Below are 57671 nucleotides of genomic sequence, written 5' to 3' on the forward strand. Positions count from 1 at the left end.
TCTCAAAAAATCACGCCATACCTGAAAGCAATGGCGATCAGTTTTGGGAATCCGAAGGATACAATTCATCCCTTAAAACACCACTATATGAAACGGAAAAATTTTCTTTTGGCGGTCCTGATACCTGTCGCCCTCCCTCCATTAATCAGGGGCAGAGTCTTCAGTAAACCCAGAACCGGCAGGGGCTTTAAAGTCAGTGCAGGCGAGGCCAGGTTTGGGAAGCGTATTACTATGAAGGGCATTACCCCGAACACGCTTGATATAAAGATCTCTGCCAAGGATACTGATGGGGAGCTGGCTGTATTTCAGCAAACCGGCACGGCAAGCAAGGGTGGCCCCCCGCTGCATATTCATCCGTACCAGGACGAATGGTTTTATATACTGGAAGGGAAATATCAATTCCAGATAGGAGATGATAAATACAGTATGCAAAAAGGCGATACGATATTTTTACCCAGGAATGTTCCACATGCCTTCGTGCAGCTTACACCGCAGGCAAGCGTAATTGTATCTTATTTACCCGGGGGGAAAATGGAAGCCTTTTTTGAAGCCACATCTAAATGGGAGACTCCTCCTTCAAAAGAAGAAATTGTACAAGTTTTTGCAGACCACGATATGAAAGTGGTCGGACCGCCTTTACGTGTGGATTAAGCAACCTTTTTTTTCTTCTGCGCTTGACCGGCCCCTGAAGCCGGATTTATATAAATCATCTGGTCCCTGTGGACAGACTGCGCCGGCTTAGGTTTGCCGGTCATATGAATTAAGGCTAATTTTCCAGGAACAGTTTTTCAAGTTCCAGCGGAGCTACATATTGTCCATTCTGGTAAACACGCATGTTTCCGCCGGATATTTCGTCGATGAGCATGATATGACCTGATTGGTCGTGACCAAATTCCAGTTTGATATCATACAATTCCAGTCCCTTTCCAGCCAATTCATCCCGGATCATATCACAGATCCGGCGTGTCATCTCTTTGAGCTGGTTGTACTCTCCACTTGTCAGGATGCCCATCAGGCCGAGGGCGTCTCTTGAAATCGGCGGATCACCTCTCTCATCATCTTTAATAGTGATTTCGATGAACCCTTCCAGAGGCTGACCCTCTTCGCAGTATGATCCGTATCGTCTATAAAAACTGCCGACTGCCCGGTAACGGCAGATCACTTCCAGTCCTTTTCCAAAGACAGTCGCTTTCCTGACCTGGAGTGTTGCATTTTCCATGTCGGCTGAGATATAATGTGTGGGTATACCCCGTCTATTCAGCATTTCAAAGAAATGGCGGGTCATCCTTAGACCTGATCTTCCAGCACCTTCAATCCGCAAGCCAACCGTATTTGCGCCCGGATCGAAGACACCATCAGTGCCCGTTACATCATCCTTAAATTTTAAAAGAACCTGTCCGTCATCAAGTTGAAAGACATCTTTCGTTTTGCCGGTGTAGACTAATTTCATTGCATTCATTTGTCCGTTATAAGTAGTTGTTGTGTTGTCTGAAGCCGAATGTACGATATAATCTGAAATCCAGGATGGATTATAATGCTCGAAAAACAGGTCCTGTACTTCCCGCACGGCTTAGGTCGCTGGTTTGGATTCAGCAGCCCGTTGAGATAGAAATCATGCCTTCGGCATTTTTATAACGCCGGTCAGGAAGGCGATCATATAAACCCGCCAGATCAGGATCGGGAGGGTGAGCCATGCGGCTAGTCTATCGAGCTTGGCAAACTTTTGAATCATGATTATTAGAAATACTAACTGTATCGTTTGCAGCACTACGGTCAACTGCAGCGCGTGGAAATGATAAATTGCAATGCTATGGGCTATATGCAGAGAAAATTGTATAGCGAAAATGAGTAGTGCCACATCCCTTTTCGTTGATTTGTCCATTTCCCAGATTTGGCTCAGCGCAACGCCGAGGGCGGCATACGTGAAAGTCCAGGCCAGCGGAAATACCCATACCTCCGGTGCAAAATTTGGTTTTAAAAGCGACTGAAAATAATCCTGCAATGAGTTTACATTGTTTGTCAGGAATGGTGGGCCAAACAACATGGTCAGCGACACTGAAATGATCAGTTTGGCCGTATTTGAGAGCTTCATACTTCGATGCTATTTGTGTATCTCAGAGGTAAAATGAAATTCAATGTCAGGGTTATTGGCGATTTCGGTATTCAGGAACCATTCACTTTGGGCCAGGTAGACGATATGCCCGTCTTTATCTTCGCCAGTATTAGCTTGTTTAAACCGAGTGAAATCTTCCAGGATAGCGGGATTCTTGCTGTATAACCAACAGGCTTTGTAAAAAGGAAGTGCTCTAAATTCCAGCGAAGCACCGTATTCGTGTAACAAACGGTACTGGATCACTTCAAACTGAAGTTCACCTACACAACCGATTATTTTCCGGTTGCCGCCAAACTGTGTGAAAAGCTGTGCTACACCTTCATCCGTCAGTTGCAGTAGTCCTTTCTCCAACTGTTTGGTTTTCATAGGATCCTTATTAACAACTTCTTTAAAAATTTCAGGTGAAAAAGACGGGATCCCTGTGAAGTAGAAATTTTCGCCTTCTGTCAGTGTATCGCCTATCTTGAAATTTCCTGTATCAAACAGGCCTACGACATCGCCGGGATAGGCGTCATCAATAACGCTTTTCTCGCGGGCCATAAATGAATAAGGGTTGCTGAACCTTACTTCCTTGTTCAACCGCACGTGATGAAAATACTTATTTCGTTCAAATTTTCCACTGCAAACCCTGAAAAATGCGATCCGGTCTCGGTGCTTTGGATCCAGGTTAGCGTGAATCTTAAATACAAATCCACTAAGGTGGTTTTCATTCACTTTTACCACACGCGTAGAAGTCTGCCGGTCCTGAGGAACAGGAGCGATCCGGATAAATGTATCCAGCAGTTCTTTAACACCAAAATTGTTGATCGCACTGCCAAAAAAAACGGGCGACACCTTCGCCGCCAGGTAGTCAGAAACGTTCAGCGCACCATGTACACCGTCCACCAGTTCCACGTCTTCCCTCAACTGGCCCGCGTCTTTTTCTCCCAGTTTTTTTTCGAGCAACGGATCCTGAATATCTTCTATACTAATGAGATCATCCTGTTCTCCCCTGGTATGTGCCGCAAATAACCTGAGGTTCCGGTCGTGCAGGTTATAAACGCCCTTGAAGTCCTTTCCACTGTTGATGGGCCAGGTCATAGGATGCAGAGAAATTTTTAATTCCTTTTCAATTTCTTCGAGGAGCTCGTACCGCCCTTTACCATCTCGGTCCATTTTGTTAATGAAAACGATCACAGGGGTATCGCGCATCCGGCAAACTTCCATCAGCCGCCGCGTTTGTTCTTCCACGCCGTTCACGCTGTCTACTACCAGTACTACGCTGTCGACTGCGGTTAGTGTGCGGAAGGTGTCTTCAGCAAAATCCTTGTGACCTGGGGTATCGAGCAGATTGATGAGGATGTTTTTATACTCAAAGCTCATCACCGATGTCGCCACTGAAATACCCCTTTGGCGTTCAATCTCCATAAAATCCGAAGTGGCAGACTTCCTTATTTTGTTACTTTTTACGGCACCCGCGACCTGTATAGCTCCGCCAAACAATAAAAACTTTTCTGTAAGGGTAGTTTTCCCCGCATCGGGGTGGCTGATTATTGCGAAAGTACGTCTCCTCAAAATCTCATCCTGAAATTTCATAAACCTGCAAAGATAAGAAAGGAATAAGGATTTTTCACCATCCAACGTAGATTGTTTGGTGCCAGGTCATGATTACAGATATGCTTATTTCGGAAAAATAAATTGTTTTTGCACGCCTGAAGCCAGGTCAGTTTCAGTCCCCGATACGAAAAACAGATGATACCGGGTAATGATCAGAAGTATTACCGCCCGCATAATCCGGCACGGCAGAAGTTACATCAGTTCTGATTCTGGCGGAACCCGGTACATACCAGCGGCTCATGATCCGCGTAATGATCTGCTGATCGATCACTGAATTTTCATAGGCGAGCGTGGATTGAAACCCATAGCTGTTCAGGGGCAGGGTGATAGCCTGATACGTAGTACTATCGTGAATGAATAGCTGGTAGGGTGATGGCCTTTTGGGAGTGATACTGCTATTCAGGTGGTCATTGAAATCACCCAGGATAAAGACGGGTTTCCCGGCAAAATACTGGTCGATGCTGTCCTTCAGTTCCCGGGCCCCCAGAACGCGTCTGTTATAGGAAACGGAATCAGCATTAGCTTTCGCATGCATCAGGATAAAACTCATTTTTTTTCTGATGCCATTCACCACCACTTCGGCGTTCAGCAACCACGGAAATCTGCCTGATGCAAAATTCACGAAAGCTGTGGAACTGATACCCATCATTGGGCGGGCAGTTGCTTTCCTGAAAATATTGCGATTATAAACGAAGGCCAGTTTCTGCGAAACCGTTGCATAGGGGCTGATCACATAACCATAATCACTTCCCAATTCTTTCCGTATCAATTTGCCAAATTTTGCTGTATCAACAACTTCGCACAATCCATACAAATCGGCCTGGAGATACTTCAATACTTTCCCTGTGTTGGCTTCCTTCACGCCGGGCGTGGCACCTGGAGGGAGCAGCCCAAACCATTCCATATTCCAGTTGACAATGGTTAGATCTTTATGGTAATCGATCAGATACCGTTCGTCGTCATCAATCGGCTTCGGAGAATCCGGAAGATTTTTTTTGCAGGATGCAAATAAGATCAATAACAAGCATATGATAAACTGACTTCGCAATGGCTATAGGATTATCCATAAAGATAGCAAGTTCTCACCTCGATCGCACGCTTACCCAATAAACGGGTAAACAAAAATAGATACTAGATTTTAAATGCTAGAAACTAGATGATTTAAACTTTCACTGCAGCAAAATGTCTCGATGCAGCAAGAAGTTGCTGAGTGGAACCTAAAATTTGTTGTTGAATGCTAAAATGCATTCTCAGCACCGGAAAACGGATCATCATCTTAGCGTGCGCCGAATAGCAAGCTTCCGATCCGTACCATCGTGGATCCGCTGGAGATAGCAACGCGGTAATCCGCGCTCATTCCCATACTCAAAACCTCGAACGAAGGGAACACCTTCTTCATCTCCTTAAAAATTGCAGCCAGGTTTTCAAATTCCGACCTTACCCGTTCCGTATCATCTGTAAAGCTGGCCATGCCCATCAGCCCGCGAATCCGGACATTGCCAGGATGGATGGTTCCCGATTGAATCCTTTCTGCCAGCACTTTCAATTCAGCAATGTTGAAGCCGAATTTTGTTTCTTCCGTGGCAATATGCACCTGGAGCAGGCAATCGATTACGCAATCTATTTTTTTTGCTTGTTTGTCCAGCTCGAGCAACAGTTTTTCGCTATCCACACCGTGTACAAGGTACACAAATGGGGCAATAAACTTTACCTTATTGGATTGAAGATGTCCGATAAAATGCCACCGGATATCTGAGGGCAGCATAGCAGCCTTATCCACCATTTCCTGCACGTAGTTTTCACCAAAATCCCGTTGGCCCAGATCATAAAGAACCCTGATGTCCTCAGCAGATTTGGTTTTTGAAACGGCCACCAGCGTTGTCTGTGTATCTCGCAGCTCCTTAAGTATCGTTTTGTAGTTTTCCTGATTGACAGCCATTAGGCAAAGATAACCGGTACCGCGAAAAAAGAACGTAAATGGTTGAGGGGCGATGCCCGGCGGGCTTTCAGGATTTGATGAGGTTCCTGCTGATGATCAGTCGCTGCACTTCGCTGGTTCCCTCATAGATCTGGGTGATCTTGGCATCGCGCATCAATCGTTCCACATGATATTCTTTGACATAACCATATCCTCCATGTATCTGAACCGCTTCTGTCGCTGCCCAAATGGCCGTTTCGCTGGCGCTCAGCTTTGCCATCGAAGACGCAAGCGCGTAATCCTGCCCTGTATCTTTCAGCCACGCCGCTTTCAGGCAAAGCAACCTGGATGCTTCGATCCTGAGCGCCATGTCGGCCAGTTTGAAGGCAATCACCTGGTGATTGATGATCTCGGTACCAAATGCCTTTCTGGTTTTCGCGTAACTAATAGACCGTTCCAAAGCTCCGCCCGCGATTCCAAGCGCCTGGGCTGCAATACCGATACGGCCTCCATCGAGGGTCTTCATGGCAAAGGTGAACCCGCTCCCCTCCTCTCCCAGCCTGTTCTCCCTCGGCACTTTTACATCGGTAAACATCACGGAATGGGTGTCGCTCCCCCGAATTCCCAGTTTGTTTTCTTTTGCTCCCACTGTAATACCCGGCCAGTTTTTTTCCACGATAAAGGCATTGATTCCTCTGGAACCTTTTTCGGGATGGGTTTGAGCGATGACCAGGTATACGGATGCACTGTTCCCGTTGGTGATCCAGTTTTTAACGCCATTCAATAAGTAATAATCGCCCATATCTTCTGCTGTCGTATGTTGTTTGGTCGCGTCGCTTCCAGCTTCCGGTTCACTCAGCATAAATGCACCAATATACAATTCACCGTCTTTTTTCCCTCCTGCCAGCGGGACCAGGTACCGCTGTTTTTGCTCCTCTGTCCCAAACTCCTGTAAACCGTAACAGACCAGGCTGTTATTAACGCTCATCACCACGCTGGTGCTGGCGTCCGTTTTGGAAATCTCCTCCATCGCCAGTACATAACTAACCGTATCCATTCCTGCTCCGCCATATTCCGGAAAAACCATCATTCCCAAAAATCCGAGGTCAGCGAGTTTTTTAACTTGATCAATTGGAAAAATTTGCTTTTCATCCCGTTCAATAACGCGTGGCAGGCATTCGTTTAAGGCAAAGTCTCGGGCAGCCTGTTGCACCATAAGCTGCTCCTCCGTAAGCTGAAAATCCATTTTTTGCGGTTTTTAACTACAAATATAATGGCTATCAGTATAAACTAACGTATGTTACCTATCCCCGCTGGCAGGAATCCGAAACCTGGGTCCTCTGCATTAGCCTGATAAAACCTGCGAAGCCAACCGTTAACCTTAAAAATAAATCCCGTCAACCTCAACAAAAAGCTCCCAGACGTGTTACACTTGGGTAAGCTATATTTGGCTTACTTTTGCAAAAATCTGCGGGTAATGAGTAAGATGCATATCATTTTTCTGGTCCTGATCGCTGTGGCTATTGCAGTACTGGTCAGTTTTCTGCAAACCACATCAACTTACGACACGGTTGCAACAGCCAAAGCCAAGCCAGGTAAATTTGTCCACCTGATGGCCCGGTGGGACAAATCGGAACCCCTGGAATACGACGCCATTAAAAATCCAAACTACCTGGCATTCACCGCTGTTGATAGCCTTGGTCAAAAAATACCCGTCGTATACCACAGCCCAAAACCTGAAAACTTTGAACTGAGTGAACGACTGGTCATGAAAGGTAAATACGAGGATGGTAAATTTGTTTGTCAGAGTATTCAGACTAAATGCCCCAGCAAATACAAGGATGAAAACCCCGCCATGCACAAGGGACCTATGCCTCCTTCGCCAAAAACATCCTACCTTCCACAGACACCAGCGGTCGCCAAACAATAAATGATCATGCAATACGTAGGAGAGCATCTGTTTCCCGGCCAGGCCGGTCACTTTTTTGTTGTTCTAGCCCTTGTAGCTTCATTGGTAGCCAGCGTTGGATATTTCAAGGCGACCGGCAGCAGTGACCCCGGCGATAAGCGCGCCTGGCTCAGTATGGCGAGAATCGCTTTTTTTACCGAGACCATTTCAGTGATCGCTATTTTTGCCGCTCTCCTGCACATATTATTTCATCACCTGTTTGAATACAAATATGCCTGGCAGCACAGCAGCCTTTCGCTGGAACCTAAATATATTCTGAGCGCTTTCTGGGAAGGGCAGGAAGGCAGCACACTTCTTTGGACTTTCTGGCATTGTGTACTGGGACTTATCATCATAAAAAGAGAAAAGGAATGGGAAGCGCCGGTTATGGCCATTGTGAGCTTTGCCCAGTTTTTCCTGGCCGCTATGATTCTGGGACTTCAGGTGGCCGACATGAAGATTGGATCGAACCCCTTTGTCCTTCTCCGCGAATCGGGTGTGCTGGATCAAGCCCCGGTTATGCACCTCGGTATGGACCTGAGCCAGCCCATCAGACCCGACTACCTTTCAATGATACACGATGGGAACGATTTAAACCCGCTCCTCCAAAATTACTGGATGGTCATTCACCCACCAGTGCTGTTCCTGGGTTTTGCGTCCGTGCTTATCCCCTTCGCATTTGCGATGGCGGGTTTGTGGACCCGGAATACCGGCGGGTGGGTTAAAAGGGCCCTTCCCTGGACGTTGCTGTCGATATCCGTTCTGGGCCTGGGAATCATGATGGGTGCCAAATGGGCTTACGAGTCCTTGAATTTTGGCGGCTACTGGGCATGGGATCCGGTTGAAAATGCTTCGCTGGTTCCCTGGATGATCCTTGTCGCAGCCATGCACACGATGATCATATTCAAAAAGACCGGCCACTCCCTGCGATCCACTTTTCTCTTCTTTGCACTAGCCTTTATTTTTGTTGTTTATTCCACGTTCCTTACAAAGAGTGGCGTATTAGGTGATGCGTCGGTACACGCATTTGCAGACATTGGCATGAACGGACAATTATTCTTGTTTATGATCGTTTTCACCTGGCTTCCGGCTTTTTTTGCAGCTAAGGCTGGCCGCCAACGCAGGCTAATAGCGGGTATTGTCGTCCTGCTTTCCCTGGCTACTTATTTCCTGACGGATCATGTACCAGGTTTCCCATTATATGTTATCCTGGCCGGCGTAATCACTTTTGTAGTCCTGATGAATCAAGTGGTGCCTGCAGACAAACAGGAAGAAAAAGCCAGCTCCAGAGAGTTCTGGATGTTTATAGGATCCCTGGTATTCTTCCTCGCAGCGATGATCATTATTTTTCAGACCTCTCTCCCCGTATTCAACAAACTCTTTAATCTGAATAAAGCTCCCGGCGAGAGAAGTGAATTCGCATATAACCAAATCCAGATCCTGGTGGCGATAATTGTAGGACTGCTGACCGCCGTCTCCCAGTACTTACGGTTTAAATCTACCCCGAAAGATTTCTTCCTGAAACGGATCGTAAAACCAACAGTTTTAAGTGCCCTCATAGCCACTTTTATCCTGGTGTTCATCAAGATCGAATATAACAAGGAAGGTCTGGGATTTATGATCAACATCTGGCTGGCACTTGTAGCAAGCGTATACGCGGTGGTTGCGAATCTCAACTACATGTTTACCGTCCAGAAGAAAAATCTGTCTAAGGCCGGTGGATCTATCGCCCATGCAGGTTTCGGATTGGTGCTGGTAGGCATCCTGCTTTCATCGGGTAAAAAAGAAGTGTTATCGCTGAACACCAGTGGTATTCCTATCGACTTTGGGGCGCAGAGCAAAGAAAAAACCGGGGAAAATCTCACCCTGGTGAAAAATGTTCCGATGACGATGGGAAAATATAAAGTCACTTACCTGGGAGATTCTGCCCATCCAAAAAAACAACAGACTTATTTCCGGATTGATTTTAAATCCAAAGACGAAAATTTTGTTTTGTGGCCAAATGCTTTTGTAAACTATAAAGGCAACGAGGGGCTGATGGCAAACCCTTCCTCCAGACATTACTGGGACCATGATATCTTCACGTATGTGTCGGCTTTGCCGAATCCTGAAAAAAATAAAGACACAGCCAGTTTTACTTCATACTTGAAAGCTCCGGGTGATACTATCTTTTACAGCAGGGGATACATCATTCTTGAGCGGCTCGTCGGCAAAGATAACCTGCCTGTTTCCGGTTTCGCAAAGGCAGATACAGGCTATACAGCGTCCCTGAAGATTCAGCAGTTGAATGGTCCCTCCTACCAGTCTGATCTGCTCATGATCAAGGGGCGCGATCGCGTTTTATTCCAGTCGCAGGACACTGTAATGACCCAGAACCTGATCCTACAGTTAAATCGGGTAGACGGTCATCGCGCGGATATCGGCGTAAAAGAATCGACCGCTGTCCTGCAGTACGTGACCCTGAAAGCTTACAAGTTCCCGTATATCAACCTGCTGTGGGGAGGCGTGATTCTCACCGTGCTGGGCGGACTGATCAGCATGTTCCACCGGATCGCTCAAAACCGGAAACCACCGCTGGCCGCTAAATAAATATTTGGAAAAACGCCTGAAAATCAGTAGCTTTATAGGTTGGCTTTTTTCAATCGTCATCTCGTTGTAAAGGCTGTATCTATTGGGCTTATCGGAATAGTTTCCCCTTTTTTTAACAGAGTTGTAATCGGAAATCAGCATCGAAAGGAACATCGAATTAACAGTTCCTTCGTACCTTTGTATTCTTGAAGTGCTACCTGAAATATTTATTTCTGATGGTCTTATTTTTTGTAATAAGGCCATTTGTCTGTGCGGATGATCTGCATGCGCAGAAACCGGACAGTATCTTCGTACCTCCAAAGCCGCCCCTGGAAGAGATCATGAAAGACTGGGGTCCCAATGACAGTCTCAAAATAGCAGCCATCTGGTACGGCACCACTTACTATGATTTTAAGATGATGCCCTACAGTGAAGAAGAAAATATTTGGGTTTCAAATCTTTCCCTGGCGCAACTGGCAAAAATAAAAGCAGATTGGGCCAGGTTACGCAACGCTGTCTTCATCTGTTACCCATACGCACGGGCAGCGGGCTATACCATCAACGAACTCAATGCACAACTGGAAAAGATCCACGATAACGGTACCAGGCGTGCGATCATTAAATCAAAAGAAAAAGACCTTAAGAAACAATTCGCAGATCCGCTTTCAAATCTCTCGGTGTACCAGGGCAAGGTTCTGATGAAACTGATCAACCGACAAACGGGAAATAATTGTTATGATATCCTGAAAGAATACAAGGGTGGGTTTAATACGCGACTCTATCAAACCGTGGCCTACTTTTACGGAGGAAACCTCAAACAAGACTTTAATCCCAAAGACCCGTTTGATCACCAGATTGACATCTTTGCAAAAGAAATAGATGCTACCTGGTATAACAACCCTTATAAACGGCAGTAATTCCGCAGTACAACAGATTACATTTAAGCCCGACCCGGCACGAGCTTAGTAATATCGCACCCTTGTTGAAAACTTCTGCTTCCTCAGGCATTCAATTACCCTTAGTTTTGCCGCCCGATAAAAATTATTTTACGATGGACCAGAAATATATACAGCAGATAGCTACAGAACTTTCCTTGAATGTGAAACAGATAGGCAACGTGGAACAGCTTCACCTGGAGGGCGCCACGATCCCCTTTATCAGCCGCTACCGCAAAGAAGCCACGGGCAATATGGATGAAGTAAAAGTGGCTGAGGTTATTGACAGGATCAAGTATTTCGACGACCTTGAAAAAAGGAAAGAAACCGTTTTGAAAACGATAGAAGCGGCGGGCAAACTTACACCGGAATTAAAATTGCGTATTCAGTCGACCATACAGGCAACTGAACTGGAAGACATTTATCTGCCGTATAAACCCAAACGAAAAACCAGGGCAACCGTGGCCATAGAAAAAGGGCTGGAGCCATTAGCGAAATTATTATTCGAACAACAGAATATACATGCAGAAACAGAAGCACAAAAATACATTACTGAAAATGTCAAAGATGTGACCGAAGGGCTGCAGGGCGCCAGGGATATCATGGCTGAATGGATAGCAGAAAGCGAACAGGCCAGAACGCTGATCCGGTCGACGTTTGAAGAAAGCGCGACCGTTTCTGCCCGGGTGCTGACGACTAAGAAAGAAGATGCGGAAGCACAGAAATACAGGGACTATTTTGATTTCAGGGAACCGCTGTCGCAGTCGCCTTCACATCGTATCCTGGCCATTCGCAGAGGTGAAAAAGAAGGATTCCTGATTATGGATATCTCCATTGAAAAAGACAGCGCTATCGGAGAATTGAAAAACCAGTTTGTCACTTCGTCTAATGAAGCCTCGGGTCAACTATCTCTGGCTATTGAAGATAGCTATTCCCGATTACTGAAACCGGCTATCGAAACGGAATTCCGCCTGGGCAGCAAAGCAAAGGCTGACGAGGAAGCGATCAGTGTATTTGCCGAGAACCTTCGTCAACTGCTGCTTGCATCACCGCTGGGGCATAAGAGAGTCCTGGCCATTGACCCCGGTTTTCGTACTGGATGTAAGGTGGTTTGCCTGGACGAAAATGGCACTTTCCTGAAATATGAAACTATCTTTCCGCATGCACCGCAAAATGACTGGTCCAATGCTGTCCGCTCCATCAAACACATGGTTGACCATTACCGGATAGAAGCCATCGGCTACGGTAACGGAACGGCAAGTAAGGAGACGGAAAAACTGGTGCGCAGTATTGATTTTGGAAGGCCTGTTGCCATCTTTATGGTGAACGAAAGCGGTGCATCTATTTATTCTGCAAGTGAAGTAGCGCGTGAAGAGTTCCCTGATGAAGACGTTACGGTCAGAGGCGCCATCAGTATCGGTCGCCGCCTGCTGGACCCGCTCAGTGAGCTGGTTAAGATCGATGCAAAAAGTATCGGCGTTGGGCAGTACCAGCACGATGTAAACCAAAACCGGCTGAAGGAAAGCCTCGACCACGTCGTTGAAAGTTGTGTAAACTACGTCGGTGTGGATCTGAACACGGCCAGCAAACACCTGCTGATGTATGTCTCAGGATTGACATCCACCACAGCAAAAAATATTGTGGAGTACCGGACTAAGAACGGCGCATTCGGCAAGCGGGATGAGTTATTGAAAGTCCCTATGCTGGGGCCCAAAGCCTACGAGCAGTGTGCGGGCTTTTTACGCATTCCGGAGGGCGCTAACCCTCTGGATAATTCGGCTGTACACCCCGAAAGTTACCCGGTGGTTGAAGCTATGGCCGGAAAGCTCCATTGTACGGTTAGTGATTTGATTTCAAAAGAGGATATGCGCAAGCAGATCCGGGCTAAAGATTTTGTCAGCGAAACGGTGGGGCAATATACCATTGAAGACATTCTGAAAGAGTTGGAGAAACCGGGTCGTGATCCGCGGGAAGCCATTGAAGAATTTCAATTTGCAGAGGGGCTTTCGTCGATGGAAGACCTGAAGCCGGGCATGATTGTGCCGGGTATTGTCACCAATATCACAAAATTTGGTGCGTTCGTTGATGTGGGTGTCAAACAGGATGGACTGGTGCACGTATCTCATCTCGCCAATAAATTTGTTGAAAATCCCAACGATGTAGTAAAACTCAATCAGAAGGTGATGGTCTCCGTACTTGAAGTAGATGTTGTGCGCAAAAGAATTTCACTGAGTATCCGCGAGGCTGGTGAGAAGAACAATAAATCGAATGGAAATTCCTCCAAAGGATCAAGCACAAAAGCGCCTCCTAAAAATAATTTCAAGTCTAGCTTGGATGCATTGAGGAAGAAGTTTGAGAAATAGGTCTGGAGATGTTAGATATTAGACGTTAGATTCTAGAATACATATTATATACATTATTTATTTTATATTAATACACATATAAATAAATACAATATTAATATGCAGCTTTAGCCAAAGATGGGGTCCGCGGGATCAAATCAGGTTCAGCATCTTTTGAGTTGCTTTGATAGCGGCAACGGTTTGGTCGCTATCCAGACCGGTCGTGGTGAATTCCCTGCCATTATGTTCCCAGGTAATATGGGTTTCGCAGAGGGCGTCAGACTTACCACCGGGCGGGATCCTCACTCCGTAATTTATCAACTTGGCAAGCTTCAATTTACGCTGATGATAGATTTTGCGCAGCGCATTCATGAATGCATCGTACTGCCCGTCACCCTGCGCATGTTCTTCAACCAGCTCATTCCCAAACCTGAGTTTGATGGTTGTGGATGGACGCATGTCTTTGGAATGTGTCAGCACATAGTCTTCCACCTCCACTCTCACCGCGATACTGATGCTGTCCAGCACATCTGATATAATATAGGGCAGGTCATCCTGTGTAACCATCTCCTTCAGATCTCCAAGCTCAATGATTCGCGCGGTGACTTTCCTGAGATCCTCATCAGAAAGCTGGATGCCGAGTTGCCGCAGGTTATTTTCAATGTTGGCCTTGCCAGAAGTCTTTCCCAGCGCGTATTTTCTCTTACGCCCAAAGCGCTCGGGCATCAGATCGTTATAATACAGATTCTTTTTCTTATCCCCATCGGCGTGAATTCCTGCCGTTTGCGTAAACACGTTTTCACCAACCACAGGCGTGTTGGGTGAAATCCTGAATCCGGAAAACGCTTCCACCAACCTGCTCACTTTATACAACGCTTTTTCGTTCACGGATGTCCTGGCGCTGCACTGATAATCGTTCAACACGGCCACCGTACTTTCCAGCGGTGTGTTCCCGGCCCGTTCACCCATACCGTTGATGGTCAGGTGAAGTCCTTTAACACCGGCCTTCACAGCCTCCATGGCATTGGCCACACTAAGACCATAATCATTATGACCGTGGAAATCAATGTGCAGGTCGGGATAACGTTGTACGATCTCAGTAAGGTACCTAGAAGTTTCTTCCGGGATCAATATACCCAATGTGTCGGGCAGCAGTACCCTTTTAATCGGTTGCTCCGACAGAAAATCGAGGTATTGAAATACATAATCTCTGGAATGACGCATACCATTACTCCAGTCTTCGAGATAAATATTGCAATCCATGGCTCTCGATTGCGCCAGCCTGATGACTTCAGCCACGTCTTTGAAATGTTCCTCCGGCTTCTTTTTTAGCTGATGGGTAAGGTGGTTCATAGAACCTTTAGTAAGCAGGTTCATAACCCTGGCACCGCTATTCTCCATCCATTTGATGGATGTATCACCGTCCACAAACGTCAAAACCTCGATCCGGTCGATGAAGTCATTCTCCCGCGCCCATTCAGTAATTTTTTTCACGGCCCGGAATTCGCCCTCACTTACCCTTGCCGAAGCGATTTCAATTCGGTCCACTTTGACTTCCGTAAGTAGTAATTGGGCGATGGTGAGTTTTTCCTGCGCAGTAAAGGAAACTCCGCTAGTCTGTTCGCCGTCCCGTAACGTGGTATCCATAATCTCCAGATAGCGGGCCCCGGAAGTGGCTGCCGGCTTGTTTGCAGCCAAAGTGGAAATTTTTTTTGTAGCTGTGCTCATTAAGTCTTAATAAATATGTGTACTGGTCGCTTAAGCGGACTAGTAAAAACTATTATCAGCGAAAGTGGTGATCTCACCTTTTATGTTCTGGAGGTAATCAATGTCATCAAACCCGTTCATCATATTGTGCTTCTTGTATGCATTGATGTCAAAACGCTCTTTTTCCCCGGTTGATAGGATCGATATGGTTTGTTCGGGCAGGTTTACTTCGAGTTGTGTCGCCGGTTCTGATTCAATTGCTTTAAATATTTTATCCAGAAACTCAGGACTGACTGTAACCGGAAGAATACCGACGTTAAGCGCGTTACCTTTAAAGATATCGGCAAAGAAACTGCTCACCACACAACGGAAACCATAATCATAAATAGCCCAGGCCGCGTGTTCACGGCTGCTCCCGCTCCCAAAGTTTTTTCCCCCGACCAGGATCTTACCGGAATAAACAGGATTATTCAGTACAAAGTCGCGCCTGGGTGTATCATCGCCATCATAACGCCAGTCACGGAAAAGGTTATCGCCAAACCCCTTGCGTTGGGTGGCTTTCAGAAAGCGGGCGGGGATAATCTGATCGGTATCCACGTTTTCAATCGGCAGGGGAACTGCAGTGGATGTAAGTATTGTAAATTTATCGTATGCCATTTAATAGATATTAGATATTACCTGCCTATCGGCAGGCAGGGATATTAATAATTAGATATTAGCCGTCTTCGCACAGTTAATTAATCTATCAATTCTCTTGGATCCGTTACCACACCAGTAACAGCCACTGCCGCGGCTACGTAAGGGCTTGCAAGCAGCGTACGCGCACCGGGTCCCTGGCGCCCTTCAAAGTTTCGGTTGCTGGTACTAACTGCATACTTTCCGGCAGGGATCTTATCGTCGTTCATGGCCAGGCAGGCGCTGCAGCCAGGCTGACGCAATTGAAATCCGGCCTCGGTCAGAATGTCCAGGATCCCTTCTGATTTAATCTGTTCTTCCACAATATGCGATCCTGGTACCAGCCAGGCTGTGATGTTATCGGCTTTCTTTCTCCCTTTCACGATACTGGCGAAGGCCCTGAAATCTTCGATACGTCCGTTCGTGCAACTACCCAGAAACACATAATCGATCTTCTTACCCAATATGGTTTCGCCTTCCTCAAAATTCATATATGCCAGCGATTTTTTATACGAAGCTTCACCGTCGATCACCTCACCTGCAACCGGAATATTTTTTGTAATACCGGTGCCGAGACCAGGATTGGTACCATAAGTGATCTGCGGCTCTATATCGGCTGCATCATAAACCAGTTCCCTGTCGAAAACTGCGTCTGCATCGGTTTTTAAAGTACTCCAATAGGCAACAGCCTTATTCCAGTCCTCCCCTTTTGGCGCTTTTTCGCGCCCGTTAATATAATCATACGTCGTTTGATCAGGCGCAATCATTCCACCGCGCGCACCCATTTCTATACTCATATTGCAGACGGTCATGCGCCCTTCCATGCTCATATCTTCGAACACCTGGCCCGCGTACTCAACAAAATAACCGGTGGCCCCGCTGGCAGAGATCCGCGAGATCATGTAGAGGGCCACATCTTTAGGTAATACGCCTTTCCCCAAACGACCATTGATCGTGATCCGCATTTTCTTGGGTTTGGGCTGCATGATACATTGTGAAGAAAGTACCATTTCCACTTCCGAAGTGCCGATGCCAAATGCTATGCAACCAAAAGCTCCGTGCGTACTTGTATGGGAATCACCACAGACAATGGTCATTCCCGGCTGGGTAATCCCGTTTTCCGGACCTACCACGTGCACGATACCGTTTTTAGGACTACCGAGCGCCCATAATGAAATACCCCATTTTCTTGCATTACTGGAAAGCGCCTCCAATTGGTTGGCGGAAAGCGGGTCCTGTACCGGTAAATGCTGGTTGATCGTTGGTGTATTATGATCGGCCGTGGCGAAAGTGCGATGTGGATACAAAACGGGGATCCCTCTTTTTTCCAAACCCAAAAAAGCAACAGGACTGGTTACTTCATGTATAAAATGCCGGTCGATGAAAAGCACATCCGGACCCTCAGGTATCTGCCGCACTACATGTGCATCCCAGACCTTATCAAACAGTGTAGTAGCGTTACTCATGTCTACGATTAAATTTAAAACGAAATGACTTTACCCCTGGTAAACCTTTAACCATCCGGGTAAAGACGACCAGAGCGTGTAAAAATAACAAGAATTCTGCTAATCTGTTGGTGATTGCTCAAGCTTTTAGCAAGACTTTTAAAAATTATGCAATATTATACAAACGGTTGTACGTAATTCAAACAAATATCGCCTTTGCTGGCCTCATTAATTCGCTCGGTGCCGCTTCTTCAGGGCTGGAAAGCCCAACGACGAAAAACTAGACCTCATCATAACCCGTTTCCAACGTTTCATCGGGATTTGCACCAGCGCCCAGCATACTGCCAAACAGGTCTTTAAATTCGATCCGGGTTTCCATAAATTTCTTACTCAGCATGGAGTAAGCGGCCAGTCCATGCAATACAAACTCCATCAGCAGTCCGGTTTGCATTTCATTCGCGCCGGCAAAATATTTTTTCACCAGTTCGTGAAGTCCGCGCACGGAGTGAAGCATTTTGATCTTGTCCTTGTCTTTGGTCTGAATGGGAATATTGAGCTGGTTACCCTGGTCAAACCAGGAGACAATCGCCCGGTAAGGGTTTTCATCTTCCCTGGCCTCCATTGATGGCTTGCCGGTATTTCTTCTTTTTTTCAACTGTTCGGGATTGGGAAAATAGCGGGCAAACTGCGTGCGCATCGCTTTTTCCAATAGATTCATAGCCACCTGGTAGGGACCTTCCTGCTCACCTTCGTAAACCAGTTCCACTTTACCGGTAATAGAAGGTATGATCCCCATGAGATCAGCAATCCAGACCTGCGTCGTGTTTTCCTGGTTTAGCAGCGCCCTTCGTTCGGCAGCAGATACCGCATTCTCAAATGCCGAAATGGTCAGCCTGGCGCTGACACCGCTTTTCCTATCAACCAGCTCGCTGCTCCGGGCTTCGAAAGCCACCTGTTCAATCAATCTCTTAACGAGGTCGCTGATCATGATCTTCTTAACCTGATCATCGTGTATTTCGGCCTCCTGTTCCGTGATCTCGAGCGCATTTTCGATGGATCTGGGGTAGTGGGTCAGGATCTGGCTCTCTATCCGGTCTTTCAGTGGAGTAACGATCGATCCCCGGTTCGTATAATCTTCGGGGTTCGCAGTAAATACGAACATGATATCTAAGGGCAGTCTGAGCTTGAATCCCCGGATCTGCACATCGCCTTCTTCGAGAATATTGAACAGCGACACCTGAATCCTGGCCTGCAGATCGGGCAGTTCATTGATCACAAATATGCTGCGATTGCTTCGGGGGATGATACCGTAATGCAATACGCGTTCATCGGCAAAACTCAGCTTCAGGTTCGCCGCTTTGATGGGGTCAATATCTCCGATCAGATCTGCCACACTAACATCCGGTGTGGCAAGTTTTTCACCGTAACGCTTGCTTCTGTGTAACCATTCAACCGGCGTCTGATCTCCATGTTCGACAATCAGGTCTAAGGAATATCTTGACACGGGATTCAGCGGATCGTCATTGATCTCACTGCCACTGACAACGGGAATGTATTCATCCAGGAGGTTCACCATCAGCCTGGCCAGCCTGGTTTTGGCCTGGCCTCTCAGACCAAGGAAAAGTATATTGTGTTTGCTGAGCAGAGCGCGTTCCGTTTCGGGTATCACAGAATCCTCATAACCCACAATTCCCGGGAATGTGTTTTCTCCTGCCCTGAGTTTCCTGATCAGATTTTCGCGGATCTCTTCTTTAACCGATCGACTCTTGTACCCGGTGGCTTTTAATTCGCCTAATGTTAATATCTTTTGAAGCATTTGTTCAGGACTATTTTAGGTTTTAATGTTACGATATCGTATTTCCCTTTCAGTGTTTCTCATCTTCACTACCCGGCTTCACCGGATCCTAACGAATAACCGGTTTGGAATCACCGTCACTGTTTGAGCTTGTAAACAAAATAATTTCCGACCGTCCTCACCCTTTTCCCGGCTATCCGCATCATGAATCGGTAAAATTCGCTTTGTGGTGAGATTTTCTTTCAGATTCAGTAGACCTGTTTGTTTTTCCCGCTTTCAAAATCTTTGAAAATAAAGGTCCCCAGATTATCCAAAGACGCGAAATATGCTTTACCCTGGTTCATTTCGGTAAACTCCTGCACAAAACGCTGCAGGTAGGGATCCGTGGCGATCATAAAGGTGGTGATCGGAATTTTCAATTTTTTGCAACTGGCCGCGAGGCTCAGACACCTGTTCACAACCTTTCGATCCAACCCGAAAGAATTCTTATAATACCTTTTCCCGATCTTCAGGCAGGTCGGTTTTCCATCGGTAATCATGAAAATCTGCTTATTCGCATTTTTTCTTCTCCGCAGAATCTCCATCGCGAGCTCCAGTCCCGCAACAGTATTAGTATGATAAGGGCCTACCTGAAGGTAGGGTATATCCTTAATTTCAACGACCCATGCATCGTTGCCAAAAACAACAATATCGAGCGTATCCTTGGGATACCTGGTCGTGATCAGCTCGCTCAGGGCCATTGCCACTTTCTTGGCAGGCGTGATCCGATCTTCCCCATAAAGTATCATGGAGTGAGAAATATCGATCATGAGCACCGTGGAGGTCTGCGATTTAAAATCAGTTTCGCGGATACTCAGATCATCTTCACGCATCTGAAAACTTTCTATACCATGGCTGATCTGGGCATTCCGGATCGACTCCGTAAAATCGATCTGTTCCAGCATGTCGCCAAACCGGAATGGCCTGGTTTCCGGGTTCGTTTCATCACCCTGCCCGGCTTTAAAAGTTGCGTGATCGCCCCGTTTTGTCTTTTTCAGTTTGCCGAAAATTTCTTCAAGGCTTTTTTTCCTGATGCCGCGTTCTGTCTTCCCGGTTATTTTAATTTCACCAGTCTGGTTATTTTCCGTTAGATATCCTTTTCCCTTCAATTCTTCCAGAAAGTCGCCCATACCGTAGTCTTCACCAGTGAGCTTGTACTCCTTATCCAGCTCATTGAGCCATCGAAGTGCTTCTCCTGCATCGCCACTCGTATAAGTTAGCAGTTGCAGAAACAAGTCCAGTAGGGTCTCAAAGGCGCTTTTACCCTGGCCGTTTGCTTCATATCTTGAAAAATGGAATCCGCGCATAACAGCAAGTTAACAAATAAGGATTACTAAAGGTTCAGCCGGAACGCTGGAATTTCGATCATGGAAGCCCCATGCCCAGAATAGCCATGGTTCCAAGCTACTCCAGCTTTTTTCTTACCAGTTTAGCCGTCGAAAGGTTAAAAAAAAGCCCCCGCAAAACCGAGGGGGGGCTGAAAAAATGAAATTGATAATTTTCTGCTAATTTATTTTGGATTAGCGTGTTGCTTCGAACTATCTGCTGCCTTACCGGCTTGTTCCAGTTCCAGTGCGGGCGTTCCCGGGTTCTTTCTGAGCGGATCATAATGTTCTTCGATCTTTTCCAAAACATGTCCCATCAACTCATTAAACTGCGCTTCGACACCACCGAGCCCATGATAGTATTCCGGTTTTTCGACCCTGAGGTATTCGTAATAGTTCTTTTGTTCAGTTACGTCCTTGCGAATGGCAGCCGAAATTTTCCTGGCCTCAGCCAGCTTGCCTGCCTTATAAAACGCTTCTGCATAGACTAACGCATTTTGATTGTGCTGACTATAGCGACTCACCATTGCGTAAGGTAGATTTTTGGTAGAAATCCCCTGTTCGGCTTTCTGCAACAGTTTCGCCGCCTCGTCTTTCTTCCCCGCGTCCGCCAGGTTCCCTGCTGCTTCAGCAAAAATGCCGCGGATATTCAACAAATGCCGCCGGTTCTCTTCATCGAAATAAACACTGTTCAGGTTTGCTCCTCCAAACTCATATTTCGACATCAGGTTCTTATACATAGCATCCAGGTTGTTATCCCTCAATTGTGTTCCTCCGGCCCCTACTTCCCGCATTGCCTGGTCCGTAATCCAGTTTTGCTGCAGCGGCTTGGTAATGATCGGTACCAGCCGGAAACTCAAACCATCTTTTCTCAGATACTGGCCAAATCCAAGCTCTCCATAAGGCGCGGTAAAATAAATAGGCCTGTGCCACTGGTTGGTTGAGATGATATTCAGGATCATCAGATCACTGCGGGTCAGAACTCCTCTCTCCGCCGGTATTTCAAACAACATGTGACTCAACACGCTGTCAGTCGCGTTTACCGTACCATTTTTCCTGGCCAGTTCTGCATCAACGGCAACGGAAAATTTCCTGATGGGCAATCTCGTCGGTCCCACATCCCTGCCGCTTTCTGGATCGGCTACCTTCTGACCCAATACCTCTTTCATCACGGTATAAAGCGGATAATAAGCATTGGCGTCGACCTGCTGCCCCGGCTCGGGTGGCCTAACATACACGACTTCTCGGTTGTGACCTTCTATCTGTTCGGGCGTCCAGATCACATTGACACTATCAGCATTGTTTATTTTGTAACGTAACTGGTTGATGTACCAATCGATTCCCAGCAGGCTGGTATTGATGATCCGGATATCCGTACGAACGCCTTCCACTTCCTGCGCATACCAAAGCGGATAAGTATCGTTGTCGCCGAAGGTGAACAGGATCGCATTTGGCGCGCAGCTTTCCAGGTAATCTTTAGCCAGCGCAGGCGCCAGGGTCTTCTTACTGCGGTCATGATCGTTCCATTCCTGCTGAGCCATCAGTACCGGGGTGACGAGGCACAGCAGTGCGGTGACGATATTGACGACTCGGAAATTCGTACCCTTATTGGATAACCCTCTGATGATATAAACAAATAGGTACAGTACTACAAGAAAGAGCGCGGTGCCAAACAGACTAGCCAGGATATTTGGAAATGCTGAGCCCCAAAGCGTGCTCGCCGCAATCATCACGAAAGTGAGTGAACCGCCATATATTAGCATTTTCTTGAACGTTTCCTTATCGGCAAGATCCCTGGCCATTCGCACAAACGCGACGACGGACAATCCTATCCAGAAAGCCCAGGCGTAGAAAGACCCCGCGTAGGCATAATCCCGTTCTCTCGGCTGGTTGCCGGGCTGATTTAAATACAGCACAATGGCAATGCCAGTAAAGAAAAAAAGCAGGAAGATGACAATCCAATCTTTTCTGTTTCGTATAAACTGATAAACCAATCCGATAATTCCAAGTAGCAACGGCAGCAGATACAATTTGTTATTTGCCTGGTTATGCCGGATGCTCTCAGGCATTTTAGACTGATCGCCAAGTAACGTGTTGTCAATGACGGGTATTCCTGATATCCAGTTTCCGTCTCGTTTATTCCCAAAGCCCTGAATATCGTTCTGTTTCCCGGCGAAATTCCACATAAAGTAACGCATGTACATGAAGCTGAGCTGGTACGACAAGAACCATTTCACGTTATCCACATACGAGGGTGCCGCATATTTCGTCTGACCCGTGTTCGGATCCCGGCTCACCTCCAGATTTAGCCAATCGGCATAAAACTGGGCATGGTACTGGTCGTTACTGGAGTCCCAGATCCGTGGAAAGAGCTGCTTATCCGCACTTTGATAATTTACCTCGCGGCTCCTTCCGGTAGGAATGTATTTCTTCTCTCCTTTCACATATTGCATTTCACCATATGAATAGGGATCGCCATTTTCTCCATAATCTACCTCTGCTGCAAAATGAGGGCCGTAGATGAGCGGAGCGCTGCCGTATTGTTCGCGGCTGAGATAGTAAACCAGGTTAATCGGATTATCCACGTTATTCATGTCGATAGCCGGGTTTGCTGTGCTCCTGATGATTGACGTGAAGTACATAAAATAACCCAGCATGATAAAGGCAAAACACCAGAGGGCAAGTTTCAGGATCTTCAATGCGGTAGGTTTGATCAGATAACCCAGGAATGCACCCACAGCCAGGAGCAGGACGATCTTAAAACCGGCCATCGAACCCGAATAGGCGAAGGGCAGAAATGCCAGCGCAAAAAACAAGGCTGACCAGGTGATCAGTACTTTTCTTGATATGTTTTCCCTGAAATTCAATGCCCATACGATCAGCAGGCCAATCAATATAAAATAGAACGCAAACCCGGAGAAAAACGGCAGCCCGAAATTGTTTACGAACAACACATCGAAAAGCCCGGCAGCTTTCATGCTGTATTGGATCACCGCCACCTGCACAAGGCCCGTAATGAGACAACCGATCAGAAATGCGATAATACTGCCTTTGAGCGTAGGTTGATAGCGACGATAGTAATAAATCATTACAATGGGTGGTATGGTGAGGATACCCAGTAGGTGAACGCCGATAACTAATCCCATCATGAAAAATATAAACACAAACCAGCGGTCGGCCTTTGCCCTCGCTGCTTCATCTGAGCCAGCCTTCTCATCAGCATGTTCCCATCGCAGGGCCGCCCAGAACAAAAGAGCCGTAAAGAAAGAAGACAGGGCATATACCTCGCCTTCCACTGCGCTGTACCAGAATGAATCGGTGAAGGTATAAGCCAGGGCTCCGATCACACCCGCAGTCATCACTGTGAAGATCTGCTGAGATGACAAAGCTTCTCCGGCGCTTACAAACATTTTTCTGGCAAAGTGTGTGATACTCCAGAAAAGAAACAAAATGGTGCCTGCGCTTGCAGACGCACTCATGAAATTCACAGCGTTGGCCGCCGTCATGGGATTATCGCCAAACAGGATAATAAAAAGCCGTCCAACCATGGTAAACACAGGCGCTCCGGGCGGGTGGGGCATACCGAGTTTGTAGGCACAGGCTACAAATTCTCCGCAATCCCAAAAAGAACCGCGCGCCTCACGGGTAAGTGCGTAAGTCAACAGGGATATGACAAAAACGGCCCATCCTGTCAGATTATTTACTTTTCTGAAATTCATGTTATAGTAACATTAGTTTGATGCCCGCAAAAATAGGAATAAACCCCTCATAGTGAACAGGCATCCAGGTATTAATAAATTTTTACAAATCAGACGTTTCCAAAAAGAATTACTCCTTCATCAGATGATCGTAGATGATCCTGGAGATCCGGGCCAGTTTACGGGTTATTTCTTCCGGCTTCTCGTTTTCGAACCGTGACAAAAGCACCAATACATATCTTCTGCCATCAGGCAGGAAAACGATCCCCGAATCGTGCTCGTGCCCTGATATAGAACCGGTCTTATGGGCAACACGCACCGTTTGCGGCAGGAGCGCCGGTATGATCTCGTTGAACTGCTGGCCCTGCAGGATGCTGATCATTTCTTCACTGGCACGTTTGCTGACCAGTTCGCCTGATGCCATTTTACTGTAGAACAACATCAACCCACGGGCTGTAACGGTATTACTTAGCCCCTTTTCATAGGCTTTAATATCTTCCACACCCCGGAGCACATCGATACCAGGGATTCCCGCATCCTGCAGGGAATTCATGACATTTTCCGCGCCGATTTTTTGCAGCAGGAGGTTTGTGGCCAGGTTGCTGCTCCTGGTAATCATCGCCACAGCCAGGTTGTGAACCGTTTCATGTTTCCCAACTTTTTTATAAAGCTCCTGCTCTCCGTCACTCGCCGCATCAAGGGTGTAGCTGCTGCCGTCCACGATGCTGTGGAAGCTGTTTGTCACGGATATTGAATCCTCCGGTGAAAGTTTGCCGGCTTCCTGTTGCCGGAAGATTTCCATTAAAACCGGTGCTTTAAATGTACTGGCGGCATGAAAGCCTTTTTTGGAATTTATCAGGATGGTCTTTCCATTTTGCAGATCTTTGAAAGCAAGCCCCAGCACGGTGCCGGGCATGTCAAACTCCTTCGTGATCTGCCGGTGCACGACATGGTACCCTTTTTGGGTTGCGCAACCGGCAAGCATGTAAGCAATCAAGATAAATAGCCAGCGTTTCTTCATCATCGGAAATGATCGTTTCGATCCCAAAAATATCGAATTTGAGGTCTCAACGCCCGGTTTCCAAATTTAATAAATGAACACCCCTGCTAAACCGCTGAAAATGATCGTCCAAAAAAAGCGTCCGCGGGCGGACGCCTTCTACGTTTGAAGGAGCGGGCTATCTACCAACCCCTGCTCAAAACGTCACAAATGAAATCCACGTGCTCTACCCGCATCTTTGTGTGCAAAGGCAGCACCAGGTATTTGTCTTCCAGGGCATCCATATTCGGAAACTGGTCGTACTGGCGGCCGCCAAATATGGTATAGCGGTCGTTCCGGTAATGTACCTGTGAGCTCTCTATACCATGTTCCCTCAAATAACGCTGCAGATCGGACCTGCGATCAGCCAAGATGGTCATCATCCAGGCGGCGTGCACTTTTTCGGTTTCATCTGCTCCGATGACCTGGATATCGCCGTTATTCTTTAGGAGTGTATTATATCTTGCGAACAGCCTGCGTCGTAGAGAAAAGGTCTCATTAAAATCCTCCAATGCTGCCAGACCCATCGAAGCTGCAATATCAGTCATCTGATATTTATAACCGATCTCAGTAATATCGTTTTCCCAGTGACCGTTTTGTTTTGCTGTACGGTCAATGCCAAACCACCTGATCCGGTCGCCTTTCGGCGCTAACGAATGGTCTTTGATCATCAGCATACCACCATCTCCCGTGGTAATATGTTTAATAGCCTGGAACGAAAACATCGTAAAATCACTGATATCACCTATGAAATTGCCCTTATATTGGGCACCCAGGGCATGAGCGGCATCCTCTATAACCTTCAGATCATATTCCCGGGCAAGGGCGTGCAGTTCATCCAGGTTACAGGGTAGCCCGCCGTAGTGCACGCAGACGATCGCCTTCGTTTTTGGGGTGATCAACCGCCGGACATGATCGACATCTATATTCAGTGTATCGGCCTCCACATCGGCGAAGACGATCTTCACACCCATGTAAAGAAAAGGAATATTGGTCGCCGTACAGGTAAACACTGGCGCGATCACTTCGTCACCCGGTTCTAATCCACTTAAAATATATGCCAGGTGTAAGGCGTCTGTACCCGATCCAACCGCCAGCGCCCTGCAGGTAGGGCCAAACCGGTGGCTGAATTTTTTTTCGAATTCGTTTACCCGGGGACCCTGGCCAATCCAGCGGGAGTCTAAGGTTTCGGCTACATATTTTTTTGCGTTCTTGCCGATGTGCGGATGAAACAAAACAATACCCTCATTGGTTTGCATGAGTGGCAATTCATCCATCGGCTTGTTGAAAGCTAATGGTTGCATAAAAGTTTTTCGGTTTTAGTTTAGTTATGCTTTCCTACCTCATTGACCCCAACTTCGCGTTACAAGTAGAAGTGGCACCCAGAAATATGAAAAGCTTTTATATTTGGAGCAAAAACAGTATGAGCCCAATTCAATACCATTCTTACCCAATCAAAAATAAAGATAATATTAAATTCTCAATTCTGATTCCAAGCTGGAATAATTTGTCCATTTTAAAAATAACCATCGAAAGCCTTCTTAAAAACTCCGACTACCCTCATCAGATCATTGTGCACGTTAACGAGGGACAGGACGGCACAGCAGCCTGGCTGGCCGAAAAAGGCATTTCGCATACTATTTCAGAAAAGAATGTCGGCGTCTGTTATGGATTTAATATCCCCTCTGCCCTGGCAATCAGCGATTATGTTGTGCTGTCTGACGACGATAATTATTTCTGTCCCGGATGGGACGGGCACCTGTTGGACGAAATTCAGCGGCAGCCAGACAACCAGTTTTGCCTGTCGGGCACAATCATTGAAAGATTTGAAACCGGCAACAAATGTGTCATTGCACCCTATGATTTTGGATCCGATGAACATACATTCAGGGAGGATGACCTGCTTGCCCAATTCGATAAAATTCCGTTTGAAGACTGGAAAGGTTCCAGTTGGTATCCGCTTGTACTGCACAGATACACCTGGGCCGCGATTGGCGGACTGAGCATCGAATTCACACCGGGCATGTGGAGCGATCCCGACTTTATGATCAAGTTATGGCATTTCGGGATCAGGAGATTTAAGGGAATTGCCGCTTCCCGGGTGTACCATTTCATGAGCAAGACGACCAGCAGGATCAGGAAAAATAACGGCAGAAAAACCTTCCTGCTCAAATGGGGGGTATCCAGCCATGCCTTCATGAGCCGGATCCTGAACCTGGGCAGGAAGGAAAGCAATAGTACTAGCATCAGGAATGCGCGAACCCTGAAACACCGGCTCAAATCCAGATTGTTGCAACCGGATAATATTTTAGACACCAGACTATAAAAGTCATATTTCAGATATTAGTTGATCTTCCGCAAGACGCAGAATATGACATAAATACGAATTCATGATTGAAATACAATCATTTCGCAAAAAATATTAAGTTGCTTTTTTGATTTGAATAAATATTGGTTTATCTTTAGGTCAGTTAATGAAATTGCTTTACTGACTTGCTTACATAAGAATCCGGACCGGTGAAAATGTGAAGTTTAGATAATTAATAAAAACTCGACATTATGAAACGGTTATGTTACTCACCCCAGCAGGGAAGAGACAAAAATGGATCTTCCTGGTTTTTGGTTTCAATCCTTCCTTTAAGACTACTCTGTTTCCTGACCATCATTCTTGCCGTGCCTGTGTTCCTGCTGTCCTGCAGGTCAGATCATCATAAGGAACTTTCGGGCAAAGAACTTCAGAAAGCAAAGGACTCCATTATGGCAACGATTGAGAGAGAAACCCGTTCCTTCTTTTCCAGGGACTATTACACCTGGCGATCAACCTTTGCACAGAAGGATTACGACTTCCAGGCCTGGAGCAACAAGGACGGCACCTTCGATGCCAGCGTAGGTTGGGATGGTATCGATAATACCGTCGGCCGATATATTCATGACAACCCCGAACCTCAATCCAGCCACCCTGTGGTAGAAAGGAAAAATATTAAATTTAAATTTTATGGAACCAACGTGGCCTACCTTACCTGGGATCAGTTCAACAGCACCCGGGAGGGAACCATGTTCTACCACAGCAAGGAACTCAGATTGATGGAGAGCGTTGATAACAATTGGAAGATCGTAGCAGTAGCAGCTTTCTGGGATTATCCCAACATGATCTCAGGAAATAAGCTGCCGGACATCGAAAAAATGGACAAGGAAAGCAGGGGGTCCGCTACGGAAAAACTTCAGTAACCCTATCTGACCATTACATTGTCTTTAGACGAATCTTGTTCTAAAAACCTGAGAAAACTTTCCCGCGGAATCATCCTCGCCCCCATACTCTCCAGGTATTCTGAATAGACCTGACAATCGATCAGCTGGACTCCTTCATTTTGCAACACAGCCATGTAGCAGGCCATCGCAATCCGGGAAGCCTGGCTTTCCAGGCTGAACATGCTCTCCCCAAAAAATACTTTCCCAATCCTCACACCATAAAGTCCGCCTACAAGTCTCCCTTGCTTCCAAACCTCCGCACTGTGTGCAAATCCAAGCCGGTGAAGTTCCTGGTAGGCTGATTTCATATTGTCCGTAATCCAGGTGCCAGCCTGACCCGGCCGAAGCACCTTCTGGCAATATCCAATTACCTGCTCAAAGACTTTATTGACTGTAAACTCAAAAGTATTTTTGCGAAGCGCTGATTTCAGGCTTTTACTTCGTCTGAACTCCGCGGGGAAAAGCACAAAACGGGGATCAGGACTCCACCACAGCACCGGCGGCGTGTCAAACCAGGGGAATATTCCGGAGCGATAGGCCATCAACAACCGTTCGGGTGACAAATCTCCCCCGAGAGCTATCAGTCCGTCAGGATCTGCGAGATTAACAGGCGGAAAATAAAGTGAATCATCCAGCGCAAAGACAGACATAAGCTCCCTGAATTAACTTAATTTATAACAGGCTAAGACACTACTTCCTCTACAGTAGCCTGAATACCGCGATCGAGTATCGCATCGCACATGGGTCTCAAGTCTTCATAGGTCCCTTCCTTCACGGCGTATTTTCCCTGGAAATGGATGAACAGTGAACATTGTTCGGCCTGCTCAAAGCTGTGTCCGCAAATATCCATCAGGGTTTCTATCACCCACTCGAAGGTGTTCACCTCATCATTCCAGACGATCAGTTGACAGGAAGAAGCCGTTGCTGTCATTGTATCCAGCTCCTCGCGTTTTTCAATATGTGTGCCCGGTTGAGCCATTATTCAATCTACAAAGATACAATTTTTAAAAAATAGCTGTGTTTGCTCACAAATTCCCGCGCCACAAATCTGCCTCACCCCTAAAAGGCCCCTCACGATTTGTCTCCAAATATGTAATAGCTAACCAAAAGTGCAAAACCCAAGCTGTTGAGACGAAAGTTATGAAATTGTGAAAATTTGTTTGTATTCCTCAGGCAGTTGCGCAATTCTTCAGCTAAACTGACTCGAAAACTGCCAATCTAAGATTTGAGGAAACCCCGATGTTCCGATAGATATCCAAAGAAACTTTATCTTTACCCGTTATATCCGGTATAAATTTAAATTTTCAACCCGAAGCGATTAAAAATTTCAACCTGAATTTTGCCCGAATCGCATCGCGTTAAATCCTAAAAGAAATTAGTAACGGATCCTGACTATTGACGGGGTAACGCCCGGGTAATGCATATAAATCATGAAGTTTTGACAAAAAATGGCAAATAATAATTTTGACGCGATTGTAATTGGAAGCGGAATCACAGGCGGCTGGGCGGCAAAAGAATTGACAGAGAAAGGTTTGAAGACGATCATGCTGGAGCGCGGCCGGAATATTGAGCATATCAAAGACTATGTAAACGCCAACAAAAACCCCTGGGACTTCCCGCACCGGGGAAGGGCCACTGAACAAATGCGCAAAGACTATCCCGTGCTTAAACGGGATTACACCCTCAATGAAACCAACCTGGATTTTTGGGTAAATGAAAAAGAATGTCCCTATGTGGAGACAAAAAGGTTTGACTGGTACCGCGGTTACCAGGTAGGCGGCAGATCATTGACCTGGGGAAGGCATTCCTACCGGCATAGCGATTTTGATTTTGAAGCAAACCTGAAAGAAGGCATTGGGGTCGATTGGCCCATTCGTTACAGAGATATAGACCACTGGTACGGCTACGTTGAAAAATTTGCGGGCATTAACGGCACCAAAGAAAATTTTCCCGGTTTCCCCGATGGCGAGTATATGCCACCCATGGAAATGAATTGCGTGGAAAAGGATGTGGCAGACCGAATACGGAAGGCTTATGGCGGAAAAAGGATCATGACCACCGGTCGTACCGCCAATATCACCGAGCCCCTCCCCGGCCGGATTAAATGCCAGTACCGCAACAAATGCTGGCTGGGATGCCCGTTTGGCGCATACTTCAGCACACAATCATCCACCCTGCCCGCGGCGGTGGCTACCGGTAACCTGACATTAAGGCCATTTTCTATCGTGACCCAAATTCTCTACGATCCGGGAACGAAAAAGGCAAAAGGCGTTGAAGTGCTTGATGCAGAAACCAATCAGACTTACCAATATTTCGCCAAGGTGATCTTCCTTTGCGCATCCACGCTGAACTCAACCTGGGTGCTGATGAATTCGGCTACGAATATCTGGGCGGGCGGATTGGGCAGCAGCTCCGGCGAACTCGGCCATAACCTGATGGACCACCACCTCAAGTGCGGGGCAAAAGGACATGCCGAAGGTTTCGAGGATAAATACTATTTCGGGGCCAAACCCAATGGCATTTATATCCCCAGATTCAGGAATATTCTGGGCGACAAGCGACCCTACCTCCGTGGCTTTGGATACCAGGGAAGCGCCAGTAGACAGGGATGGCAGCGGGCGGTGGCGGAGCTTTCTATCGGTAAAGAGATGAAAGATGCGCTGATCGATCCCGGACCCTGGACGATGGGTATCGGGGGCTTTGGCGAGACCCTCCCCTACCATGAAAACAAAGTGACGCTGGACAGTAAAACAAAAGATAAATGGGGTCTGCCTGTATTGAATATTGACGCGGAAATCAAAGAGAATGAAATCGCCATGCGGAAGGATATGGTGGCCGATGCCGCTGAAATGCTCGAAAAGGCTGGCCTGAAGAATATCGAAACCTATGACAATGGTTATGGGTTCGGGCAGGGAATCCACGAGATGGGCACCGCGAGAATGGGCCGTGATCCTAAAACCTCCGTGCTCAATGGCAACAACCAGGTATGGGATTGCAAAAATGTGTTTGTGACGGACGGTTCCTGCATGACAAGCGCAGCCTGCGTAAACCCTTCGCTGACCTACATGGCGCTGACAGCCAGGGCCGCAGAATTTGCCGTTAACGAATTGAAAAAAAGAAATCTTTGAGCAGCATGAACAGGAGACAAGCCGTACAACGCGTAGCCCTTTTGCTGGGCGGCACTATACTGGGATCAGAATTATTTATCCAAACGGGATGCAAACCGAAATCCGGAGCAAACCCTGCGGGGCCATTCTTCACGGAAAAGGAAATCGGCTTGCTGGACGAAATCGCAGAAACCATTATTCCACGGACAGACACGCCAGGCGCGAAAGACGCCAAGGTCGGCGAATTTATCCAGGTGATGGTGCGGGATTGTTACAATGAAGGTGATCAAAAGGTTTTCCGAGAGGGCATGACGACGATCGACCGGCTGAGCCATGAACAGTTCAGCCATGGATTCATGAAAATCACACCCGATCAACGGACGCAATTACTGACCCAACTGGATAATGAACAAAAATCTTATCAAAAAAATAAACAGAAAGGTCAACCCGCGCACTATTTCAGGATGATGAAGGAGCTGACGCTACTCGGGTTTTTCTCATCAGAACCCGGCGCTACAAAAGTGCTTCGCTATGCCGCGGTTCCCGGTCGATATGATCCCTGTTTGCCTTATCACAAGGGTGATAGAGCCTGGTACTGATTATACGCTACATCTGGCCGGGCGTTTAGAAAGATAACGAGCTGATCATGCGCTATTATAAAAAATGGATTTAACTCTTTTGGAAGTCACATTTTTATTTTAGTTGATGAAAAACAAACAAACCTGTTGATGAAAAAAAACTTGAACCCATTCAGCATTCAACCCGTCCTTGAGAATGAAAAAGCAGTCCTTTACCCGTTGCGGGAAGAGGATTTCGATGAACTATTCGCGGTAGCCTCTGATCCGAAAATCTGGGAACAACATCCCAATAAAGATCGATGGAAAAAAGACGTCTTCAAAACCTTCTTCGAAGGCGCGATGCAGAGCCAGGGAGCCTTTAAGATTGTGGACAAAGTTTCAGGAAAAGTCATCGGCAGCACCCGGATCTATGATTATGACGGGCAGGAAAGCAGGATCCTCATTGGTTATACATTTTATGACCGGTCCAGTTGGGGTATGGGATTTAATCCGGCCGTTAAGGCAACCATGCTGGATTATCTGTTTCAGTTTGTCAACGGCGTTCATTTTCATATCGGCGCCGATAATATCCGCTCCCAGATCGCCATTAGTCGCCTCGGCGCTAAAAAGATCGGCGAACAGGAAGTCACCTATTTCGGCGAAACACCTAAGCTTAATTTCGTGTATGAGATCCAAAAGGACGACTGGAAAGAACCGACGGTAGTATTGGAGCCTTAAGGAAATAACTCTTGATCATCCAATAAAATATCACCAGATGGTGGCTTTATTCACCATCCATCAGTTCGCTTAGTTCGAGCCATCTCAATTCCTTCTCATCAATTAAACCGGTCAGTTCCGCCACCCGGTGCGACCATTTTTCAAGGTCTTCGAAAGGAATGTCAGCTTGGTTCAGCTTATCAAGCAAATCGGATTTTTCGCTGTTCAGCGTAGCAAGATCTTTCTCCAACAATTCAAATTCCCGCTTGTCTTTGAAGGAAACCCGCTTATCCCGCTTTTGCACTATTTTCTCCGCAACCTGTACCGTCGCAGCTTCTGCAGGTTCCGTAGCTTCTGCTTTAAACTCCTGCCGGTACTGCGAATAGTTTCCAGGAAAATCCCGGACCACGCCCCCACCCTCAAAAACAAACAAATGATCTACGATCCGGTCCATGAAAAAACGGTCGTGCGAAACAATCACCAGGCAACCCGGAAACTCACTTAAGAAATTTTCCAGCACCTGCAGGGTCGGCAGATCCAGGTCGTTGGTGGGCTCATCCAGGATCAAAAAATTCGGATTGCGGAACAATATCGACAACAGGTGCAACCGACGCTTTTCGCCACCACTCAGTTTACTGATATAGGTATATTGCTGGTCAGGCTCAAACAAAAACAGTTGCAGAAACTGCGAAGCGCTCAGGCTACCTCCTTTTTCCAACGGAAAATTTTCAGCAATATTCTTCACGAATTCAATCACCCGCATGTCTTCTTTCACCTCAAGACCCTGTTGCGAATAATGCCCGAAGATAACCGTATCCCCAACGTTGACCTTGCCGCTATCCGCTTGCTGGATCCCCTGGAGGATATGGATAAAAGTTGACTTCCCCGTGCCGTTCTTGCCAATAATCCCGATTCGTTCGCCTTTCTTGAAAGTATAATCGAATCCTTTTAGTATGACAGTCTCTCCCCAGGACTTATTGACCTTCTTCATCTCCAGCACTTTCCCACCCAGGCGGCTCATCTTCATCTGAAGCTGCAGGTTATTATCAGACAGTTTTTGTCCCGCTTTTTTCTCAACTTCGTAAAACTGGTTTTCCCTGCTTTTAGATTTGGTGGTCCGGGCGCGCGGTTGTTTGCGCATCCACTCCAGCTCGCGCCGGTACAGGTTTTTAGCCCGATGAATACCCGCGGCGGTCTGTTCGATCCTGGCCGCTTTTTTTGTCAGGAAGTTTTCATAGTCACCATCATGCAGGTATAATGAACCGTCTTCGATCTCCCAGATCGTGGCACTGACATTATCCAGAAAATACCGGTCGTGGGTCACCAACACCAGCGTCAGGCTTTTTCTGGTCAGGAAATATTCCAGCCATTCCACCATCTCTAAGTCGAGGTGGTTGGTGGGCTCATCCATGATCAGCAAAACCTGTTTATTCAGAAACTCAAGATCGATCAATACCCTGGCCAGCGCTACACGCTTTTTTTGTCCGCCGCTAAGCTCGCCGGCAAGCTGCTGCAGGTTATGAATGCGAAGCCGGCCCAAAACCTGTTTGACCTTCGAATCAAAATCCCAGGCTTGCAGTTCATCCATCCTGATCAGTGCAGGTGATATTATTTCGGGATCGCCGCTTTCGAGCGCCGATTCATAGGTTTTGATGGCTTCAATCACCGGGTTATTATGATAAAAAATATTCTCAGCCACCGGCTTGTCTTCTAGCAATACCGGCTCCTGATCGAAAAGAACCACATGAACATCTTTATGAATCCAAAGTTTGCCTTCATCGGGAAACTCCCTGCCCGCCAGGATTTTCAGCAGGGTTGATTTCCCCGTACCGTTTCGCGCTACCACGGCAATCTTGTCGCCTTCTTCAATATTGAAGCTGATACCCGAAAACAAGGGTTTTATGCCATAACTCTTACTCAAACCTTCTGCAGAAACATAATGCATCCGGCAAAAATAGGCCTGAATCCTTCAGGATGCGAAAAGAATCCCCGAGGATACTAAAGAATCCGTCAGGACACGAATAGAATCTTTCAGGATGTTAAAATTGAACCCTTAAAACCTGTCCACTATTTTTCAGCTTTTGAGGGGAATCTGAGCCTCTTAATAGCTTTGACTATTTCAAACCAGATCACGAACACAAAACCTGCCAGTACACTGACGCTCAACTGATAGAAATTCAGGTGTTCAAATTTGAAGAATCCAGTCAGCGGATCCACATAAATCAACAGGATGGTAATGGCGATTGTCACCCCAATGATAAGTGGCACCAGGGAATTCTTATAAAACAGCGTCCTGATGACCGAGTAATAGAACGAACGATTGACCAGGGTCAGGAATACGTTCGAAGAAATCAACGTAGTAAATACCATTGTCCGGGTAAGATCTTCGTTCCAACCATTGCTGATGGCAAACTGGTAGACCAGCAATGATCCGGCGGTGATCATCAGTCCCTGAATGATGCTGGTGATCAGTTCCTTCGAATTAAAAAAAGTACTGGTAAGAGGCCGTGGGGGCTGCACCATTAAGTTGGGTTCCATCGGTTCGTTTTCATAGATAATAGAACAGGTCGGGCCCATGATCAGCTCCAGGAAGATCACATGAACCGGCGTAAAAATATTCGGATAGATCCATCCCAGCGCCAGGGGTAAAAATACAGTAAGGATGATCGGGATATGAATGGAAATAATATATTGAATGGCCTTTTTCAGGTTGGTATAGATTTTCCGGCCCATCGCGACCGCATCAACCATTTTAGAGAGATCATCGTCGGCCAGAACGATGGAAGCGGCTGATTTAGCTATTTCACTACCTTTTTTACCCATGGCCACACCGATATGGGCGGCTTTCAGCGCGGGGCCATCGTTGACGCCGTCACCGGTCATCGCCACGATCTCATTTTGTGCTTTAAGGGCATTGATGATCCGAAGTTTTGCTTCAGGGAACATCCTGCTGAAGATCTGAATATCCTCTACTTTTTCTTCCAGGGTTGGTTCATCCATCAGCATCAGCGATTCGCCCTGTAAATGCCTGTCAGCGCCCCTGAAGCCGATCTGGCGGGCGATAGCCCTCGTCGTACCTGCGTTATCACCCGTGATTATTTTTACCTGAATACCCGCGTCATAGAAATCGTTCAGTACCTTACTGATGTTCTTCTTAGGGGGGTCATGAAATGCCACCAGTCCCTCGAAGCTGAGCTTAAACTCCTGTTGTTTTTCAGGAAAATTTTCGCCGGGATATTCCGTACTACCCACGCCCAGTACGCGGTATCCTTCAGTTGCCAGATCATGCACAACCTCGTGCACCCGGTCCTTTTCACTTTCTGATAAAGTAGATATTTTCACGATAGCTTCTGGCGCGCCTTTAGCCGCGATGATCCGCTTTGAGGCATCGTTTTCGAAAATATGTGTCATCATGGGCGGCTTTCCCCCAATCGGATATTCGTGGATCATTTTAAAAGCCGGTCGCTCATCTACATCAAAATATTCGCGGTACTTGTCGTGCAGCGCTATTTCCATCGGATCAAAGGGAATCGGCTCACTGGCCCACATGGCAGTGCGGATCAGCGCTTTCCCGTCTTCGGAGAGCTTTCCGTTGGGTTCGATCACCTGATCTGTACTGAAACTATAGATCCGGGAAAGCTGCATTTTGTTCTCCGTGAGGGTCCCGGTTTTGTCGGTGCAAATGACTGTTGCGCTGCCCAGCGTCTCAACGGTCTTCATTTGCTTGACCACAATGCCCATCTTCATCAGGCGCCAGGCGCCCAGGGCCATGAATGTGGTGAAGGCCACGGGTATTTCTTCGGGAAGGACGCTCATAGCCAGAGTGAGGGCTTTCAGCAGACTGTCTAAAATATCACGAGATAGTGAATAATTGATAATCCAGACGATCGTGAAGATCACTGCGCCGATCAGCACCATCATCTTCACGAAATGACTGATCTGACTTTCCAGGGGTGTTTTCCCCTGCTCAATGGATTCAAGGCTCTTCCCGATCTTTCCGAGCTCAGTGCTGTTTCCAACATCCGTTATTTCGATAATGGACAAGCCGCTGGTCACGATGGTACCACCAAACACTTTGTTCTTCCCTTCTGTTAAATCCTTGTAAACCTGCAATGATTCGCCGGTTAAAATTGATTCATTAACACTGAAGTCATTGGATGATAAAATAACGCCGTCAGCAGGCACATAAGTTCCTTCTTCCACTATGACCTGATCTCCAACTACCAGATCCCCACTATCCAGTTCCTGCACGGCGCCGTTGCGAACAACTTTACTTTTAGGGTGGATATATTGTTGCAGTTTTTCAAGTGCCACCCTGCTGCGTGTGTCTTGATAAATAGAAATGACGGCGACCAGAATAATGGCGGCGACCATAAACAGGCTGTCGCCATAGTTGCCCGAAACCAGGTAAACGGCCGCGGCAATAAACAACAGCACAATCATGGGTTCCTTCAGCAAGCTCGTCAAAAATCCCAGAAATTTGTTTTGCTTTTTAAACGACATACGGTTGTATCCGTGTTTCTGCGCGGAAGCCGCCACCGAGGCATCGTCCAGGCCCTCCAGTTCCAAATGTTCAATCAGCATTGTTCTGCGTTAAGATAATAGTATCGAAAATATATATATTTTTATCAAATAAATTCACTTCAAAATGACATTCTTTATCATTTATCCTGCACGGTCTTTCAGCCTCGCTCCAGACATCGTTACTCCTCCTTATTCTTCAGTTTCATCAGCAAGGCATACGCACCCTGAATAACGATCTTTTTATTCTGAAAAGCTGAGTCGTTCTGGATGGCCACATATCCATTTTCATTCATGCCCGTCTGCACCTCCTTCATCTCAAACTTACGGTTGCCAATCACCTCAAAAATATAAAGTTTACCGCCAAAAGTTACGATGGCCGCTTCCTGAAGTGAATTTACTGTTTTTTTATCAAGTTCAACCTCAGCGTTCATGTACATGCCGGGCAAAAGTGACGGATCGTATTTCAGAAACCGGCAATGAACGTCGATTGTTCCCCCGGGTGCAACATCTTTACTGATCAGTTCAATTTTGCAGGGATAACGTTTATTCGGATTATTGTTGGTAAAAGCAGTCAGGTCCTGTCCGATGGCCAATCTGGGCGCATCCCTTTCAAACACTTTCAGGTTGAGATGGATATGGTCCGGATTAATCAGTTCAAACAAGGTTTCAGCGGGGCCAACATATTTCCCAATATTCTGATTCACGCTGCTTACGTATCCGGAAATAGGCGAATATATTTGAGTAATCCTGGAAATATTGCCTGTACTCAGGCGATCGGGGTTAATATTAATCAGGCGCAACTGTTCAGCCAGGGAGCGCATCAGGATCCGCTGGTTGTTGGATTCGGTCCTGGCCTGTTGCATGATCTTGTCGCTGCTGGCCTGACTCAGATTCAGTTCCGACTGACGTTTATATTCCTGTTCCGCTAACTGCCCTTTTGATTTGGCTAATAAGTAATCCTGCTGTAACTGCACGTACTGCTGGTCTTCCAGGGTTCCCAGCACTTGCCCTTTCTTCACGAACATACCCGGCAACAGATGCGTTTGTTTGAGATAACCTCCCAGAGGTGCAGAAACAGAAACCATATTCTGTGGAGGGACATCAATTTTTCCGTTGATCTTTATCACCGACGCAATCTCGCGTTCCTCTAATCCGCCGATGATCACATCCGCATTTTTGTATTGGGCATCAGTAAACTCCACGACGTTTTCAGGCGGCGGGTCTTTTTGAGGCTGAGGATCACTTCCGCCACAACTGATTAAAATCACCATTGAGTGAAATATTACGATTTGTGCCAAAACCCTTAATGCAGGCGACCCCGCTATTGAATGATATTTTTTGTTTATGTCTGAAATTTTCATATCTTTATGAATGGCTGTTAAGGTAATCCAGGTGGATCAGATTCTGGTTGAGCTGATGCAGCAGATCCAGATATCCACTTTGTATAGTAATCGCCTGGTTAATTAGCTGAACATATTCCAGGTAGTTGATCTCGCCCGCGAAAAATTGCCTGTCGGCAGTTGATTGGATCAGCGTGACATTCTTCAGGTATTCTGTTTCATACCTTGTAAGTATTTCCTTTTGTTGCCGGTACTGCAATACGGCAGCGGAACGTTTATTCTCCAATAGTGCCTTTTCTATATTAAACTGATTGACAGCCACCTGTTCATTGATGCGGCTGGCTCTGATGCGCGCTTTTTTTGCAGTATTGAAGATCGGAATACCAAGACCCAACTGAGCGGTATGGAAGCGGGTATTTGCGTCATACCATATTTCGTTGGCCCCCATCCCGCGCATACTGGCATTATTGTATCCCAGCATCAGCGAAGGCAGTAAACCCGACCTTTCCTGCTTCGTCTTTGCCTTTGCAATATCCTGTTGCCTTCTGACCCATTTGAGCACGGGGTGATCCCCGGCACGGAACTGTTCCAGGGGAAATTCCTCCGCGAATCTCAACCTGGTCATAGCCGGAACTACAGGAGATTTTGCATTCAATAACAATTCAAACAAATGGCTGGTGGTGACCAGCTCCTGCCTGACCTGCGTCAGTTGCACTTCCACCACATTTTTCTGTGCCTGAAAAGTGGTTTTCTCCAGCACATTGCTTTCTCCCTTTTGTAATCTCAGCGTCGCCTTTTCCAGCAGGTTGGCATAGAGCGTGTCCAGCCCCACCAGCAACTTCTCCTTTTCTTTCCAGTAAAGCCAGGAATAATAGGTTTCTTTAACGGTCCTCCGCAGCTCCGCCTCTTTCATCGTAACTCCCAGAACGGCCGTTTTCCATTCCTCCGTGAAGACCTGCTTTCGGCGGGCATACACGGCGGGGAAGGCTAGCGTCTGGGAAACGCCAAATTTAGTATCGAAGAACTGGCTGTTGATCTGCCCCCAGTCACTGATCAGATCGGTCGCCGGCAAATCTGTCGCCGATTTTATCAGCGACTTCGCCTCTTCAGTTTTGAGTCGCTCATTATTCAAAGACAGATTATTTTTAATAGCCATGTCGATGGCCTGGTCCAGCGTGACCGATGTTTGCGCACTTATAACACCCATACCTAGGAACAAAACCAGTAGAAGGGACCAAATCATCCGGATGTTTTTCATTCCCGATCCTGATCCGAACCGACGGCATCTTCTTTTCAGACCGACATGAATCAATATAAAATTATTTTTAATATATAATTTTTCTTTCATGATGAACATTTTCGAAGGTCACCAAATTCAGCAACCTGTTATTCTTCTTTCACCTGAGGAATCCTTTTCTTGTATCCCCTTTCAAACATGATATATAACACGGGCAATACGCCAAGCGTAAGCACCGTGGCAACCATCAAACCCCCGATCACGACCGTTGCAAGGGGGCGCTGCACTTCTGCCCCGGCCCCGGTACTCAGCGCCATCGGCAGGAAACCGAGAGAGGCTACTAACGCGGTCATCAAAACCGGTCGCAGCCGGATCTTGGTTCCCATCAGCACAATCCTCCGGAGATCGGTCAGTCCCTCCCGCCGCAGGTTATTAAATTCCGCAATGAGCACGATACCGTTCAGCACAGCAATACCAAACAAAGCAATAAACCCTACTCCGGCGCTTACGCTGAAAGGCATACCGCGTGCAGCAAGCGCCAGCACGCCGCCGATGGCAGACAAGGGAATGGCTGTATAAATCAGCAATCCCTGTTTCAGCGAGTGAAAGGCAAAATATAAAAGAATAAAAATTAATACAAGCGATACCGGAACGGCCACCATCAACCGGTTTTTTGCTTCGTTCAGGTTCTGAAACGATCCGCCGTAGGTAACATAATAGGCAGGCGGTAATTTCAGTTGCGCGTCCACTTTCGCCTGCAGCTCGTTTACCACCGTTTCCACGTCTCTGCCTCGCACGTTAAAACCTACGATAATCCGGCGCTTCGCATCTTCACGCTGTATCTGGTTGGGCCCTTCGCGGATAGCTACCGAAGCCAACTGGTAGAGCGGGATCTGAACACCCGAAGGTGTCGGTATCAGAAGATTCCGGACATCCTCGAGGTTCTTTTTCTCATTGGCGGCCAGCCGCACAACCAGGTCGAAACGCTTTTCATCTTCAAAAAACAGGCCGGCAGACTGACCCGCAAAAGCCGTGTTCACTACCCGGTTCACGTCGGCAATGGATAGGTTGTACTGAGCTATCAGCGGTCTGTTATATTCGATGATGATCTGCGGCATCCCAGTGACCTGTTCCACATATAAGTTTTGCGCTCCGTCCACCGTGGATACGATCCTTCCCAGGCGTTCCGCGTTTGCGGCCAGCGAATCCAGGTTTTCGCCAAATATTTTGCAGACCACATCCTGCCTGGCGCCGGTCATCAATTCGTTGAAACGCATCTGAACCGGGTACTGGAAGCTGGCCGTGATACCAGGAACATCATCCAGCGCCTTCCCCATCGTGTCCGCGAGATCATTGAAAGTTTTCGCCGTGGTCCATTTCTTTTTATCTTTCAGAATAACCATCATATCACTGGCTTCCATGGGCATCGGGTCCGTCGGAACTTCCCCGCTACCGATCTTGGTCACGATCTTTTCAACTTCGGGAAACCGGGTTTTGAGGATATGGGCCGCCTTCTGGGTATATGCTATGGTTGTGGTCAGATTACTTCCCGTCAGCACCCTGGTATCTACAGCAAAATCGCCTTCTTCCAGGGATGGGATAAATTCACCTCCCAGCCTGGAGAGGATAAACAGGGACAAGGCGAATAAAACCAGTGCTGAAGTCACCACCGTCCCCGGATACCGCAACGTTTTGGTGAGGGCTTTCTGATAGACCTTCCCTACTTTTTCCATGAAGCGGTCTGAAAAATTTTTACCCGGGTTTAATTTTTTACTTAGCACCAGGGTGCTCATCATCGGGATATAGGTCAGGGACAGGAAAAAAGCGCCGATCAATGCGAAAGCTACTGTTTGAGCCATCGGTTTGAACATTTTTCCCTCGATGCCCTCCAGCGTAAGAATGGGCAGGTAAACGATCAGAATAATGATTTGTCCGAACACGGCACTGTTCATCATTTTACTGGCCGAAATTTTCACTTCACCGTCCATTTTTTCCTGATCCAATTTCACCAGGCCGTGAAAATGCCTGGTATGTGTGAGTCGGTGCATCACTGCTTCGACAATAATAACTGCCCCATCCACAATCAATCCGAAGTCGAGCGCACCCAGGCTCATCAGGTTACCACTGACCCCAAAAGTATTCATCATGATAATGGCGAATAACATAGCCAGCGGTATAACAGAGGCCACCAGCAAACCTGCCCTTAAGTTACCCAGGAAAAGGACCAGCACAAAAACAACGATCAGCGCTCCTTCAGCAAGGTTTTTTTCTACTGTACTGATGGCATTGTTAACCATTTTGGTCCGGTCCAGGAAAGGTTCAATCTCAACCCCCTCAGGTAGCAGTTTTCGAATTTGTTCAACTTTCGCCTTTACATTTTTTATAACCTGGCTGCTATTAGCGCCTTTCAGCATCATTACAATGGCACCGGCAACCTCGCCTTCATCATTGTAACACATAGCGCCATAACGGGTTGCAAATCCCTCGCGCACGTCGGCCACGTCCCGGATGTAGAGCGGGGTTCCGGAGCTGGTGCTTTTAATGGCGATATTCTGCACATCAGCAATGCTGCCGATCAAACCTTCGGTTCTGATGAACAGCACCGTAGGGCCTTTTTCGATATAAGCCCCACCGGTATTCTGATTATTATTTTCGAGGGCGGTAAAAACGTCATGAATGGTGATATTATACGCGTTCAGGCGGTTGGCGTACACGGCAACGGTATATTGCTTCAGTTTCCCGCCAAAACTGCTCACTTCGGCAACGCCTTTCACGCCAAGCAGTTGTCGCCTGATGATCCAATCCTGCACGGTTCTGAGTGAAGTGGCGTCATAACGATGTTCATATCCCGGCTTTGGTCTCACCACATACTGGTAAATTTCTCCCAATCCGGTACTGATCGGGCCCAGTTCAGGCGTCCCGATGCCCGCCGGGATCTGTGACTGAACAAGCTGCAACCGCTCACTCACCTGCTGCCTTGCCCAATAAATATCGGTTGCGTCATCAAATACGATGGTAACCAGGGAAAGGCCGAAACGGGAAAAGCTCCTGATCTCTTTGAGCCCCGGGATATTACTATTCGCCTGTTCTATCGGGAAAGTAATGAGCCTTTCGATATCGGAGGCCCCCAGTGCGGGTGCCACTGTTATTACCTGCACCTGGTTATTTGTGATATCCGGTACCGCGTCAATCGGCAACTTGGTTGTTTCATAAACCCCAAACGCAACCAGGGCAAGGGTTAATAAGCCGATGATTAATTTGTTCTTAATGGAAAACTCTATAATCCTTGTCAGCATAGTACATACTTCTTCCTTACTTTGTCAATTTTAAATTCTTACAATGTATCGGAGACTGAGGCTGATGAATTGCCTCAGCAGTATTTGGGAGGCTGCCAAACAGGAGACGCAAAAGAAAGACCCGGACTAGCCAGGTAAATGGGAGTTACTTTTTCCCCGGGGCGCAATTCCAATGAAGCTGATGTGACAAAATGGATGCACGGCGTATACAACTGGCTTGCTGTATGGTCATGAACCAAGGTTTTGAAAGGTAATTTCATATCCTTGTCAAAATCAGCGTCCCTGGTCTGATTTTTCATGTAATGCAAGTTGATAAAATCCAGGAGACTCATCTGGGCATCCGCGCGCCGGTGCTCGAGGTAATGACTGATGACAAATGGCAATTTCACCATCTCAACGATATGAGTGGTGCTTACCATGATCATCAAAAGGAATATTATCGCTACAATTTTCTTCAAGAAGTCAAAGTTACAAAACCCGAGCGGTTAAAACTATGACATAAATCTTATTTTCTCCGGAATAAAGGTCTAAAAATTATTTGCAGCCTGGGTAGATTCATCGGCTGCGACGTATGACTGATGGCTTTTTCAACAATTGCGGTTAATTTTGTAAATTGCTTTATGGACATTATTCAGCAGTTGAACGACAAACCGTCCCGGAAGAAATTACTTTATCCGGTGAACGAGGAACTTTCGGATTACCTGATCCGCCAGGGCCGGGAGGTTCACCTGCCTGTGTCCCACCGGGATTTGCTGAATTTTACCTGGTCCATTCCCATCAAAGACGCTAACGGGAACAATACCTTGTGGGAAAAGGCCATTTATGACAACCGCGACTGGGAATTTCTGAAAGATGGCCTTATAAAGATCTATGCGATCCTGAAGACGGAGGGTGACCTGAGTTTTGCGAATCAGCTTGATGTGGCGCGGATAGATTATTGTGCATTCGGCAATTCGCTGCCATTCCGGATACGCATCATCAATAAGTTCAACTCGAATTTTGATCATTATTACATGAAAATAACGGATGCTTCCAGGATTTACGGGCTGGAGCTGGAACATATCCTGTCACCAAACCGGGTAACTTTCTTTACCGATAAGGGGACCCTGGTTGAAGAACATATTCCGGGGATCGGGGGGGATATTTTTGCCAGAGAATATGTGGAACGTGAAGAGACCAACAAGACCCGACTGGCTAAGGAATTCGTAAAATTTAATGAGCGTTGTTTTGTGCGATTGCTGGGAGATATGCGAAGCTATAATTTCGTAGTAGTGGCTACACCGGATATCGAATGTTATCAATATCGCATACGTGCCATCGATTTTGATCAGCAGTGCTATGAGGGCAGGCGAAACCTGTACCTGCCCCAGTTTTTCAAGGAAAACAATCCTTATGTGCAGATGGTCTTCAAGCAGTTGAACCGGGAATCGGTAGAACAATACCGGGCCGAGGAGCGATCGGCCATGGCGTTCCGGGTTGCCGTCTCCAGGTTCCGGTTGATGGAATTACTGAATATCATGTCGAGGGACGTTATTTCACCCGAATCCAAGCGTAACCTGCTCAAACAGCAATTGAACGAATATTTCAAAACTGAAGCCTTCAACCGGTGTCATTCGATGGGTCAGATACTAAAATTACACCTGAAGTATATGCTCAGGGGTAATCTGAAGCTCATCCAGGAAAAGACAAGGACTTTACAAAATAATCCGGTTAGCTTTTAGCCAAAGTTGCAACAGGAGGCAATTACAAGTTTTCAGGCCCGGTTTTGAAGTGACATTTCGGGAGTTAACCCGCAGATTACAATTTCTTTAAATCTGAGTAATATCATTTATTTACCCGGGTAAATTCATTAAATTTGCGCCGCCTACGATTAATTGCCGCATTTATTAATTTATTAAAAAAAAGTAAAAGAGAATGAAAAAGTACAGAGCTGGGGTATTGTTCGGCAAGGAGCTGGAAGACCTCTATAGTGATGCCAAAGAAAACAATTTTGCCATGCCGGCAGTAAACGTGGTGGGTTCTGATAGTGTTAACGCCGTTTTGGAAACTGCCGCAAAGGTAAATTCTCCCGTAATGATTCAGTTTAGCAACGGCGGAGCCCAGTTCATGGCGGGAAAAGGAATGCCTAATGATAAGCTTCAGGCTAATATTTCCGGTGCTGTGAGCGGCGCCCTTCATGTTCATAATGTGGCTAAATATTACGGCGTACCTGTTGTGATGCACACTGACCATGCTGCAAAAAAATGGCTTCCCTGGATATCTGCGCTGATTGATGAAGGCGAAAAATATTTTAAGGAAAAAGGACAACCGCTGTACAGCTCGCATATGCTTGACCTGAGTGAAGAGCCTGTTGATGAAAATATCGCAACTTCTGTTGAATTCTATAAGCGGATGGAGCCGCTGGGCATGAGCATTGAAATAGAACTGGGAGTTACCGGCGGTGAGGAAGATGGCGTGGATAATACAGATGTGGATAATTCAAGACTGTACACCCAGCCTGAAGATGTAGCCAAAGCATACGAAGCGCTTAGCAAAGTGGGAAACCGCTTCACGATCGCCGCTGCTTTCGGAAATGTACACGGCGTTTACAAACCCGGTAATGTTCAGCTTCGCCCTGAAATCCTGAACAATAGCCAGGAATATATCGCTAAAAAACACGGAACCGGACCCAAGCCCGTTTACTTTGTGTTCCATGGTGGCAGCGGTTCACCTCAGCACCAGATCCGTGAGGCAATTAGCTACGGTGCTATCAAAATGAACCTGGATACCGACATGCAGTGGGCATTCTGGGAAGGTGTTCTGAATTATTACAAAAAGAATGAGGGTTATCTGCAATCCCAACTGGGTAATCCGGAAGGTGACGACAAGCCCAACAAGAAATACTACGACCCGAGAGCCTGGTTGAGAAAAGGTGAAGAATCCTTTGTTAAGCGTCTTGAAGTGGCGTTTGATGATCTGAACTGTATCAACAGGAACGCGTAAGACTTCGGGATTATATTAAATAGTTAAAAAAAACATCCGCAAAAAAGCGGATGTTTTTTTTCGGTCAGGTAAGTTCATGCTGCTTTCTTCTTGAACATCCCATATATCCACAACAGGAGGAATGAGCCAATAATGGCCAGGATGAAACTTCTGAAATTAAATCCGGACACGGAACCCCAACCGATAAGTGTTCCGATCCATCCGCCAACAAAAGCACCTGCAATCCCTATCAGGATGGTTACTATCCAACCACCCGGATCTTTACCGGGATGGAGAGCTTTGGCGATTGCGCCTGCAATGAGGCCGAAGATGATCCAGGAGAAGAAGCCCATAATTTTAAGTTTTTAGGGTGAATAATGATACGGAAAGTTATAAAAAAATGGAACAAACCCGAACAAAATATACCTGGACTTTTTCTTTTTCATTTTAACAATCAGTGTCAAAACATAATTGGTATTGAAGTATCCGATTTTAAGAAGGCAATCTCCGTCTGGTCTTAACTAAATAATTAAGACTATTGTCGCTTCTTTGCATCATAAAACATGTGCCAAAACAGGTAACTTTGACAATAACGACCTTGCCAACGGCCCAAGTGTCGGTGGGAATAGGTACCGAGAGATCCTCGAAACACGGCCTTTCGATCGAGGTAACGAACAAAATGAAACCGATAAAATCAAAAAATATGGCGCAACGACTTTCTGAAAAGACCCAGGACGGCTTCAACGAAGTTTTGCTTTACACTACACCTAACGGGAAAGTGAAGGTGGAGATCTATCTGCAAAATGAAACCATCTGGTTAACACAACAAAAAATAGCCGATTTGTTTGGGGTAGAAAGAAGTGTGATTACCAAGCACTTAAAAAACATTTTTGACACCCGGGAGCTTGACTTGAATTCAGTGTGTGCAAAATTTGCACATACTGCCGCTGACGGTAAAATTTATCAAACTCAGTTTTATAACATTGATGCAATTATTTCAGTAGGCTACAGAGTGAATAGTTCACAGGCAACAGCTTTCCGAATTTGGGCAACGGAAAGGCTGAAGGAAATACATCATCAAAGGGTTTACGATGGACGATGAGCGCCTGAAAAACCCTGGCCATATTTTCGGTAAAGATTACTTTGAAGAACAGCTTGCCCGAATCCGCGACATACGCAGCAGTGAACGAAGATTTTTTAATTTGAATTAAAAATTATCAGAAGACGATAAGAAAACCGAGAAAACGAACACACCGAAATTCAAAGAAGAACATATCAAACTTCCTTCTTTGGTCTAGCGTCTATCGTCTCCCAAATTCTCGGAATCCGGTTTTCAGCCATCATCAGATCGGTTAACACGATCGCAGTGGCTGCCTCCACAATGACCGGCGCCCTCAGTGCCACGCAAAGATCGTGGCGGCCCTTGACCGAAAAACTCTCCACCTGACCCGTCCGCCAATTCAGACTTTCCTGCATCTTTGGCGTGGAGGAAGTGGGTTTAATGGCCAGCCGGAATACCAATTCATTTCCCGTTGTCATCCCCCCTACAATTCCGCCTGCATTATTGGTTTTAGTCCTGCCTTCCATATTCTCGATAGCATCATTATGCTCGCTGCCAAACATCCGCGCAGCCGCAAAGCCGGCCCCAAACTCCACACCTTTTACCGCCGGTATGGAAAACATCATATGCGCAATCAGTGACTCCACTGAATCAAAATAAGGCTCGCCCAGACCCGCCGGTAACCCACTGACCCGGCATTCGATCAACCCGCCAACCGAATCTTTGGCATCAATCGCTTTCTGTAATCCTTTCTCCAGATCAGCCTCCCCTCCTACTTCGATAACTTGAGCCTGTACATTTATTCCCGTCAGTAATTTTTTTGCAATAACTCCTGCAGCGACCAGACCTGCAGTGAGCCTTGCGCTGAAATGCCCGCCGCCACGGTAATCTTCAAATCCTCCAAATTTTTGATGGGCCACAAAATCAGCATGTCCCGGTCTAGGGAAATCTCTCTGTTTTTCATAGTCGCTACTGCGGGTGTTTTTATTCTCCAGGTAGATCATTATCGGGAATCCCGTCGTTCTTCCTTCAAAAACGCCACTCCTGAGATCCGGTATATCTTCCTCCTTCCTGGGCGTAGTACCTTTTTGAATACCACCCTTTCTCCGTTCCATATCGCCGGAAAAATCTGAAGGCTGTAATGGTAGTCCCGCGGGACAACCATCAATCACGAGGCCAACGCACGGACCATGAGACTCCCCAAATATCTGTACCCTGAAACGATTCCCGAAAGTATTCATAATTATTTTTTTATATCATCGATCCTGATGCTGCCGGCAAACCGCGCCGTCACTGCTGTCTTTCCTGACTAATCAACCCCGGGATTCCTTCTCCCGGTAACCAGTTGCCAACTGCTGCATATCTATCCAACCCGTTAGGCCAGCCCCTAACAACTTTAAATGTTCATAAAAATCAGGATAGGATTTATCAATGGCCTGAGCCTCCACAATGGTTGTATTACCCTCTGCTTTCAACCCCGCAACAGCACAGGCCATAGCGATCCGGTGATCAAACCTCGAATGGACTTCGGTACCACGCAGCGGAGATCCACCATAAACTTCCATGATATCTCCGTTCAGCCGGATCTCCAGCCCCATTTTTCCAAACTCCTCCTGAAGGGTCACTCCGCGGTTACTTTCTTTATACCTAAGGCGGCTTACCCCCTTGATTTTTGTCACGCCCCTGCAACTGGCAGCTAGCGCCACTAACGGAGGAAACAAATCCGGACAATCCGTGGCATCAAACTCAAATGCCGACAACGGTGCTGCATGCATCACAATCCCCTTGGCTTCCATCGCTATCCCCGCCCCTGCATCCATTAGCGCATCCACGATTTTTCTATCGGCCTGTGTACTCGCCAGGCTCAAACCCCTCACGCGTATATTTCCTGCTAACGCGCCTGCAACCAGCAGGAATGCCCCACCGCTCCAGTCTCCTTCCACCGTATAGTCAATCTCCCCCCCATCTTCTTTTGCCGGAACAGCGCTGTTATGAAAAGTAAATCGTTTATATTCATTATTGTCCGGGACCCGGAGTCCGAAGGTCCCCATCACCTGAAGCGTCAGATCAATATAAGGGCGGCTCTTCAGGTCGCTAACCGAGATGGATACTTCATTTCCATCCCGGAATAAATAAGGTGAACTTGCATAGGCCATCAGCAGTCCTGTCAGAAACTGTGAGCTCAACGAACCGTCGATCTCAATATTTGATGGACTGAGAGGGCCCTGAATACTCACAGGTAATTTACCACCATCAGACTGAATCTGCACACCGAGGCCCGGCAATACCTTATCAAAAAAATCAAGCGGGCGACCTAACAGGCTCCCTTCTCCGTTAATCGTGATCCTGTTTTCACAAAGCGCGGCAAGCGGCGTAAACATCCTGACACTCAAACCGCTTTCTCCGCAAATGATCTCGTCAGAAGCAGATACTATGTGCTGCGGATCAGCCAGGAAGCCGCTTTCGACGGAAATTGATCCGTCAGCTAGCCTGGTTATTTTTGCGCCCATTCGGCTGATGATATCCATTGCTGCCAGATCATCGTTACTATGTCCCGGATTCCGGATCACTGAGCGACCGTTTACCAGCAAAGCTGCAGCGCACGCGCGTTGCATAGCGCTCTTAGAAGGAGGTGCATCAATGGTGCCTGATAGCTGGGAGGGTTGTATAATTACTCTGGACATATCTACTAAGTTCATTCGATGAAACCTGCAACAGGCAGAATATTTTTGTAAAGTTAGCGTTCAGTTCCGTTCTTAAACCCTCGAAAGCATCTTTTCGAGATCGTTGAGCGGTATGGATTTAACAATACCTTTCCCTATTTTTTCCAGCAGCACAAAGTTGATATCCTTCTTAACCCGCTTTTTATCCATCTTCAGGATGCGGAACACTTCTTTCCGGTCAAACGAAGTATAAGTGGGTAGCTGGTACTGTGTTAGCAGCGAGGTAACGGCTTCAGTCTGGCTGAATCCGGTCAACTGCTCCGAAAAATGACAGGCATAGGTCATACCAACAGCAACGGCCTGGCCATGCATCCACTGATATTTGGTCTCAATGGCATGACCCACGGTATGCCCGAAGTTCAGCAGCCTTCGCTCGCCCTGTTCGAATTCATCTTTCTGAACGACCTTTATTTTAATCATGGCATTCCGCCGGATCAGTTCCGAAATTCTTTGCTTGCTCTTCATAAAATCCCCGATGGTGTATTTTTCCAGGCTCCTGAACATAGCGGCATCTTTAATACAAGCGTGTTTGATGATCTCCGCAAAACCATTTACCCATTCCTGCTCAGGCAAAGAACGCAGCAGATTCATGTCGTGGAGTATGAACGCCGGTTGGCGGATAATGCCCACCAGGTTTTTGTACGGGCCCACATCAATACCATTTTTACCGCCAATAGAGGCGTCCACCAGACCTAATACGGTAGTAGGCACAAACCCAAAAGGAATCCCTCGCATATACACGGATGCAGCAAACCCCGCGAGGTCGGTAATCACACCGCCCCCCACGCCTATCAGCACTGATTTTCTATCGGCTTCAAATTGTATGAGCTGTTCGATGACCGAGTCAACGGTTGATTGGATCTTTGTTGCCTCACCGGGTTTCACCACAATGGTTTTGTACCCCCTGAATTTTGGAGCGTGCTCACGGTAAATATTTTCATCGGTTAAGACGATTGCCGCGCGCCGATCCACAATATTTTTTAACTGACTGAAAGAGCTGTCGAAATAAAATGAAGTAGACTGACTGGAAAATCTGATAGTGCTGGGGTTCATATATTAATTAGTTATATTTATTCGGGATCATCCATGATTTTTTTCTGATGATTGATACTTTCAATATGAACGGCATCGAGGTATTTACTGATGAAATCACGGCTCAATCCAAGTTTCTCCCCTTTAGCCACGGTCAGGTCGATGATTTCCTGCCAGCGGGCGGGCTGAAGTATCGTGATGTTATTCGCTTTTTTATACCGGCCGATCTCATCCGCAATTTTCATACGTTGTGACAGTATCTGAAGAAGTTCGTCGTCGAGGTGATTGATCTGCTGACGCATTCTCTCAAGTGCCTGGCGAAACTCTACATTGGCGCTGCCTTCTTTTCTCCAGGCGATCGATTCCAGTAATTCTTTGAGGCGCGCCGGCGTAATTTGCTGCTTGGCATCGCTCCAGGCCTGATCGGGATCCATATGCGATTCAATGATTAGGCCGTCGAAGTCAATATCGATGGCTTTCTGCGCAACTTCCTGCAGACCGGCACGGTTCCCGCAAATATGAGAAGGGTCGGTGATCATCAGCATGCCGGGGAAACGCAGCTTCATATCAATGGCGAGATGCCACATAGGAGCGTTGCGGTATTGGGTATTGCCGTAGGACGAGAACCCGCGATGGATCAGACCAATGTGTTTGATGCCTGCACGGGCAATCCGTTCCACACCTCCCGTCCACAGATCCAAATCGGGGTTAATAGGATTTTTAATCAATACGGGAACATCAACACCGCGCAGTGCATCAGCGATCTCCTGCACGCTGAATGGGTTTCCGGTTGTGCGCGCTCCGATCCAAAGAATGTCCACGTCAAACGTAAGGGCATCTTCCACCTGCTTGGCCGTGGCTACCTCAACGGCGGTGAGCAGGCCCGTTTCCTGTTCGGCCTTTTGCAGCCAGGGCAGACCTTTCGCCCCGATCCCTTCAAACATTCCGGGTTTGGTCCGGGGTTTCCAGATGCCTGCGCGCAGTACATCTACTTTACCCGTTGCAGCCAATTGGCGGGCCGTTTCGAGTACCTGGGATTCTGTCTCCGCGCTACAGGGGCCACTGATGATCAGGGGTCTTTTATTCCATACTTCTAAAACGCGCTCTTTGGGTGTTCTGTCGATTGTCATCATTTTGTTGATATTTATCCTTCAGGCAGCCGTATCCAGGCGTTCCGAAGGAAGGGACTAAAATAATTGTTATTTTATAATTCGTTTTATTTTATTGGCATCGATGATCAGCGATTTCAACTGCTGACTGTCATCTGCTTCGATACTTTTCTTAAACCGGGTCAGTTGCTCAATGTGCTCATTAAGTACGTCCAGAATATTCTCTTTGTTTTGAAGGAAGATAGGAACCCACATACTGGAGTTACTCTTTGCCAGCCTTACGGTACTTTCAAAACCGGCGGAAGCGATCTCAAAAATGGCGCTTTCCACTTTTTCTTTTTCCAGCACCGTGTTGGCCAGCGCGAAAGAAGTGATATGTGAGATATGACTCACATATGCCACGTGGAGATCGTGTGCTTTCGCCTCCATGTTCACCAGTCGCATTCCGATCTTGGTGTACATTTTCTCTACCCATTCCAGGGCATCGGCGTCGCTCTCCTCGCGGTTGCAAATGATTACCGCCTTACCCTCAAAAGCACCGTGCACCGCTGCTTTCGGACCGCTGTATTCCGTACCCCACATAGGGTGGGTAGCTACATAGCGTCCTCTCCTGGGATGATCTTTGACCCTTTCAATCAGGTCTGATTTTGTGGAACCCATATCCAGCACGATCTGGCGGTCGATCTGATCCAAAACCTCCGGAAGTATGCTGTCCAGCGTATTTACGGGTGTTGCCAGCACTATCACATCGGATGCAGCAACCGCTTCATTCAGCGGCATTATTTCATCGACCAGCTCCAGTTCCAGTGCTTCCCGGGCGTGCGCGGGGCTTACTTCGACACCGAAGAGTTTGGATGACAATTTTTTTTCATGCAACTGCAGCGCCATGGAACCCCCGATCAGTCCAAGTCCCACGACAGCTATTTTTTTTCGCTTATTGATTGCTCCCTCCATAATAATAAATTTGCCTGTCACGCCCTGTCAAATTCTGCTCTCAGGCGCGAGACATATTTTCTTTGATTCTTTTGATGGCTTCATCAAATTTTTCCAGTGAACCGCAAAGGCTGATCCTGATAAACTGATTTCCCTCATCACCAAAAATTCCCCCAGGGGTGATAAATACTCTTGCCTGCTGTAATACTTCATCGGCCATTTCATAACAGTCCCTATACTTCCCGGGAATCCCTGCCCACACAAAAAGTCCGGCTTGTGTAGTTGAAAAACTACATCCGAGGGTTTCCAATAATTCAAATACTTTAAGTTGCCTTTTCCTGTAAATACGATTCACTTCATCATACCATTCCTTTCCCAGGCCGAGGGCCGTTGCTGCGGCCAGTTGGGTAGCCAGAAACATGCCGCTGTCCATATTACTTTTAAAGGTGAGCACTTCACCGATCCTCTTTGCAGAACCGCAGAGTACACCAATTCTCCAGCCCGCCATGTTATGTGACTTGCTCAGCGAATTAAGTTCAATCGCTACGTCTTTTGCACCTTCAACATGCAACAAGCTTTCGGGCTGATCATTTAAAATAAAACTATATGGATTATCATGAACGATCAGTATGCCGCGTTCCCGGGCGAAAGCGACCAGCTCTTCAAAGAGTCCCTTTTGCGCTAATTGCCCCGTAGGCATTTGCGGATAGTTTACAAAAAACAATTTCACTTTTGAAAGGTCCATTTTTGCCAGTGCTTCTAGATCGGGCTGGAAATCATTTTCCTGTTTCAGCGGATAATCAATGCAATGCCCCCCTGCAATTTTTACATTGCTCCTATAGGTTGGATAGCCTGGATTAGGCACCAGGGCTGCATCACCTTCATTCAGGTAGGTCATGCAGATATGCATGATCCCTTCTTTGCTTCCCATCAGCGGCAGGATCTCGGTGTCGGGATCCAGCTTCACTCCATACCAGTTTTTGTACCAGTCGGCAAATGCCTTGCGAAGCACCGGACTTCCTTTATAACTCTGGTAACCGTGAACGTCCGGCTTCTGCGCCACTTCCCAGAGTGTTTTTATCACCGATGGGTGAGGTGGCAGGTCGGGACTACCGATCCCGAGGTTAATAACCTGTGCGCCGGCTTTGTTCAGCTCATCAATCTCCCGGAGCTTGGACGAAAAATAGTATTCACCGATCCCCGCTAATCTCTTTGCTATTTCCATATTCCTTTATTATAAATGCCATAGATTTTTAATTCCTCTGTAAGCGGTTTAATTTTTTCCATAACCCGCTCAAAACTTTTCATATTATCAAATTCCATATCCACATGGAACTGGTACCGGAACTCTGTTCCCGGGATGGGAAAACTCTGCAGCTTTGTAAGATTTATTTTATGAATGGCAATCACGCCCAATACTCTTGCGAGACTGCCCCTTTGGTGAATAGTCTGGAAATTAATAGAGGCTTTGTTACCTTCCTGTTCTTCTTTGATATCTGCAGGACGCTTCAATACGAGGAAACGTGTATAATTGTTTTTCAGGGTTTGAATGCGTGGCGCCAGGACTTCGAGGCCGTAAATTTCAGCCGCTGTTTTACTGGCTATGGCCGCAACATGTTTGCTTTTATGCTTGGCGATCTGTTTAGCGCTCAGCGCTGTATCTTCAGACTCTACCAGCTTCCAGTCGTACCGGTCAAGAAAATCATAACATTGCTGCAGCGCCATGGTATGGGAATGAACTTCTTTGATCTCCTCCAGCGTAACCCCCGGATTAACCAGGAGATTCTGATGGATCTGCAGATAAACTTCTCCCACAATTTTGAGATTGCTCTTCTGAATCAGATTGTAATTAGGCAGAATGCTGCCGGCTATCGAGTTCTCAATCGCCATCACACAACCATCCGTCCGTTTTGGATCCCTGGCTGCAACAATCACCTCCTTGAATGTATCGCAGCATTCCACCGAGACCTGTTTATTAAAAAACACGCGCGCTGCTTCCTGGTGAAAACTTCCCTCATACCCCTGAATGGCCATTCGCGGCAGTGAGTCAGGCTCTTCTTGCAATATTTTTGCTGTCATACGATATCCGTTAAAAACAAAAATCCCGGCCTTTCTTAGCCGGGATTCTTTATGTTGATTCATTTATTTCATTCTGAATGGTTTCAACTACAGATTACCCGGCTTGAGTCTAAAGTAGAAAAAGCTAAAATAAAACCAGGTATAAAATCGCGTTGAATGCATCGAGGGTGCAAATATATATGAAAAATTAAAACAACAATTCAATTCCTTAATTTTTCTCTAAAATTTATTTAGATTGACTTTAGGTTTTCAAACTGTCTTTCGAGCCACCTGGTAATTTACAGGATATTTACTTACTCGCCGGTTAATTCACGAAACACCCCGAATGTACATACTTCGGTCGTTTAACTTAGGTCTTGCTAAACTAGCAGATTGGGGTCCTGAACGCGGCCCTGCAACCCAAAAAAAAGGCCATCCTGCAAAAGCAGGACGGCGTACTCTATATTGCTTGCCGAATAAATCAGTGATGATCGCGCGAAGTGCCAAAAATCATTGAACTGCCGGTGTCTTTAAAAATAACCGTATCTGCAGGTACAATGACCAGGGTATCTATCGTCACTTGCGGAAGCTCAGGCTCCGGACTTCTCTTTGAACCTGTATGACAACCCGCCGGAAATAATGTTGCAAACGCTATAAATATCAACAATATACCCATGTTACCTATTTTTGCGGCGACATTATTCGGTATTTATACCTGAAAACAGAAAAGGTAACCGCGGAAAAACGGGAATTTTTTCTACGAACAAGGGTTACTATATTAAGAAAAAAGTATTAAATATAGCCAGGCGTGAAAGAGTCGACACTTGAACATGAGTTACAGCTTCTCAAAGGATTGGCAAGGAACGAGCAGAAGGCGGCGGAGGAGATTTACCGGCACAATTATAACCTGATTCAGGCGCTCATTGTCAATAACAGCGGGACAGCTGAGGATGCGAGGGATGTTTTTCAGGAGGCCATGGTGGTGTTATTTGAAAAGGCGCGATCGGGGAATTTCGAACTGAATTGTCAGATAAGAACCTACCTGTATTCCGTTTCCAGAAGGCTTTGGCTTAAAAAATTACAGCAAAATCACCGGTATGCAACTGATCTGGAGAACACGGGCGATGAAGTACCGGTAGAAAGTGACCTGGGGATTCACGAACAAAAGGAACAGGAGTACAAATTGATGGACGAAGCCATCGGAACACTGGGTGAACCCTGTAAAAGCCTGCTGGAAGCATTCTACTTTAAAAAGAAGAGCATGCAGGAGATCGCTGAGAGTTTTGGCTACACCAACGCCGAAAACGCGAAGACACAGAAGTATAAATGCCTGACGAGATTGAAAAAAATATTCTTCTCGCAGTATAAAAAACAGACTGAGTGATGCACGAACACAGAAATATATTACTTACTGAAGCCGTGGAGCGATACGTGAACGGAGAAATGAATCCGGACGAACGGCTGCACTTTGAGAACCTGCGTAAAGCAGACAGCGAAGTGGATCAGTTGGTAGTTGAACATACAACCTTGCTTCAGAAACTTAACAGGTTCAACGAGTGGCAGAAATTCCGGAATTCTCTGGATAAGATACACGCCCACATGGAAGGCATGGGTGAGATCAAAACCGGCGTCCGGAGCACGGGAAAAACAAAACTGGTTTACCTGATCAACCGATACAAGAAAACTACCGCTATCGCCGCTTCTATCGCAGGGCTGACCGCGCTCATCGTGACCGCCATTATTTTGTCGGTAACTCCTAAGAGACAATCCGGCCAGTTCGAAATACTGAAGAAGAATATCAATTCGCTCGAGCACCGGACAAGAATGCAGGACCGTGAAATCCGTAACCTGAAAGAAGGCAGGGATAACACGATCGAAATTCCTTTTACAAAAGGAGGTACGGGATTCATCATTGATAGCCGGGGACTGCTGGTAACCAACAACCATGTTGTGGAAAATGCAAAAAATGTTGTTGTTTCTAATGCAGCCGGTGAAGAGTTTTATACAAAAGTGGTTTTCAGTAACCCGGCAACCGACATCGCTATTCTAAAAATTGAGGATAAGGATTTTAAAACACTCCCGGCCATACCCTATGGCTTCGACCGGAAATCTGCTGACCTGGCAGAACCCATCTTCACCATGGGCTACCCGCGCGAAGAAATCGTTTATGGGCAGGGATACCTGAGTTCCAGGACCGGCTACAATGGAGATACGCTCAGTTGCCAGATAGACATACCGGCAAACCGCGGAAACAGCGGCAGCCCGATCCTAAACTACAGGGGTGAAATAATTGGTATCCTGAGCGGCAGACAGAAGGATGTAGAAGGCGTGGTATTTGCCATCCGCTCAAGCAACATCTTCAACGCCCTGAGCTCGGCGAAGGAAAATGCGAATGGCGATTCAACCCTGCGGAATATCAAATTAAACAATAAATCGAGCCTGGCAAGTTTAAACAGGACCCAACAGGTTAAAAAATTACAGGATTACGTGTTTCAGGTTAAAGTAAACTGACATTGAGGCCTGCACCTATTTCTGTTCAAACGCCACAGCCCGTCTGTGGCGTTATCTATTAACATCCATCCTATCTTTAGCCCAAATACATATTTATGAGAATAATTGCCGTTA

General features: G+C 46.8%; 48 protein-coding genes (1 of these 48 cut by a window edge). 17 read left to right on the forward strand and 31 right to left on the reverse strand.

What is annotated here, in order from left to right:
* The first annotated feature begins 87 nt into the window (after positions 1 to 87).
* Positions 88 to 651, forward strand: coding sequence for a cupin domain-containing protein (locus tag AC3WS5_RS08605; protein ID WP_492466891.1), 564 nt, complete (start codon positions 88 to 90; stop codon positions 649 to 651).
* Positions 652 to 766: 115 nt separating this feature from the next.
* Here the strand turns inward: AC3WS5_RS08605 and AC3WS5_RS08610 are convergent, their stop codons facing one another.
* The 6 genes from AC3WS5_RS08610 to AC3WS5_RS08635 form a co-directional block, all read right to left on the reverse strand.
* Complete coding sequence (locus tag AC3WS5_RS08610; protein ID WP_492466892.1) at positions 767 to 1450, reverse strand: phosphoribosylaminoimidazolesuccinocarboxamide synthase; 684 nt, start codon at positions 1448 to 1450, stop codon at positions 767 to 769.
* A 162-nt stretch (positions 1451 to 1612) separates the two neighbouring features.
* Positions 1613 to 2092, reverse strand: a complete 480-nt coding sequence (locus AC3WS5_RS08615; RefSeq protein WP_492466893.1) for a TspO/MBR family protein — start codon at positions 2090 to 2092, stop codon at positions 1613 to 1615.
* Between the two features lie 9 nt (positions 2093 to 2101).
* The gene (locus tag AC3WS5_RS08620) at positions 2102 to 3688 is read right to left on the reverse strand and encodes a peptide chain release factor 3 (protein ID WP_492466894.1); all 1587 of its coding nucleotides are present in this window, start codon (positions 3686 to 3688) and stop codon (positions 2102 to 2104) included.
* 133 nt (positions 3689 to 3821) lie between these two features.
* Positions 3822 to 4727: an endonuclease/exonuclease/phosphatase gene (locus AC3WS5_RS08625; RefSeq protein WP_492466895.1), complete on the reverse strand. Its 906-nt coding sequence runs from the start codon at positions 4725 to 4727 to the stop codon at positions 3822 to 3824.
* Between the two features lie 258 nt (positions 4728 to 4985).
* The gene (locus tag AC3WS5_RS08630) at positions 4986 to 5648 is read right to left on the reverse strand and encodes a YggS family pyridoxal phosphate-dependent enzyme (RefSeq protein ID WP_492466896.1); all 663 of its coding nucleotides are present in this window, start codon (positions 5646 to 5648) and stop codon (positions 4986 to 4988) included.
* A 67-nt stretch (positions 5649 to 5715) separates the two neighbouring features.
* The gene (locus AC3WS5_RS08635; RefSeq protein ID WP_492466897.1) at positions 5716 to 6873 is read right to left on the reverse strand and encodes an acyl-CoA dehydrogenase family protein; all 1158 of its coding nucleotides are present in this window, start codon (positions 6871 to 6873) and stop codon (positions 5716 to 5718) included.
* Positions 6874 to 7104: 231 nt separating this feature from the next.
* Here AC3WS5_RS08635 and AC3WS5_RS08640 point away from each other — a divergent pair, with 231 nt between their 5' ends.
* The 4 genes from AC3WS5_RS08640 to AC3WS5_RS08655 all read left to right on the forward strand — a co-directional run bounded on the left by AC3WS5_RS08640 (position 7105) and on the right by AC3WS5_RS08655 (position 13441).
* Positions 7105 to 7557 carry a cytochrome c maturation protein CcmE domain-containing protein gene (locus AC3WS5_RS08640; protein WP_492466898.1) on the forward strand — a complete coding sequence of 151 codons (453 nt, stop codon included), beginning with the start codon at positions 7105 to 7107 and terminating at the stop codon, positions 7555 to 7557.
* 6 nt (positions 7558 to 7563) lie between these two features.
* On the forward strand, positions 7564 to 10164 hold the full coding sequence (gene ccsA / locus AC3WS5_RS08645; RefSeq protein ID WP_492466899.1) for a cytochrome c biogenesis protein CcsA: 2601 nt from the start codon (positions 7564 to 7566) through the stop codon (positions 10162 to 10164).
* A gap of 215 nt (positions 10165 to 10379) precedes the next feature.
* Entirely contained in the window at positions 10380 to 11060 is a 681-nt protein-coding gene (locus AC3WS5_RS08650; protein ID WP_492466900.1) for a DUF4294 domain-containing protein, read from the forward strand.
* Positions 11061 to 11194: 134 nt separating this feature from the next.
* Complete coding sequence (locus AC3WS5_RS08655; RefSeq protein ID WP_492466901.1) at positions 11195 to 13441, forward strand: Tex family protein; 2247 nt, start codon at positions 11195 to 11197, stop codon at positions 13439 to 13441.
* A gap of 132 nt (positions 13442 to 13573) precedes the next feature.
* Here the strand turns inward: AC3WS5_RS08655 and AC3WS5_RS08660 are convergent, their stop codons facing one another.
* From AC3WS5_RS08660 to AC3WS5_RS08695, 8 genes are all read right to left on the reverse strand, one after another.
* Positions 13574 to 15148: a hydroxymethylglutaryl-CoA lyase-like TIM-barrel protein gene (locus AC3WS5_RS08660; RefSeq protein ID WP_492466902.1), complete on the reverse strand. Its 1575-nt coding sequence runs from the start codon at positions 15146 to 15148 to the stop codon at positions 13574 to 13576.
* Positions 15149 to 15187: 39 nt separating this feature from the next.
* On the reverse strand, positions 15188 to 15784 hold the full coding sequence (gene leuD / locus AC3WS5_RS08665) for a 3-isopropylmalate dehydratase small subunit (RefSeq protein WP_492466903.1): 597 nt from the start codon (positions 15782 to 15784) through the stop codon (positions 15188 to 15190).
* 80 nt (positions 15785 to 15864) lie between these two features.
* A complete protein-coding gene (leuC, locus tag AC3WS5_RS08670) occupies positions 15865 to 17268 on the reverse strand; it encodes a 3-isopropylmalate dehydratase large subunit (protein WP_492466904.1) in 1404 nt (467 codons plus the stop codon).
* Between the two features lie 259 nt (positions 17269 to 17527).
* Positions 17528 to 19063 carry a MoxR family ATPase gene (locus AC3WS5_RS08675; protein ID WP_492466905.1) on the reverse strand — a complete coding sequence of 512 codons (1536 nt, stop codon included), beginning with the start codon at positions 19061 to 19063 and terminating at the stop codon, positions 17528 to 17530.
* A gap of 227 nt (positions 19064 to 19290) precedes the next feature.
* A complete protein-coding gene (locus AC3WS5_RS08680) occupies positions 19291 to 20388 on the reverse strand; it encodes a vWA domain-containing protein (protein ID WP_492466906.1) in 1098 nt (365 codons plus the stop codon).
* Positions 20389 to 20591: 203 nt separating this feature from the next.
* Positions 20592 to 24125: a protein O-mannosyl-transferase family gene (locus AC3WS5_RS08685; protein ID WP_492466907.1), complete on the reverse strand. Its 3534-nt coding sequence runs from the start codon at positions 24123 to 24125 to the stop codon at positions 20592 to 20594.
* 109 nt (positions 24126 to 24234) lie between these two features.
* Positions 24235 to 25152 (reverse strand): serine hydrolase, encoded by a 918-nt coding sequence (locus tag AC3WS5_RS08690; RefSeq protein WP_492466908.1) that lies wholly within the window; start codon positions 25150 to 25152, stop codon positions 24235 to 24237.
* A gap of 134 nt (positions 25153 to 25286) precedes the next feature.
* Positions 25287 to 26447 carry a DegT/DnrJ/EryC1/StrS family aminotransferase gene (locus tag AC3WS5_RS08695; RefSeq protein ID WP_492466909.1) on the reverse strand — a complete coding sequence of 387 codons (1161 nt, stop codon included), beginning with the start codon at positions 26445 to 26447 and terminating at the stop codon, positions 25287 to 25289.
* Positions 26448 to 26566: 119 nt separating this feature from the next.
* On the opposite strand from AC3WS5_RS08695, the gene AC3WS5_RS08700 reads away from it, so the two are divergent.
* Positions 26567 to 27469, forward strand: coding sequence for a glycosyltransferase family 2 protein (locus tag AC3WS5_RS08700; RefSeq protein WP_492466910.1), 903 nt, complete (start codon positions 26567 to 26569; stop codon positions 27467 to 27469).
* 233 nt (positions 27470 to 27702) lie between these two features.
* On the forward strand, positions 27703 to 28371 hold the full coding sequence (locus tag AC3WS5_RS08705; protein ID WP_492466911.1) for a hypothetical protein: 669 nt from the start codon (positions 27703 to 27705) through the stop codon (positions 28369 to 28371).
* Between the two features lie 2 nt (positions 28372 to 28373).
* On the opposite strand, the gene aat is transcribed toward AC3WS5_RS08705, so the two are convergent.
* Together aat and AC3WS5_RS08715 are read right to left on the reverse strand one after the other, a co-directional pair.
* On the reverse strand, positions 28374 to 29042 hold the full coding sequence (gene aat / locus AC3WS5_RS08710) for a leucyl/phenylalanyl-tRNA--protein transferase (protein WP_492466912.1): 669 nt from the start codon (positions 29040 to 29042) through the stop codon (positions 28374 to 28376).
* A 32-nt stretch (positions 29043 to 29074) separates the two neighbouring features.
* The gene (locus AC3WS5_RS08715) at positions 29075 to 29371 is read right to left on the reverse strand and encodes an ATP-dependent Clp protease adaptor ClpS (RefSeq protein WP_492466913.1); all 297 of its coding nucleotides are present in this window, start codon (positions 29369 to 29371) and stop codon (positions 29075 to 29077) included.
* Positions 29372 to 29840: 469 nt separating this feature from the next.
* Here AC3WS5_RS08715 and AC3WS5_RS08720 point away from each other — a divergent pair, with 469 nt between their 5' ends.
* From AC3WS5_RS08720 to AC3WS5_RS08730, 3 genes are all read left to right on the forward strand, one after another.
* Positions 29841 to 31520, forward strand: coding sequence for a GMC oxidoreductase (locus AC3WS5_RS08720; RefSeq protein WP_492466914.1), 1680 nt, complete (start codon positions 29841 to 29843; stop codon positions 31518 to 31520).
* A gap of 5 nt (positions 31521 to 31525) precedes the next feature.
* A complete protein-coding gene (locus AC3WS5_RS08725) occupies positions 31526 to 32098 on the forward strand; it encodes a gluconate 2-dehydrogenase subunit 3 family protein (protein ID WP_492466915.1) in 573 nt (190 codons plus the stop codon).
* Positions 32099 to 32227: 129 nt separating this feature from the next.
* A complete protein-coding gene (locus tag AC3WS5_RS08730) occupies positions 32228 to 32794 on the forward strand; it encodes a GNAT family N-acetyltransferase (RefSeq protein ID WP_492466916.1) in 567 nt (188 codons plus the stop codon).
* A gap of 46 nt (positions 32795 to 32840) precedes the next feature.
* Here AC3WS5_RS08730 and AC3WS5_RS08735 read toward each other — a convergent pair whose 3' ends face one another.
* The 6 genes from AC3WS5_RS08735 to AC3WS5_RS08760 form a co-directional block, all read right to left on the reverse strand.
* Complete coding sequence (locus AC3WS5_RS08735; RefSeq protein ID WP_492466917.1) at positions 32841 to 34718, reverse strand: ABC-F family ATP-binding cassette domain-containing protein; 1878 nt, start codon at positions 34716 to 34718, stop codon at positions 32841 to 32843.
* A 122-nt stretch (positions 34719 to 34840) separates the two neighbouring features.
* Positions 34841 to 37357: a cation-translocating P-type ATPase gene (locus AC3WS5_RS08740; RefSeq protein WP_492466918.1), complete on the reverse strand. Its 2517-nt coding sequence runs from the start codon at positions 37355 to 37357 to the stop codon at positions 34841 to 34843.
* A 119-nt stretch (positions 37358 to 37476) separates the two neighbouring features.
* A complete protein-coding gene (locus AC3WS5_RS08745) occupies positions 37477 to 38568 on the reverse strand; it encodes an efflux RND transporter periplasmic adaptor subunit (protein ID WP_492466919.1) in 1092 nt (363 codons plus the stop codon).
* Positions 38569 to 38662: 94 nt separating this feature from the next.
* Positions 38663 to 39880 carry a TolC family protein gene (locus AC3WS5_RS08750; RefSeq protein ID WP_492466920.1) on the reverse strand — a complete coding sequence of 406 codons (1218 nt, stop codon included), beginning with the start codon at positions 39878 to 39880 and terminating at the stop codon, positions 38663 to 38665.
* A gap of 143 nt (positions 39881 to 40023) precedes the next feature.
* On the reverse strand, positions 40024 to 43170 hold the full coding sequence (locus tag AC3WS5_RS08755) for an efflux RND transporter permease subunit (protein WP_492466921.1): 3147 nt from the start codon (positions 43168 to 43170) through the stop codon (positions 40024 to 40026).
* A gap of 74 nt (positions 43171 to 43244) precedes the next feature.
* Positions 43245 to 43628: a hypothetical protein gene (locus AC3WS5_RS08760; protein ID WP_492466922.1), complete on the reverse strand. Its 384-nt coding sequence runs from the start codon at positions 43626 to 43628 to the stop codon at positions 43245 to 43247.
* Between the two features lie 162 nt (positions 43629 to 43790).
* On the opposite strand from AC3WS5_RS08760, the gene AC3WS5_RS08765 reads away from it, so the two are divergent.
* Complete coding sequence (locus tag AC3WS5_RS08765) at positions 43791 to 44891, forward strand: hypothetical protein (protein ID WP_492466923.1); 1101 nt, start codon at positions 43791 to 43793, stop codon at positions 44889 to 44891.
* Positions 44892 to 45084: 193 nt separating this feature from the next.
* On the forward strand, positions 45085 to 46152 hold the full coding sequence (fbaA, locus tag AC3WS5_RS08770) for a class II fructose-bisphosphate aldolase (RefSeq protein ID WP_492466924.1): 1068 nt from the start codon (positions 45085 to 45087) through the stop codon (positions 46150 to 46152).
* A gap of 74 nt (positions 46153 to 46226) precedes the next feature.
* On the opposite strand, the gene AC3WS5_RS08775 is transcribed toward fbaA, so the two are convergent.
* A complete protein-coding gene (locus AC3WS5_RS08775; protein WP_492466925.1) occupies positions 46227 to 46484 on the reverse strand; it encodes a GlsB/YeaQ/YmgE family stress response membrane protein in 258 nt (85 codons plus the stop codon).
* A 350-nt stretch (positions 46485 to 46834) separates the two neighbouring features.
* On the opposite strand from AC3WS5_RS08775, the gene AC3WS5_RS08780 reads away from it, so the two are divergent.
* Together AC3WS5_RS08780 and rhuM are read left to right on the forward strand one after the other, a co-directional pair.
* A complete protein-coding gene (locus AC3WS5_RS08780) occupies positions 46835 to 47233 on the forward strand; it encodes a virulence RhuM family protein (protein ID WP_492466926.1) in 399 nt (132 codons plus the stop codon).
* Positions 47223 to 47342: a RhuM family protein gene (rhuM, locus tag AC3WS5_RS08785; protein WP_492466927.1), complete on the forward strand. Its 120-nt coding sequence runs from the start codon at positions 47223 to 47225 to the stop codon at positions 47340 to 47342. The genes AC3WS5_RS08780 and rhuM overlap by 11 nt, the downstream gene beginning before the upstream one ends.
* A gap of 64 nt (positions 47343 to 47406) precedes the next feature.
* On the opposite strand, the gene AC3WS5_RS08790 is transcribed toward rhuM, so the two are convergent.
* The 8 genes from AC3WS5_RS08790 to AC3WS5_RS08825 form a co-directional block, all read right to left on the reverse strand.
* Entirely contained in the window at positions 47407 to 48432 is a 1026-nt protein-coding gene (locus AC3WS5_RS08790; RefSeq protein WP_492466928.1) for a chorismate synthase, read from the reverse strand.
* Positions 48433 to 48504: 72 nt separating this feature from the next.
* Positions 48505 to 49875, reverse strand: coding sequence for a 3-phosphoshikimate 1-carboxyvinyltransferase (gene aroA, locus AC3WS5_RS08795; RefSeq protein WP_492466929.1), 1371 nt, complete (start codon positions 49873 to 49875; stop codon positions 48505 to 48507).
* Positions 49876 to 49947: 72 nt separating this feature from the next.
* Positions 49948 to 50967, reverse strand: a complete 1020-nt coding sequence (aroB, locus tag AC3WS5_RS08800; protein ID WP_492466930.1) for a 3-dehydroquinate synthase — start codon at positions 50965 to 50967, stop codon at positions 49948 to 49950.
* Positions 50968 to 50984: 17 nt separating this feature from the next.
* Entirely contained in the window at positions 50985 to 52079 is a 1095-nt protein-coding gene (locus AC3WS5_RS08805; RefSeq protein WP_492466931.1) for a chorismate mutase, read from the reverse strand.
* Between the two features lie 66 nt (positions 52080 to 52145).
* A complete protein-coding gene (locus AC3WS5_RS08810; RefSeq protein WP_492466932.1) occupies positions 52146 to 53009 on the reverse strand; it encodes a prephenate dehydrogenase in 864 nt (287 codons plus the stop codon).
* 40 nt (positions 53010 to 53049) lie between these two features.
* Positions 53050 to 54213: a pyridoxal phosphate-dependent aminotransferase gene (locus tag AC3WS5_RS08815; protein ID WP_492466933.1), complete on the reverse strand. Its 1164-nt coding sequence runs from the start codon at positions 54211 to 54213 to the stop codon at positions 53050 to 53052.
* Positions 54204 to 55067: a prephenate dehydratase gene (locus AC3WS5_RS08820; RefSeq protein WP_492466934.1), complete on the reverse strand. Its 864-nt coding sequence runs from the start codon at positions 55065 to 55067 to the stop codon at positions 54204 to 54206. Before AC3WS5_RS08820 ends, AC3WS5_RS08815 begins: the two co-directional genes overlap by 10 nt.
* A 460-nt stretch (positions 55068 to 55527) precedes the next feature.
* Positions 55528 to 55722, reverse strand: coding sequence for a hypothetical protein (locus AC3WS5_RS08825; RefSeq protein WP_492466935.1), 195 nt, complete (start codon positions 55720 to 55722; stop codon positions 55528 to 55530).
* A gap of 132 nt (positions 55723 to 55854) precedes the next feature.
* Here AC3WS5_RS08825 and AC3WS5_RS08830 point away from each other — a divergent pair, with 132 nt between their 5' ends.
* The 3 genes from AC3WS5_RS08830 to AC3WS5_RS08840 all read left to right on the forward strand — a co-directional run.
* A complete protein-coding gene (locus AC3WS5_RS08830; protein WP_492466936.1) occupies positions 55855 to 56430 on the forward strand; it encodes an RNA polymerase sigma factor in 576 nt (191 codons plus the stop codon).
* Positions 56430 to 57557 carry a S1C family serine protease gene (locus tag AC3WS5_RS08835; protein ID WP_492466937.1) on the forward strand — a complete coding sequence of 376 codons (1128 nt, stop codon included), beginning with the start codon at positions 56430 to 56432 and terminating at the stop codon, positions 57555 to 57557. Before AC3WS5_RS08830 ends, AC3WS5_RS08835 begins: the two co-directional genes overlap by 1 nt.
* 95 nt (positions 57558 to 57652) lie before the next feature.
* A protein-coding gene (locus AC3WS5_RS08840; RefSeq protein WP_492466938.1) for a S9 family peptidase crosses the window boundary here: on the forward strand, positions 57653 to 57671 show its start. The gene runs 1886 nt beyond the window's last position; the window shows 19 of its 1905 coding nt (coding positions 1–19); its start codon is at positions 57653 to 57655; the stop codon falls past the right edge of the window.

The organism is Niabella sp. CPT15-335-S11 (assembly GCF_058792415.1).

What these genes read in the sequence shown, in the direction of transcription:
- AC3WS5_RS08810 (WP_492466932.1), bottom strand. Translation starts at nt 53,009, where the DNA reads ATGGAGGGAGCAATCAATAAGCGAAAAAAAATAGCTGTCGTGGGACTT.
- AC3WS5_RS08650 (WP_492466900.1), top strand. Translation starts at nt 10,380, where the DNA reads ATGGTCTTATTTTTTGTAATAAGGCCATTTGTCTGTGCGGATGATCTG.
- AC3WS5_RS08615 (WP_492466893.1), bottom strand. Translation starts at nt 2,092, where the DNA reads ATGAAGCTCTCAAATACGGCCAAACTGATCATTTCAGTGTCGCTGACC.
- AC3WS5_RS08635 (WP_492466897.1), bottom strand. Translation starts at nt 6,873, where the DNA reads ATGGATTTTCAGCTTACGGAGGAGCAGCTTATGGTGCAACAGGCTGCC.
- AC3WS5_RS08715 (WP_492466913.1), bottom strand. Translation starts at nt 29,371, where the DNA reads ATGGCTCAACCGGGCACACATATTGAAAAACGCGAGGAGCTGGATACA.
- AC3WS5_RS08790 (WP_492466928.1), bottom strand. Translation starts at nt 48,432, where the DNA reads ATGAATACTTTCGGGAATCGTTTCAGGGTACAGATATTTGGGGAGTCT.
- AC3WS5_RS08725 (WP_492466915.1), top strand. Translation starts at nt 31,526, where the DNA reads ATGAACAGGAGACAAGCCGTACAACGCGTAGCCCTTTTGCTGGGCGGC.
- AC3WS5_RS08820 (WP_492466934.1), bottom strand. Translation starts at nt 55,067, where the DNA reads ATGACAGCAAAAATATTGCAAGAAGAGCCTGACTCACTGCCGCGAATG.
- AC3WS5_RS08835 (WP_492466937.1), top strand. Translation starts at nt 56,430, where the DNA reads ATGCACGAACACAGAAATATATTACTTACTGAAGCCGTGGAGCGATAC.
- AC3WS5_RS08825 (WP_492466935.1), bottom strand. Translation starts at nt 55,722, where the DNA reads ATGGGTATATTGTTGATATTTATAGCGTTTGCAACATTATTTCCGGCG.
- AC3WS5_RS08735 (WP_492466917.1), bottom strand. Translation starts at nt 34,718, where the DNA reads ATGCATTATGTTTCTGCAGAAGGTTTGAGTAAGAGTTATGGCATAAAA.
- AC3WS5_RS08705 (WP_492466911.1), top strand. Translation starts at nt 27,703, where the DNA reads ATGAAACGGTTATGTTACTCACCCCAGCAGGGAAGAGACAAAAATGGA.
- AC3WS5_RS08680 (WP_492466906.1), bottom strand. Translation starts at nt 20,388, where the DNA reads ATGCGCGGATTCCATTTTTCAAGATATGAAGCAAACGGCCAGGGTAAA.
- AC3WS5_RS08675 (WP_492466905.1), bottom strand. Translation starts at nt 19,063, where the DNA reads ATGCTTCAAAAGATATTAACATTAGGCGAATTAAAAGCCACCGGGTAC.
- AC3WS5_RS08745 (WP_492466919.1), bottom strand. Translation starts at nt 38,568, where the DNA reads ATGGTGATTTTAATCAGTTGTGGCGGAAGTGATCCTCAGCCTCAAAAA.
- ccsA (WP_492466899.1), top strand. Translation starts at nt 7,564, where the DNA reads ATGCAATACGTAGGAGAGCATCTGTTTCCCGGCCAGGCCGGTCACTTT.
- AC3WS5_RS08630 (WP_492466896.1), bottom strand. Translation starts at nt 5,648, where the DNA reads ATGGCTGTCAATCAGGAAAACTACAAAACGATACTTAAGGAGCTGCGA.
- AC3WS5_RS08755 (WP_492466921.1), bottom strand. Translation starts at nt 43,170, where the DNA reads ATGCTGACAAGGATTATAGAGTTTTCCATTAAGAACAAATTAATCATC.
- AC3WS5_RS08740 (WP_492466918.1), bottom strand. Translation starts at nt 37,357, where the DNA reads ATGCTGATTGAACATTTGGAACTGGAGGGCCTGGACGATGCCTCGGTG.
- fbaA (WP_492466924.1), top strand. Translation starts at nt 45,085, where the DNA reads ATGAAAAAGTACAGAGCTGGGGTATTGTTCGGCAAGGAGCTGGAAGAC.
- AC3WS5_RS08780 (WP_492466926.1), top strand. Translation starts at nt 46,835, where the DNA reads ATGGCGCAACGACTTTCTGAAAAGACCCAGGACGGCTTCAACGAAGTT.
- leuC (WP_492466904.1), bottom strand. Translation starts at nt 17,268, where the DNA reads ATGAGTAACGCTACTACACTGTTTGATAAGGTCTGGGATGCACATGTA.
- AC3WS5_RS08660 (WP_492466902.1), bottom strand. Translation starts at nt 15,148, where the DNA reads ATGAGCACAGCTACAAAAAAAATTTCCACTTTGGCTGCAAACAAGCCG.
- AC3WS5_RS08695 (WP_492466909.1), bottom strand. Translation starts at nt 26,447, where the DNA reads ATGCAACCATTAGCTTTCAACAAGCCGATGGATGAATTGCCACTCATG.
- aat (WP_492466912.1), bottom strand. Translation starts at nt 29,042, where the DNA reads ATGTCTGTCTTTGCGCTGGATGATTCACTTTATTTTCCGCCTGTTAAT.
- AC3WS5_RS08640 (WP_492466898.1), top strand. Translation starts at nt 7,105, where the DNA reads ATGAGTAAGATGCATATCATTTTTCTGGTCCTGATCGCTGTGGCTATT.
- AC3WS5_RS08605 (WP_492466891.1), top strand. Translation starts at nt 88, where the DNA reads ATGAAACGGAAAAATTTTCTTTTGGCGGTCCTGATACCTGTCGCCCTC.
- AC3WS5_RS08730 (WP_492466916.1), top strand. Translation starts at nt 32,228, where the DNA reads ATGAAAAAAAACTTGAACCCATTCAGCATTCAACCCGTCCTTGAGAAT.
- AC3WS5_RS08685 (WP_492466907.1), bottom strand. Translation starts at nt 24,125, where the DNA reads ATGAATTTCAGAAAAGTAAATAATCTGACAGGATGGGCCGTTTTTGTC.
- AC3WS5_RS08775 (WP_492466925.1), bottom strand. Translation starts at nt 46,484, where the DNA reads ATGGGCTTCTTCTCCTGGATCATCTTCGGCCTCATTGCAGGCGCAATC.
- AC3WS5_RS08765 (WP_492466923.1), top strand. Translation starts at nt 43,791, where the DNA reads ATGGACATTATTCAGCAGTTGAACGACAAACCGTCCCGGAAGAAATTA.
- AC3WS5_RS08720 (WP_492466914.1), top strand. Translation starts at nt 29,841, where the DNA reads ATGGCAAATAATAATTTTGACGCGATTGTAATTGGAAGCGGAATCACA.
- leuD (WP_492466903.1), bottom strand. Translation starts at nt 15,784, where the DNA reads ATGGCATACGATAAATTTACAATACTTACATCCACTGCAGTTCCCCTG.
- AC3WS5_RS08815 (WP_492466933.1), bottom strand. Translation starts at nt 54,213, where the DNA reads ATGGAAATAGCAAAGAGATTAGCGGGGATCGGTGAATACTATTTTTCG.
- AC3WS5_RS08700 (WP_492466910.1), top strand. Translation starts at nt 26,567, where the DNA reads ATGAGCCCAATTCAATACCATTCTTACCCAATCAAAAATAAAGATAAT.
- AC3WS5_RS08805 (WP_492466931.1), bottom strand. Translation starts at nt 52,079, where the DNA reads ATGATGACAATCGACAGAACACCCAAAGAGCGCGTTTTAGAAGTATGG.
- AC3WS5_RS08620 (WP_492466894.1), bottom strand. Translation starts at nt 3,688, where the DNA reads ATGAAATTTCAGGATGAGATTTTGAGGAGACGTACTTTCGCAATAATC.
- AC3WS5_RS08750 (WP_492466920.1), bottom strand. Translation starts at nt 39,880, where the DNA reads ATGATTTGGTCCCTTCTACTGGTTTTGTTCCTAGGTATGGGTGTTATA.
- AC3WS5_RS08655 (WP_492466901.1), top strand. Translation starts at nt 11,195, where the DNA reads ATGGACCAGAAATATATACAGCAGATAGCTACAGAACTTTCCTTGAAT.
- aroB (WP_492466930.1), bottom strand. Translation starts at nt 50,967, where the DNA reads ATGAACCCCAGCACTATCAGATTTTCCAGTCAGTCTACTTCATTTTAT.
- AC3WS5_RS08610 (WP_492466892.1), bottom strand. Translation starts at nt 1,450, where the DNA reads ATGAAATTAGTCTACACCGGCAAAACGAAAGATGTCTTTCAACTTGAT.
- aroA (WP_492466929.1), bottom strand. Translation starts at nt 49,875, where the DNA reads ATGTCCAGAGTAATTATACAACCCTCCCAGCTATCAGGCACCATTGAT.
- rhuM (WP_492466927.1), top strand. Translation starts at nt 47,223, where the DNA reads ATGGACGATGAGCGCCTGAAAAACCCTGGCCATATTTTCGGTAAAGAT.